Annotated in this window: 48 protein-coding genes and 3 pseudogenes (1 of these 51 running past the window's edge); 26 read left to right on the forward strand and 25 right to left on the reverse strand. The window is 72.7% G+C overall.

The genetic code is table 11. The features are described 5' to 3' along the window. Positions 1-76: 76 nt before the first annotated feature. From aspA to ACPT94_RS37875, 5 genes are all read left to right on the forward strand, one after another. Complete coding sequence (aspA, locus tag ACPT94_RS37855; RefSeq protein WP_425247903.1) at positions 77-1,489, forward strand: aspartate ammonia-lyase; 1,413 nt, start codon at positions 77-79, stop codon at positions 1,487-1,489. A gap of 48 nt (positions 1,490-1,537) precedes the next feature. Beyond that, positions 1,538-2,476: a glutaminase gene (locus ACPT94_RS37860; RefSeq protein ID WP_360335679.1), complete on the forward strand. Its 939-nt coding sequence runs from the start codon at positions 1,538-1,540 to the stop codon at positions 2,474-2,476. Positions 2,477-2,682: 206 nt separating this feature from the next. Further along, complete coding sequence (locus tag ACPT94_RS37865) at positions 2,683-4,002, forward strand: hypothetical protein (protein WP_360335677.1); 1,320 nt, start codon at positions 2,683-2,685, stop codon at positions 4,000-4,002. Positions 4,003-4,105: 103 nt separating this feature from the next. Continuing rightward, positions 4,106-5,503, forward strand: a complete 1,398-nt coding sequence (gene mptB, locus ACPT94_RS37870; RefSeq protein WP_425247884.1) for a polyprenol phosphomannose-dependent alpha 1,6 mannosyltransferase MptB — start codon at positions 4,106-4,108, stop codon at positions 5,501-5,503. Continuing rightward, entirely contained in the window at positions 5,500-6,861 is a 1,362-nt protein-coding gene (locus ACPT94_RS37875; protein WP_360335673.1) for a glycosyltransferase 87 family protein, read from the forward strand. The genes mptB and ACPT94_RS37875 overlap by 4 nt, the downstream gene beginning before the upstream one ends. A gap of 38 nt (positions 6,862-6,899) precedes the next feature. On the opposite strand, the pseudogene ACPT94_RS37880 reads toward ACPT94_RS37875, so the two are convergent. Both ACPT94_RS37880 and rho read right to left on the reverse strand, forming a co-directional pair. Continuing rightward, positions 6,900-7,775 (reverse strand): annotated as a pseudogene (locus tag ACPT94_RS37880) (D-alanyl-D-alanine carboxypeptidase family protein); the annotation flags it as partial. Positions 7,776-7,943: 168 nt separating this feature from the next. Beyond that, entirely contained in the window at positions 7,944-9,083 is a 1,140-nt protein-coding gene (gene rho / locus ACPT94_RS37885; RefSeq protein ID WP_360335671.1) for a transcription termination factor Rho, read from the reverse strand. Positions 9,084-9,641: 558 nt separating this feature from the next. Here rho and ACPT94_RS37890 point away from each other — a divergent pair. Beyond that, positions 9,642-10,586, forward strand: coding sequence for a hypothetical protein (locus tag ACPT94_RS37890; RefSeq protein WP_425247885.1), 945 nt, complete (start codon positions 9,642-9,644; stop codon positions 10,584-10,586). Between the two features lie 34 nt (positions 10,587-10,620). Here the strand turns inward: ACPT94_RS37890 and ACPT94_RS37895 are convergent, their stop codons facing one another. Further along, a complete protein-coding gene (locus ACPT94_RS37895) occupies positions 10,621-11,019 on the reverse strand; it encodes a nuclear transport factor 2 family protein (RefSeq protein ID WP_360335667.1) in 399 nt (132 codons plus the stop codon). A 92-nt stretch (positions 11,020-11,111) separates the two neighbouring features. On the opposite strand from ACPT94_RS37895, the gene ACPT94_RS37900 reads away from it, so the two are divergent. Beyond that, positions 11,112-11,837 carry a class I SAM-dependent methyltransferase gene (locus ACPT94_RS37900; RefSeq protein ID WP_425247886.1) on the forward strand — a complete coding sequence of 242 codons (726 nt, stop codon included), beginning with the start codon at positions 11,112-11,114 and terminating at the stop codon, positions 11,835-11,837. A gap of 42 nt (positions 11,838-11,879) precedes the next feature. On the opposite strand, the gene ACPT94_RS37905 is transcribed toward ACPT94_RS37900, so the two are convergent. The 6 genes from ACPT94_RS37905 to ACPT94_RS37930 all read right to left on the reverse strand — a co-directional run bounded on the left by ACPT94_RS37905 (position 11,880) and on the right by ACPT94_RS37930 (position 16,554). Then, positions 11,880-12,080: a hypothetical protein gene (locus tag ACPT94_RS37905; RefSeq protein ID WP_360335663.1), complete on the reverse strand. Its 201-nt coding sequence runs from the start codon at positions 12,078-12,080 to the stop codon at positions 11,880-11,882. A gap of 51 nt (positions 12,081-12,131) precedes the next feature. After that, complete coding sequence (locus tag ACPT94_RS37910; RefSeq protein WP_360335661.1) at positions 12,132-13,307, reverse strand: serine hydrolase domain-containing protein; 1,176 nt, start codon at positions 13,305-13,307, stop codon at positions 12,132-12,134. Positions 13,308-13,407: 100 nt separating this feature from the next. Continuing rightward, positions 13,408-14,376 carry an acetylxylan esterase gene (locus ACPT94_RS37915; protein ID WP_360335659.1) on the reverse strand — a complete coding sequence of 323 codons (969 nt, stop codon included), beginning with the start codon at positions 14,374-14,376 and terminating at the stop codon, positions 13,408-13,410. 101 nt (positions 14,377-14,477) lie between these two features. Next, positions 14,478-15,062, reverse strand: a complete 585-nt coding sequence (locus ACPT94_RS37920) for an Rv1733c family protein (protein ID WP_360335657.1) — start codon at positions 15,060-15,062, stop codon at positions 14,478-14,480. 123 nt (positions 15,063-15,185) lie between these two features. Then, the gene (locus ACPT94_RS37925; RefSeq protein ID WP_360335655.1) at positions 15,186-15,956 is read right to left on the reverse strand and encodes a ferredoxin reductase; all 771 of its coding nucleotides are present in this window, start codon (positions 15,954-15,956) and stop codon (positions 15,186-15,188) included. Continuing rightward, entirely contained in the window at positions 15,949-16,554 is a 606-nt protein-coding gene (locus ACPT94_RS37930; protein WP_360335653.1) for a sulfite oxidase-like oxidoreductase, read from the reverse strand. The genes ACPT94_RS37925 and ACPT94_RS37930 overlap by 8 nt, the downstream gene beginning before the upstream one ends. 201 nt (positions 16,555-16,755) lie before the next feature. Between ACPT94_RS37930 and ACPT94_RS37935 the strand changes: the two genes are divergently transcribed. The 3 genes from ACPT94_RS37935 to ACPT94_RS37945 all read left to right on the forward strand — a co-directional run bounded on the left by ACPT94_RS37935 (position 16,756) and on the right by ACPT94_RS37945 (position 18,832). Further along, entirely contained in the window at positions 16,756-16,917 is a 162-nt protein-coding gene (locus ACPT94_RS37935) for a hypothetical protein (RefSeq protein ID WP_360335651.1), read from the forward strand. A gap of 137 nt (positions 16,918-17,054) precedes the next feature. Beyond that, positions 17,055-17,804: a GNAT family N-acetyltransferase gene (locus ACPT94_RS37940; RefSeq protein ID WP_360335649.1), complete on the forward strand. Its 750-nt coding sequence runs from the start codon at positions 17,055-17,057 to the stop codon at positions 17,802-17,804. 203 nt (positions 17,805-18,007) lie between these two features. Beyond that, positions 18,008-18,832, forward strand: a complete 825-nt coding sequence (locus ACPT94_RS37945) for a putative protein N(5)-glutamine methyltransferase (protein WP_425247887.1) — start codon at positions 18,008-18,010, stop codon at positions 18,830-18,832. 3 nt (positions 18,833-18,835) lie between these two features. Here ACPT94_RS37945 and ACPT94_RS37950 read toward each other — a convergent pair whose 3' ends face one another. The 3 genes from ACPT94_RS37950 to ACPT94_RS37960 all read right to left on the reverse strand — a co-directional run bounded on the left by ACPT94_RS37950 (position 18,836) and on the right by ACPT94_RS37960 (position 23,162). After that, positions 18,836-19,510 (reverse strand): DUF5666 domain-containing protein, encoded by a 675-nt coding sequence (locus ACPT94_RS37950; RefSeq protein WP_360335645.1) that lies wholly within the window; start codon positions 19,508-19,510, stop codon positions 18,836-18,838. A 235-nt stretch (positions 19,511-19,745) separates the two neighbouring features. Continuing rightward, complete coding sequence (locus tag ACPT94_RS37955; RefSeq protein WP_360335643.1) at positions 19,746-20,900, reverse strand: hypothetical protein; 1,155 nt, start codon at positions 20,898-20,900, stop codon at positions 19,746-19,748. A 201-nt stretch (positions 20,901-21,101) separates the two neighbouring features. Then, entirely contained in the window at positions 21,102-23,162 is a 2,061-nt protein-coding gene (locus ACPT94_RS37960; RefSeq protein WP_425247888.1) for a SpoIIE family protein phosphatase, read from the reverse strand. 241 nt (positions 23,163-23,403) lie between these two features. Here ACPT94_RS37960 and ACPT94_RS37965 point away from each other — a divergent pair, with 241 nt between their 5' ends. From ACPT94_RS37965 to ACPT94_RS37980, 4 genes are all read left to right on the forward strand, one after another. After that, entirely contained in the window at positions 23,404-24,297 is an 894-nt protein-coding gene (locus tag ACPT94_RS37965) for a hypothetical protein (protein ID WP_425247889.1), read from the forward strand. A gap of 103 nt (positions 24,298-24,400) precedes the next feature. Then, the gene (locus ACPT94_RS37970; RefSeq protein ID WP_360335637.1) at positions 24,401-24,769 is read left to right on the forward strand and encodes a hypothetical protein; all 369 of its coding nucleotides are present in this window, start codon (positions 24,401-24,403) and stop codon (positions 24,767-24,769) included. Between the two features lie 99 nt (positions 24,770-24,868). Further along, entirely contained in the window at positions 24,869-26,884 is a 2,016-nt protein-coding gene (locus tag ACPT94_RS37975) for an FAD-dependent oxidoreductase (RefSeq protein WP_425247890.1), read from the forward strand. A 31-nt stretch (positions 26,885-26,915) separates the two neighbouring features. Continuing rightward, positions 26,916-27,464, forward strand: a complete 549-nt coding sequence (locus ACPT94_RS37980; protein ID WP_425247891.1) for a PadR family transcriptional regulator — start codon at positions 26,916-26,918, stop codon at positions 27,462-27,464. Here the strand turns inward: ACPT94_RS37980 and ACPT94_RS37985 are convergent. Then, on the reverse strand, positions 27,461-28,027 hold the full coding sequence (locus tag ACPT94_RS37985; protein ID WP_360335631.1) for a hypothetical protein: 567 nt from the start codon (positions 28,025-28,027) through the stop codon (positions 27,461-27,463). The genes ACPT94_RS37980 and ACPT94_RS37985 overlap by 4 nt on opposite strands. A 173-nt stretch (positions 28,028-28,200) precedes the next feature. After that, complete coding sequence (locus tag ACPT94_RS37990) at positions 28,201-29,157, reverse strand: fibronectin type III domain-containing protein (protein ID WP_425247892.1); 957 nt, start codon at positions 29,155-29,157, stop codon at positions 28,201-28,203. A gap of 377 nt (positions 29,158-29,534) precedes the next feature. Here ACPT94_RS37990 and ACPT94_RS37995 point away from each other — a divergent pair, with 377 nt between their 5' ends. After that, a complete protein-coding gene (locus tag ACPT94_RS37995) occupies positions 29,535-30,290 on the forward strand; it encodes a glycoside hydrolase family 75 protein (RefSeq protein WP_425247893.1) in 756 nt (251 codons plus the stop codon). Between the two features lie 88 nt (positions 30,291-30,378). Here the strand turns inward: ACPT94_RS37995 and ACPT94_RS38000 are convergent. From ACPT94_RS38000 to dhaK, 4 genes and pseudogenes are all read right to left on the reverse strand, one after another. Beyond that, positions 30,379-30,465: pseudogene (locus ACPT94_RS38000) on the reverse strand (3-ketoacyl-ACP reductase); the annotation flags it as partial. Between the two features lie 393 nt (positions 30,466-30,858). Next, a complete protein-coding gene (locus tag ACPT94_RS38005) occupies positions 30,859-31,269 on the reverse strand; it encodes a PTS-dependent dihydroxyacetone kinase phosphotransferase subunit DhaM (RefSeq protein WP_360335627.1) in 411 nt (136 codons plus the stop codon). Next, on the reverse strand, positions 31,262-31,861 hold the full coding sequence (dhaL, locus tag ACPT94_RS38010) for a dihydroxyacetone kinase subunit DhaL (protein ID WP_360335625.1): 600 nt from the start codon (positions 31,859-31,861) through the stop codon (positions 31,262-31,264). The genes ACPT94_RS38005 and dhaL overlap by 8 nt, the downstream gene beginning before the upstream one ends. Positions 31,862-31,912: 51 nt before the next feature. Beyond that, complete coding sequence (gene dhaK / locus ACPT94_RS38015) at positions 31,913-32,905, reverse strand: dihydroxyacetone kinase subunit DhaK (RefSeq protein WP_360335623.1); 993 nt, start codon at positions 32,903-32,905, stop codon at positions 31,913-31,915. A gap of 413 nt (positions 32,906-33,318) precedes the next feature. On the opposite strand from dhaK, the gene ACPT94_RS38020 reads away from it, so the two are divergent. Both ACPT94_RS38020 and ACPT94_RS38025 read left to right on the forward strand, forming a co-directional pair. Then, positions 33,319-34,278 carry a glycoside hydrolase family 5 protein gene (locus ACPT94_RS38020; protein ID WP_360335621.1) on the forward strand — a complete coding sequence of 320 codons (960 nt, stop codon included), beginning with the start codon at positions 33,319-33,321 and terminating at the stop codon, positions 34,276-34,278. A 4-nt stretch (positions 34,279-34,282) separates the two neighbouring features. Further along, entirely contained in the window at positions 34,283-35,356 is a 1,074-nt protein-coding gene (locus ACPT94_RS38025) for a PQQ-dependent sugar dehydrogenase (RefSeq protein WP_425247894.1), read from the forward strand. 85 nt (positions 35,357-35,441) lie between these two features. Here ACPT94_RS38025 and ACPT94_RS38030 read toward each other — a convergent pair whose 3' ends face one another. After that, on the reverse strand, positions 35,442-36,929 hold the full coding sequence (locus ACPT94_RS38030; protein WP_360335910.1) for a glycosyltransferase family 2 protein: 1,488 nt from the start codon (positions 36,927-36,929) through the stop codon (positions 35,442-35,444). A gap of 611 nt (positions 36,930-37,540) precedes the next feature. On the opposite strand from ACPT94_RS38030, the gene ACPT94_RS38035 reads away from it, so the two are divergent. The 4 genes from ACPT94_RS38035 to ACPT94_RS38050 all read left to right on the forward strand — a co-directional run bounded on the left by ACPT94_RS38035 (position 37,541) and on the right by ACPT94_RS38050 (position 41,677). After that, positions 37,541-38,044: a hypothetical protein gene (locus ACPT94_RS38035; protein WP_360335617.1), complete on the forward strand. Its 504-nt coding sequence runs from the start codon at positions 37,541-37,543 to the stop codon at positions 38,042-38,044. A 96-nt stretch (positions 38,045-38,140) separates the two neighbouring features. Continuing rightward, positions 38,141-38,854 carry a bleomycin resistance protein gene (locus ACPT94_RS38040; protein ID WP_425247895.1) on the forward strand — a complete coding sequence of 238 codons (714 nt, stop codon included), beginning with the start codon at positions 38,141-38,143 and terminating at the stop codon, positions 38,852-38,854. Between the two features lie 188 nt (positions 38,855-39,042). Then, positions 39,043-41,127 (forward strand): xanthine dehydrogenase family protein molybdopterin-binding subunit, encoded by a 2,085-nt coding sequence (locus ACPT94_RS38045; RefSeq protein WP_425247904.1) that lies wholly within the window; start codon positions 39,043-39,045, stop codon positions 41,125-41,127. Between the two features lie 94 nt (positions 41,128-41,221). Beyond that, on the forward strand, positions 41,222-41,677 hold the full coding sequence (locus ACPT94_RS38050; RefSeq protein ID WP_360335613.1) for a (2Fe-2S)-binding protein: 456 nt from the start codon (positions 41,222-41,224) through the stop codon (positions 41,675-41,677). A gap of 52 nt (positions 41,678-41,729) precedes the next feature. On the opposite strand, the gene ACPT94_RS38055 is transcribed toward ACPT94_RS38050, so the two are convergent. The 3 genes and pseudogenes from ACPT94_RS38055 to ACPT94_RS38065 all read right to left on the reverse strand — a co-directional run bounded on the left by ACPT94_RS38055 (position 41,730) and on the right by ACPT94_RS38065 (position 46,754). Then, positions 41,730-43,232: a GntT/GntP/DsdX family permease gene (locus tag ACPT94_RS38055; protein WP_425247896.1), complete on the reverse strand. Its 1,503-nt coding sequence runs from the start codon at positions 43,230-43,232 to the stop codon at positions 41,730-41,732. Between the two features lie 254 nt (positions 43,233-43,486). After that, positions 43,487-43,672: pseudogene (locus ACPT94_RS38060) on the reverse strand (transketolase C-terminal domain-containing protein); the annotation flags it as partial. A 160-nt stretch (positions 43,673-43,832) separates the two neighbouring features. After that, positions 43,833-46,754 (reverse strand): glycosyl hydrolase 115 family protein, encoded by a 2,922-nt coding sequence (locus tag ACPT94_RS38065; RefSeq protein ID WP_425247905.1) that lies wholly within the window; start codon positions 46,752-46,754, stop codon positions 43,833-43,835. A 187-nt stretch (positions 46,755-46,941) separates the two neighbouring features. On the opposite strand from ACPT94_RS38065, the gene ACPT94_RS38070 reads away from it, so the two are divergent. From ACPT94_RS38070 to ACPT94_RS38085, 4 genes are all read left to right on the forward strand, one after another. Further along, complete coding sequence (locus ACPT94_RS38070) at positions 46,942-47,397, forward strand: RpiB/LacA/LacB family sugar-phosphate isomerase (RefSeq protein WP_360335609.1); 456 nt, start codon at positions 46,942-46,944, stop codon at positions 47,395-47,397. 188 nt (positions 47,398-47,585) lie between these two features. Continuing rightward, entirely contained in the window at positions 47,586-49,970 is a 2,385-nt protein-coding gene (locus ACPT94_RS38075) for a phosphoketolase family protein (RefSeq protein ID WP_425247897.1), read from the forward strand. A 291-nt stretch (positions 49,971-50,261) separates the two neighbouring features. Continuing rightward, positions 50,262-50,693 carry a hypothetical protein gene (locus ACPT94_RS38080; protein WP_425247898.1) on the forward strand — a complete coding sequence of 144 codons (432 nt, stop codon included), beginning with the start codon at positions 50,262-50,264 and terminating at the stop codon, positions 50,691-50,693. 563 nt (positions 50,694-51,256) lie between these two features. Next, positions 51,257-52,285, forward strand: a complete 1,029-nt coding sequence (locus tag ACPT94_RS38085) for an ATP-grasp domain-containing protein (RefSeq protein ID WP_425247899.1) — start codon at positions 51,257-51,259, stop codon at positions 52,283-52,285. Here the strand turns inward: ACPT94_RS38085 and ACPT94_RS38090 are convergent. Beyond that, positions 52,269-54,197, reverse strand: a complete 1,929-nt coding sequence (locus tag ACPT94_RS38090) for a PAS domain S-box protein (protein WP_360335601.1) — start codon at positions 54,195-54,197, stop codon at positions 52,269-52,271. The two genes, ACPT94_RS38085 and ACPT94_RS38090, sit on opposite strands and share 17 nt — an antisense overlap. Positions 54,198-54,419: 222 nt before the next feature. Here ACPT94_RS38090 and ACPT94_RS38095 point away from each other — a divergent pair, with 222 nt between their 5' ends. Further along, positions 54,420-55,280, forward strand: a complete 861-nt coding sequence (locus ACPT94_RS38095) for a fructosamine kinase family protein (protein ID WP_360335904.1) — start codon at positions 54,420-54,422, stop codon at positions 55,278-55,280. Between the two features lie 92 nt (positions 55,281-55,372). Here ACPT94_RS38095 and ACPT94_RS38100 read toward each other — a convergent pair whose 3' ends face one another. Further along, a complete protein-coding gene (locus tag ACPT94_RS38100) occupies positions 55,373-55,723 on the reverse strand; it encodes a DUF8129 domain-containing protein (RefSeq protein ID WP_189943501.1) in 351 nt (116 codons plus the stop codon). Between the two features lie 65 nt (positions 55,724-55,788). After that, positions 55,789-55,955, reverse strand: the final stretch of a protein-coding gene (locus tag ACPT94_RS38105) for a DUF6479 family protein (protein WP_360335599.1). Its footprint extends 199 nt past the window's final position; only the last 167 of its 366 coding nucleotides appear in the window; its start codon lies off the right edge, out of view; the stop codon is at positions 55,789-55,791.

Here is a 55,955-nt window from a genome sequence, read left to right on the forward strand (position 1 = left end):
GCCGTCCCTCACCCCGCCCCCGACGTCGTCAGCTCCCTCCACCCGCATCCCCCTCAGAAAGAGGACCCGCACCCTCATGACCGCCGTCGTCACCCGCAGCGAACACGACCTGCTCGGAGACCGGGACGTCCCCGCCGACGCCTACTGGGGCGTCCACACCCTGCGCGCCACCGAGAACTTCCCCATCACCGGCACCCCCATCTCCGCCTACCCGCACCTGATCGACGCCCTCGCCGCCGTCAAGGAGGCCGCCGCCCTCGCCAACGAGGAACTGGGCCTGCTGGCACCCGAGAAGGCCGCCGCGATCGTCGCCGCCTGCCGGGATATCCGGGCCGGCAAGCTGCACGAGCAGTTCGTCGTGGACGTCGTCCAGGGCGGCGCGGGCACCTCCACCAACATGAACGCCAACGAGGTGATCGCCAACCGGGCGCTGGAGCTGCTGGGCCACGCCAAGGGCCAGTACAACCACCTGCACCCCAACGAGGACGTCAACCTCGGCCAGTCGACGAACGACGTCTACCCGACCGCCGTCAAGATCGCGACCGTGTTCGCGGTGCGCGGCCTGCTCAAGGCCATGGCCGTCCTGCAGGACGCGTTCGCGCGCAAGGCCGTCGAGTTCCGCGACGTGCTCAAGATGGGCCGCACCCAGCTGCAGGACGCCGTGCCGATGACACTCGGCCAGGAGTTCTCCGCGTTCGCCGTCATGCTGGACGAGGACCGGTCCCGTCTCGCCGAGGCCGTCGAGCTGATCCACGAGATCAACCTGGGCGCCACGGCCATCGGCACGGGCCTCAACGCCCCCGCCGGATACGCCGAGTCGGCCCGCCGCCACCTCGCCGAGATCACCGGCCTGCCGCTGGTCACCGCCGCCAACCTGGTCGAGGCCACCCAGGACTGCGGCGCGTTCGTGCAGATGTCCGGCGTCCTCAAGCGCATCGCGGTGAAGCTCTCCAAGAGCTGCAACGACCTGCGGCTGCTGTCCTCCGGGCCGCGCGCCGGCCTGGGCGAGATCAACCTGCCGCCGGTGCAGGCGGGTTCGTCGATCATGCCGGGCAAGGTCAACCCGGTGATTCCCGAGGTCGTCAACCAGGTCGCCTTCGAGGTGATCGGCAACGACGTCACCATCACCATGGCCGCCGAGGCCGGACAGCTCCAGCTCAACGCCTTCGAGCCGATCATCCTGCACTCCCTGTCGGAGTCCGTCACCCATCTGCGTGCGGCCTGCCTCACCCTCGCCGAGCGCTGCGTGGCCGGCATCACCGCCAACACCGAGGCCCTGCGCGCCACGGTGGAGAACTCCATCGGCCTGGTCACCGCCCTCAACCCGCACATCGGCTACACGGCCGCCACCGACATCGCCAAGGAAGCCCTCGCCACCGGCCGCGGAGTCGCCGAACTCGTCCTGGAGAAGGGCCTGTTGCCCGCCGAGACCCTTGCCGACCTGCTGCGGCCGGAGGTCGTGGCGGGCAGCGGCTCACCCCTTGCGTGACCAGCTCTGACCTGCGGTGACGCACCAGGACCGGCCAGGAGGAGCACAATGGCGATCATGACAACGACGTCGTCCCTCACCTTCCAGCCGGTCCTGGAGCGCATCGCCGAGGAGATGGAGCGCACTCCCGGCCGCGGCCGGCCCGCCGACTACATCCCGGCGCTCGCCGCCCGCGACCCCCGCCGCTTCGGCATGGCCGTGGCGGAACTGGACGGCACGGTGTACGGCGTGGGGGACTGGCGCGAGCCGTTCTCCACGCAGTCCATCACCAAGGTCTTCACCCTCGCCCTCGACCTGGCCCGCGAGGGCGACGAACTCTGGGAGCACGTGGGCCGCGAGCCCTCCGGCAACCCGTTCAACTCCCTGGTCCAGCTGGAGTACGAGAACGGCATCCCACGCAACCCCTTCATCAACGCGGGCGCCCTCGTCGTCACCGACCGTCTCCACACCCGTACCGCGGACGCGGCCGGCGAACTGCTGTCGTTCCTGCGCGCCGAGAGCGGCAACCCCGCGCTCGACTTCGACCAGGAGGTCGCCGCCTCGGAGTCCGCGCACGGCGACCGCAACGCCGCGCTCGCCCATTTCATGGCGTCCTACGGCAACATCGACAACCCGGTACCGGCCTTGCTGGACCAGTACTTCCGCCAGTGCTCGATCACCGCCTCCTGCGCCGACCTGGCCCTGGCGACCACCTTCCTCGCCCGCCACGGCGTCCGCGCCGACGGCAGCCGCCTGCTCAGCCGCAGCCAGGCCAAACAGGTCAACGCCGTCATGCTGACCTGCGGCACCTACGACGCGGCCGGCGACTTCGCCTACCGCGTCGGCCTCCCCGGCAAGAGCGGCGTGGGCGGCGGCGTCATCGCGGTCGTCCCCGGCCGCTGCACCCTGTGCGTGTGGAGCCCGGGCCTGGACGAACACGGCAACTCGGTGGCGGGGGTGGCGGCCCTGGACCGCTTCACCACGATGACGGGCCTGTCGGTCTTCTGAACGCTCCCGCACGCTTCCCGAGCGTCCCTCGGGAACCGTCGCACTCGCCGTCGTCGCCACCGGACCGACACCGCGGTGAGCGCCGGGGCCGTGGCCATGACCTCAGCCTCGCCGCCCTCCGTGCCGCGTCCTGAGTACCCATGCTCAACCCCTGAACCGCTTAATGCAGTTGAGGCCGCACCCGCCCACCGGCGAGGATCCTCCGCATGTTCTCGCGCAAGCTCCGCCGCCCCACGTCCCCCGAACTGCTCAAGGCCTGGGAGCGTCTCGACGAAGGCGACGTCCCCGGCGCGCTGCGCCAGTTGCGGCAGGCCCCCGAGCCCCAGCCCCTCGCGGAGGTCGCCCTCGTGGTCGGACGGGCCGCGCAGGCCGCCGGGTTCGACGACCTCCGGCGGGCCGCCGACGCGCTCGCCGCCGAGCCCGACAAGGCGCAGGCCCTCTACGACTTCGGGTACGCGTGCGTGGAGCGCGGCGTCTCCTACCTCGCGATACCCCCGCTGCGCGAGGCCCTGCGGCTGGCGCCGGGCGCCCTGTCGGCCCTGCGGGAACTGGTCTCGGCGTACGAGGACGAGAGCCGGCACCGCGAGGCCGCCGACGTGCTGGTCGCGCACGAGCAGCGGTTCGCGCAGTGGCCGGACCGCTACCTGCTGGTCTTCAACGCCGTCCTGGCGGGCGACCTGGAGCTGGCCCGCCGCCACCACGCCCTGCTCCCGGCCCCGGACGACGACATGTGGCTGCCCGCCCGCGACCGCCAGAACCGTGTCCTGCGGCGGGCCGAGAACGCCGGGCACGCGACCACGCTGGACCGTACGGACCTCCGCGGCTGGCAGTACGTCATCGGCGGCACCGTGCTCGGCACGCTGTCCCCGTACGGCTTCGGCGCGGGCATGGCCGGCCGGTTCGCCTTCCTCCAGGACAGCCACGACACCTGTCTGCGGGGCCTGCTCAGGCTGCAGGCGGTGCTGGAGGCCGCCGAGGTGCGGCCGCGGTCGGTGTCGCTGCTGCCCGACCGCGGCAGTCGCATCCTGGGCCTGGCCGCAGCGCGGATCCTCGGCCTCCCGGCGGAGCCCTTCGACGCCGAACGCCAGGACACGGTCGTCATCGCCTACGACCTGAACGAGACGGCCGGCGCCGACCGGGGCCCGGAGATCCTCGGCCAGTTGTTCGACCGTGTCCCGGGCCAGGTGCTCCACGAGCACGCGAGCTGCTGGACCGACACACCGGCGGTCACCCCCGACAGCGTCACCCTGCTGCACCAGTCGGTCGTGGCGCCCTGGGGCGCGGGACTGCGGCAGACCGCCGACGGCGGTGTGGAGCAGGGCGAGCCCGACGAGCGGCCCGAGGCGGAGATCGCCGCGGAGATCGTGGCCGCCGACCCGACGCCCGACCCCGGCGACGGCGAGACGCCCGCGGACCCCGTCGAGCGGCTCACGGACTTCGTCACGGCCGTCCGCGGCACCTGGCTGCGGGGTGACCGGGCCCGGGTGAAGTCGTCCGGACCCGTGTCCAGCGCCCGCTTCCTCTGATCCTCCGGGACGCTCGCACGGCGGTCACGCGCAGGCCGCCGCCCGGAAGGCGGAACGTCGCTTTCCGGCCACCCGGCGTTGACACGCTGACCGAGTGTTGGCCATGGCTTTCCCCGTCGATCTCCGTCGCTGTCAGGTGCTGGGCCTGGCCGGCACCGCCTGCCTCGCGCTGGGCGGTGAGACGGCCGGAGCACTGCCCGCCCGTGAGCTCCTCGCGCCGTCCTCGCCGCACGCCGTACTCGGCCTGGTCGGCGTGTACTTCGGGCTGGTGCTGCTGACCGCGGCCTGGGTGCTGCTCGGCCGTCTGGTGCGCGGCGGCGACCCGCCCACCCCGCGCGCCCTGGTGCTGGTGCTCGCCGTGTGGGCGGCGCCGCTGCTGATCGCGCCGCCGCTGTTCAGCCGGGACGTCTACAGCTATCTGGCCCAGGGCGCGATGGTCGACGCGCACATGGACGTCTACGCGCACGGCCCGGCCCGGCTCGGCGGCCCGCTCGCCGACGAGGTCGCCCCGCTGTGGCGGCACACCGGCGCCCCCTACGGCCCGGTGTTCCTCGCTGTCGCGGCCGCCCTGTCCGCCCTGACCAGCGGCGAACTCCCCGCCGGGCTGGTCGGCATGCGGTGCGTCGCGCTCTGCGGGGTGGCGCTGATGGCCGCCGCCCTGCCACGCCTGGCCCGGCACAGCGGCACCGACCCGGCCGCCGCCCTGTGGCTGGGCGCCCTCAATCCGCTGGTCCTGCTGCACCTGGTGGCCGGCGCCCACAACGACGCGATCATGCTGGGCCTGCTCGGCGTCGGCCTGGTCGCCGCCCTCGGCCGCCGACCGGTCCTCGGCGCCGTCTTGGTCACCCTCGCCGCCCTGGTCAAGGTGCCCGCCGCCCTCGGCCTCGCCGCCGTCCTGGTCCTCCGACTGCGCGCGGGCCACCACTGGCTGCGTGCCGCCCTGACCACCACGGCGGCCTCCGCCGCCACCACGGTCATCGCGACCGCCGTCGCGGGCACCGGCTACGGCTGGACAGGCGCCCTGGACACCCCGGTCTCCCCGCAGAACTGGGCCCTCACCAGCCTCCTCGGCCGTGCCACCCGCTCCCTGCTGGAGACCCTCGGCAGCGACCTCGCCCCGCTGGCCGTCCCCGTCTGGCACGCACTGGGCCTCGCCGTCACCGCCGTCGCCCTGGTCGTCATATGGTGGCGGCTGCGTCCGCGCCCGGTGTACGCGCTCGGCCTGAGCCTCGCGACGGTCGCCGCGTTCGGCCCGGCGATCCGTCCCTGGTACGCACTGTGGGGCCTGTTCCTCATCGCCGCCGCGGCTCCCAGCACCTCCGTACGGCACCGGATGGCGGCCGTGGCCGGAGTCCTCGCCCTGGCCGTCCTGCCCGACGGCGGTCCGGCCGACGCGGGCCGGCTGCTCCTCGCGGTCTCCGGCGGCGCGCTCGCGGTCGTCGTCCTGTGGCAGGCCCACCTCGCGGCGCAGGCCCCGGCCGCCCTGGGGCGTACGGCATGAGGGCACCCCGCACCGATCGCGGACGCCTCCTCCTGGTTCTTGCCCTCGCCACCGCCGTGACCGTCTTCACCGCGACGGTCCCGCTGCTGCGCGACTGGTTCGACCTGCGCGTCTACTACGGCACCGTCAACACCTGGATCCACGACGGGGGACGGGTCTACGACTACCGCGTGCCGGGTACGCCGTACGGCTTCACCTACCCGCCGTTCGCGGCCGTCGTCATGCTGCCGATGGCGCTCGTCGGACTGCGCACGGCGATCGCGGCGGCCCTGCTGCTCAACCTGACGGCCCTCACCGTCTCCGTGCGCGTCCTGGCCGGCCCGGTCCGGCGCCGCCACGGCTGGTACGGCGTCGCCCTCGCCGCCTGCGCCCTCGCCCTGTTCGAACCGCTGCGGGACACCTTCAGCTTCGGACAGGTGAACCTCGTGCTGCTGGCCCTGGTCCTGACCGACTGCCTGCTGCTGTCCACCGGCCGGGGCCGCTGGGCCGGGATCGGTATCGGCCTCGCGGCGGCGATCAAGCTGACGCCGGCGCTCTTCATCGGCCTGCTGCTGGTCGCCGGCCGCCGGCGCGCGGCCGCGGTCGCCACGGGTGTCGCCGTCGGGGCCACGGCGTTCGCGGCCCTGGTCGCCCCGGACGCCTCCCGTTTCTACTGGACGCGGGCCCTGTGGGACACGAGCCGGGTGGGCCGCCTCGACTACGTCTCCAACCAGTCGATCCAGGGCATCCTGGCCCGGCTGGGCGTGGAGAGCCGGGCCGTCTGGGCGGTGCTGGTCGTGCTGGTGCTGTGCGGCTGGGCCTGGCGGTCCCGGCGCGCGGTGACCGCGGGGGACTGGCAGGCGGCCTTCGCCCTCACCGGTCTCACCGCCTGCCTGGTCAGCCCCATCACCTGGGTGCACCATCTGGTCTGGCTGCTGCCGTCGTTCGCGGTGCTGGTCCGCGCCGGGCATCCACGCGTCGCGGCCGCCCTGTACGCGGTGCTGTGCACCAGCGTGGTGTGGCTGTGGTTCGACGACGCGTCCGGCGTCGACGGCTTCCTCGGCAGCAACCTCTACACCTGGATCACGCTGGGCCTGCTCGTGGGGCTGCCGACCGGTCACTTCCCCGACGGGCGGCGTCCCGCCGCCCACAGCACCAGCGCCACCACGGCTCCGCCCAACACGGCGGCGCCCGTGATGACGGCCGCCTCCGACCAGCCGGGCCCGTCGTCGACGGCGGCCGCGGCCACCACGGGCGCCACCGCGTCGGGCCCCGGCCGTGGCCGCGCCGGCGCCCGCAGCGCGTCCAGCGAGCCCACCGGATCGACCCGCCCCGCCGCCTCGAACCCCCAGTCGAGCAGTTCGCGCGCCTCCTCGTAGACCGCGAACCCGCCGCCCGCCCGCGGGTGCATCACCGTCACGACGAGGGTGCGCGGGCCCCGGCGGGCGGCGGCGACGAGTGTGTTGCCTGCCTCGCTGGTGTAGCCGTTCTTGATGCCGATCAGCCCCGGATACGGTTCGACTCCGTTCGCGCCGGTCAGCAGTCGGTTGGTGTTCACGATCTCGTACGGCCGTCCCCCGCCCCCGGGGAACCGCGCCTGCGCGGTGGCGCAGTACCGGGCGAAGTCGGCGTTGCGCAGACCGGCCCGCCCGAACACCGCCAGGTCGTAGGCGGAGGACACCTGGCCCGGGGTGTCGTATCCGTCCGGTGACAGCACGCGGGTGTCCAGGGCGCCCAGGGACCGGGCCTTGGCCTGCATCCGGGCCGCCGTGGTGCGCCAGCCGCCGTTCATCGCGGCCAGGACGTGCACGGCGTCGTTGCCCGAGTTGAGGAACACCCCGCGCCACAGGTCGGCGACCCGGTACCGCCGCCCCTCGACGACCCCGACCAGACTGCTGCCGGGCCCGATGCCGGCGAGTTCCTCGTCGGTCACCCGGTGCGGGAGGCCTCCCGGCAGGACCGGCAGCACGGTGAGGGCGAACAAGGTCTTGAGGGTGCTGGCGGGCGGCAGCTTGCGATGGGCGTTCGACGCGGCGAGCACCTCGCCGGTGCGGGCGTCGGCCACCACCCATGACATCGCGGAGAGGTCCGGGACCTCGGGCGCTCCGCGGTGCGGTCTGACCTGGGTACCGGAGCGGTACAGCAGCGCCGGGCGGGGCAGCGCCGCCCGTGGCTCGCCGGGTGTGCCGGGGTCCGGTCCGGCGAGGGCCGCGGCCGGCCCGAGGGCCAGGAGGCTTGCCAGACAGAGGGCGCAGGCCGAGGCAGCGCCCTGAGAAGAGAATCTGATCATCATATGATCAACCTAGAAACGAACCCGGCCTTCCCCGCGCTGCCCGTGCCGAACACCGCACGCGTGCACCCGGATGCCGCATGCCGAGTGCGCCGTAGGGCCGTGGGACCGGAGGGACCGGGTCCCTACGGCTGTGTCGAGGGCCTGCGGCATGATCCGCCGGACAGGCCCCTAGGCAGCCGGCAGCGTCGGGTGGATGCGGCGCAGGAACGTCGCGTTGTCCGGCGTTTCCCGCATCCGCTCCAGGAGTGTCTCGAGGTTCGCCTGGCCGTCGCGGGTCTGCAGCGCGCGGCGCAGTCCGCGCAGGGCGGTCGCCTCGCCGGGGGAGAGGAGGAGTTCCTCGCGGCGGGTGCCGGAGGCGTTGATGTCGACGGCCGGGAAGACGCGGCGGGACGCCGGTTCGCGGTCGAGACGGAGCTCCATGTTGCCGGTGCTCTTCAGCTCCTCGAAGAAGAAGTCGTCGGCGCGCGAGCCGGTCTCGACGAGTGCGGTGGCGAGGATGGTGAGCGAGCCGCCCTCCTCGGCCGCCCGGGCGGCGCCGAAGAACCGCTTGGGGCCGATGAGCGCGGTCGCGTCGACCCCGCCGCTGAGGGTGCGGCCCCCGGCGGCGGCCGCGTTGTTGTGGGCCCGGCACAGCCGGGTCAGCGAGTCGAGCAGGACCACGACGTCCTCGCCCGCCTCGACGAGCCGCTTGGCCCGCTCGACGACGAGTTCCGCGAGGGCGATGTGCTGCTTGGGCGCCCGGTCGAAGGTCGAGGCGTACACCTCGCCGCGCACGGAGCGCCGCATGTCGGTGACTTCCTCGGGGCGCTCGTCGAGCAGCACCATCATCAGCCGGGCCTGCGGATGGTTGCCCGCGACGGCGGCGGCGATCTGCTGGAGCAGGACCGTCTTGCCCGTCTTGGGCGGGGCGACGAGCAGCCCGCGCTGACCCTTGCCGACGGGTGCGAGCAGGTCGATGACGCGTCCGGCGAGACCGGCCGCCGGGTGTTCGAGCCGCAGCCGCTCGTGCGGATGCAGCGGTGTGAGATCCCGGAAGTGCCGGCGCCCGCGCAGTTCCTCCGGCGTACGGCCGTTGACGCGCGCCACGTCGGTCAGCGCGCGCTGCGCGCCGCGCATCCCTTCGACGAAGTCGCCCTTGCGCAGGCCGAGCCGGCGGATCAGCGCGGCCGGGACCTGGAGGTCGGTGGGGGAGGGCAGGCAGTGCTCGGCCCGCAGGTGCCCCTTCCCGTTGCCGTCGATGTCGAGGACACCGGTGACGAGCTGGGCCGGGGACTGCTGGACAGCCGGGTGTTCGAGAGTGGTGGTCATGGTGGTCGGTCCTTTCGAGGACGGAAGGCATGAGGCATGCGGAGGAAGGGAGGGAAGCCGCGAGGCGGAGGGACGGTGTGCGCGCGTCCTCCGGCGGCGGAGAGCATCACCTGGGGCGGAGTGAAACCGCAGGTCACAAGGTGTGCGGGAGAGCCGGGGCGCCGCCGGTTGCGACGGGTGGGCCCAGCGGACTGAGGAGAGAACAGCACCGGCGCCCACAGCGGGGCGTACACACGTGCTGACCGGAGCGTAGCACCCGGGGTGTGGCCGTGGCCATGGGACGGGGGCACGGCACTTGTTGATCGGCACTTCTCAGGTGCGCTGTTCGAGTGCGACTCCTGTGGGGTGAACGCCGGAGCGGCCCTGCCCATTCCCGCTCCGTGGCCGGGCATGGCCCCGCTCTGTGGCCGGGCATGGCCCCGCTCTGTGGCCGGGCACGGCCCCGGTTCCCTCAACGGTCCGGACCGCGATGTCACCGGTCGGCACCAGAAGTCCCCAGACCATAACGATCCTGGACGACAAGGGACTTGACCGCCCACACTGCACTATCTTCACGTCATGTCCACGCCGCCCAAGCCTTCGCAGCAGCCCGAGCAGCCGTCCGGGGCGTCGGTGCAGCCGAGCGCGTATCCCTATCCGCATCCGCAGTCGCCCGGTCCGGGCGGGGCGGGGAGCTTCCCCCCGGCGTCGCCCGCGCCGGCGCCGGGTCCGCAGAACTTCTACGCACAGCCGACCCTGGCCGGTCAGCCCGGTCAGCCCGGTCAGCCCGGTCAGCCCGGTCAGCCCGGTCAGCCCGGTCAGCCCGGTCAGCCTCTGGCCGGTCACCCGTACGCCCAGCAGCCCGGGTATCCCTCCGCGGCCGCTCCTTCGCCCGCCGGCAACGGCGGCGCCGGACGGGCGGTCCTGTGGGCCGCTGTCGGAGCGGTCGTGGCGTCCGCCGCGTGGGCGGCAGGCGTCTTCCTGATCGGCGCCGCCGGGGACGCGGACCTGCGCGGCTACACGGCGCCGGCGAACCTCTGCTCCGACACGGACTACTCGTCCTTCCGGACGGAGTACCCGGACGACGACGGCTCGCCGACGCACACTTCCCTCAAGGACAGAGCCCTCGACGAGAGTTACTGCAGCATCGGCCTGAAGAAGACCGGGTCGAGCTACGCGGACGCGTACCTCTCCACCCAGGTGACACTGCACAAGAAGACGGACCCCGGGCCGGAGTTCACGGCCACGTGGAAGAACTACGCCGAGAACCACTCCGGTTACGACGTGGAGACCGTCGAGGGCCTGGGTGAGGAGGCCTATCTGGTCAGCGAGGACACCACCACCGACTCCTCAAGCGGTTCCCTCTACGCCACCCTCGCCGTCCGGGACGGCTGGACGACGTACACGATGAGCTACAGCGTCTACCTGTCCTCGTACGACAAGGGCGACCCGCCGGAGCTCGACGACGTGACCGACTGGATGAAGTCGGACAGCAGGTCCACGCTGGAGGCGCTCAAGGGCTGACGCCCGGTACCGGGCTCGCGGTGGGGCCCCTGCCTCACCCGGCCCGTCCCTCCGCCTCCTTCAGGATGTCCTCGAACTGCGCCCCCATCGCCGCGGCAAGCGCCTGCGCACCCGACAACGGCCTTACCATCACCGTCAGTTCGTCGATGAGGCCGTTGTCGTCGACGTGGACGAAGTCGCATCCGCTCAGTTCCCGCTCGCCCACCCGGGTCCGGAACACGAGCGCGTGGTCGCGGCCGTCCGCCCCGGTCAGCTCCCGCTCGTACCGCAGGTCCTCGAAGACCCGGAAGACACCCCGCAGGATCGCCGCGGTGATCGCCCTGCCCTCGTACGGCTTGAACACCACCGGGCTGGTGAACACCACGTTCTCGGCCAGCAGGGCCTCGACGGCGTCCAGGTCCCCGGCCTCGACCGCCTCACGGAACGCGCGCATCGGACCACCTCTTCCTTACTCAATTATTTGACTAGGTGCCGGTGAGGATAGGTGCCTGTCGTCAGGGTGTCCACAGGGATAGGCTGACGCCGATGTTCAGCCCCGAAGGCCCCACACTGCGCGAACTCGCCGTCCAGGCGCTGTCGTCCGTCGAGCGCGGCTACGACCTGCTCGCGCCGAAGTTCGACCACACGCCCTTCCGCACCCCCGACTCCGTCCTGACCGCGGTGACCTCGGCCCTGCGCCGGACGGGCCCCTACGACGACGGACTCGACCTGTGCTGCGGCACCGGCGCCGGCGTCGACGTGCTGGCGGCGGTGTGCCGGCGCAGTGTCACCGGCGTCGACTTCAGCGCGGGCATGCTCGACGTGGCCCGCGAGCGCGCGCACCCGGCGGGCCCGCGGGTGTCGTGGGTGCGCGCGGACGCCCGTGCGCTGCCGTTCACGGCCGCCTTCGACCTCGTCGTCAGCTTCGGAGCGTTCGGGCACTTCCTGCCCCGGGAGCTGCCGGGTCTCTTCACACAGGTGCACGGGGCGCTGCGGCCGGGCGGCCGGTTCGCGTTCCCCGTGCTCGCCCCGCCCCGCGCCTCCTCCCCGGCCTTCTGGATGCTGCTCGGCTTCGACGTCGCGATGCGGGTGCGCAACGCCCTGTGGCGGCCGCCGTTCGTGATGTACTACCGCGCGTTCCGGCTCGGCGAGGTGCGCCGGGAACTGGAGCGCGCCGGATTCCGCGTGGACCTCCACGCCCTGCCCGAGTTCGGGACCAGGAGCGACGGAAGCCCACGCGTCCGGATGGTCGAGGCGCGACGAGTGCGCTGACCTACCTGACCGATATGGCCGACGGGACTTCGGCCGACAGGGTCAGACGAAGCGCCGTACGAACGACAGGGCCGTGTCCGCGACCTCCTGCCAGCCGTGGTCGATGGTCAGGGCGTGGCCGCGGTCCTTGACCTCGACGCTCGGTGACCCCCGGGTTGGCCTGCTGCTTCCCGGCCGGCCCGACTCCTGGTCGCCGGGAGCCGTACGGGCTTGTGCGCCCCTGGAGCCGGCATGGGTCACCACCGGGGAGGAGCGGGCGGCCCGATCGGCCGGGGCCGGGCCGCCCCAGGCCTCTCACAACGCGCTGTACACGGCCTCCACCAGCGCCATCTTGCGCGGGTCGTTCGCGATGTGCGGCCCCATGCGGTTCATGACGTAACCCACCGACACCCCCGCCTCCGGGTCGGCGAGACCGCACGAGCCGCCGAAGCCGTCGTGTCCGAAAGCCCGCGGATTGGGTCCGTACGAGCCGTTCGGGCCGCTGAGCCACAGGCCGAGCCCGACCTCCGTCTCGTGCGCGAAGCCGGTGCCCAGTACCAGGTCCCGGCAGCTGCCCTGCCCCTCGCGCACCCGCTCGGCCGCCTCCGGGGACAGGACGCGCCGGCCTCCGTAGGAACCCCGGCCGGCGAGAACGCCGTACAGCGCGGCGACCGCCCGTGCGGTGCCGTGGCCGTTCGCGGCGGGGATCTCGGCGGCCCGCCAGCCGGGCGAGTTGGCCTCGTCGGCGCCCACCGGGGGATTGGCCAGCGCGGCGATGGCCGCGGGCGCCAACTGGCTGAAGACCGCGGCCTGTTCACTGCTCGACGCGGCCTGCGGATGCAGCAGCTCGGCAGCCCGCCCGGCCTCCTTCTCCGGCAGGCCGATGGTGAAGTCGATGCCGAGCGGGCCCGTCACCTCCCGCTCCAGGAAGGCGCCGGGCAGCAGCCCCGAGACACGCCGGACGACCTCCCCGACCAGGAAGCCGTAGGTGAACGCGTGATACCCGGACCGCGTGCCCGGCTCCCACCAGGGCTCCGTCGCCGCGAGGCGCGCGGTCGTCAGCTCCCAGTCGTAGAGCTGCTCCAGCGTGTGCGGCTCGCGCAGCCCGGACAGTCCCGCGCGGTGCGACAGCAGATGCCGGACGAGGATCCGCTCCTTGCCCGCCGCGGCGAACTCGGGCCAGTACTCGGCCACCGGCGCGTCGAGGTCGAGCAGGCCCCGGTCGGCCAGGATGTGCGCGCACAGCGCCGTCGGCCCCTTCGACGTCGACCACACGTTGACCAGCGTGTCCCGCTCCCACGCGCGCGTGCGCGCCCGGTCGGCCCAGCCGCCCCACAGGTCGGCCACGGTCACGCCGTCGACCGTGACGGTCACCGCGGCGCCGAGCTCGCCGCGCTCCCGGAAGTTCTCCTCGAACGCGGCGCGCACCGCCGCGAACCGCTCGTCGCAGTGACCGTGAACCTGTGGAACGTGTGGCACCTGTCCGGACATGGGCCCTCCGTGATCCGCCGGGACCCCGGGCCGCGACGGTGCGCCCCGGGCTCCCTGAACGTACCGACTGGTCGGACCGGAGGGAAGGAGGCGGGCGGTCTCAGGCGTGCGACCGCAGCCAGCGCAGCTTGGCCGCCTCGTGGTAGGGGCCGCCGCCCTCGTGGTCGTTGAAGTCGTACACCTCGATCGCCTTGTCCTCGTGCGCCCACGCGTTGAAGGCGGCGAACACGGTCGACGGCGGGCAGGTCTGGTCCTCCAGGGCCACCGAGAAGAAGGCGGGAGCCGAGCCGCGCGACGCGAAGTGCACGCCGTCGAAGTACGACAGGGTGCGCAGCGCGTCCTGCGTGCGCCCGCGGTGCGTCTTGAGGAACAGGCCTATCTCGCGGTACGGGTGACGGTCCGTCAGTGTCGCCGCGCGAGGGAAGTCGCACAGGAACGGCACGTCCGGGGCGATCGCCACCAGGTCCGGCACCAGGCCGCCCACGGCGATCGTGATGCCGCCGCCCTGGCTCGCGCCGATCGCCGCCGTCCGCGCCGCGTCGGTCAGCGGATGCGAACGGGCCGCCTCGACGGCGCGCACCGCGTCGGTGAAGACCCGGCGGTAGTAGTAGTGCTCGGGGGCGTCGATGCCCCGCGTCATGAAACCGGGGTACGCCGGCGCGCCGCCCACCGGATCGGCGGTCGCGCCGCCGCCGCCCCAGGCGCTGCCCTGGCCGCGGGTGTCCATGATGAAGTGCGCCCGGCCCGTCGACGCCCACAGCAGGTGCTCGTGCGGCAGACCGCGGCCGCCCCCGTAGCCCACGAACTCCACGACCAGCGGCAGCGGCTCCTCGGCCGCCGCCGGCAGCGTCAGCCAGCCCTTCACGGGGTGACCCCCGAACCCGGAGAACGTCACGTCGTACACCTGCACGGTCGCCAGCCCCGTGTCGACCGGCTCGAAGCGCGCGTCCAGGTCGTGCTCGCGGGCCTCCTGGAGGGTCTTGGACCAGAACGCGTCGAAGTCCGCCGGCTCGGTGGACGCGCTGCGGTACTCGTGGAGCTCCTCGAGGGACAGGTCGAACAGGGCCATGAACAACCGCCTTTTGTTAAGTGGCCGTACGAATGAGCACACCGTACGTGGGGGGCGGGAGCGCTCGCCAGACCCCGCTCAGGCCGTGGACACGGGGGAGCTCACGCGCGGCGTCGGCTCCACTCCGGGCCCGTCCGGGCCCACTCCCGGTCCCATTCGGCGAGCCGGTGCCGCATCGCCACCCCGCGGACCACCGCGTGCCCGACCAGCACTGTCACGGCCGTGCCGCCCGCCGCGGCCACACCCATGGTGAGGGTGTGCTGCCACACCGCCGTGCCGTCCGCCGGCGGGCCCACGCTGCGCCCCCGCGCGTCGAACCACACGTCGACCACATCACCCCGCTGCGTGCCGGCCGGGACCCGCGCGGTGGCCGTCCGCGTGCCCTGCCCCGGCTCCGTCCAGCGCACGGCCACCCGGTACGAGTCCTCCCGGCCGCCCTGCACCGACGGCAGGACCTCCGGAGGCCGGCCCACGACCTCGGCCCGCACCCGCTGCCGCTCCGCCCGCTGCTCGGCCGCCATCCCCCGCGCCTCGTCATGGGCCCACCGGCCCACCAGGGCCCCCGTCAGGGGCGCGCCCACCAGCAGCAGGACGGCGACCACCAGAGCCGTCCACGCCGCCACCACGTCCGACCGGCGCCGCAGTGGATTGCGTCGCCAGCGCCAGCCGCGCACCCGGGTTCGCATGTGACCTCCTCGCCGTCATGCGGACGAGTGCCCACATGGAGGAAATACCCCCGTTCGGGTGAGATCGTGCACTCCGGAGGCGGGCGGTGAGCGGTGACGAACGGCGGCGGAGCGTGGCGGACGTCAGCCGAAGCGCTCGATGCGGATCCGGTCCACCGGCTGCCCCGCCTCGACCAGCAGCCGCGACGCGTGCTCGGCGAACCCGTTGGATCCGCACACGTACGCCTCCCAGCCGCCCGTCGGCCGCTCGGCCAGCAGCGGCGCCAGATGCGCGGCGGTCAGCCGGCCCACGGGCACGCCCTCGGGCGCGCTGCGGGTGAACACGGGCGTGGTCTCCGCGCCGTACTCGCCCGCGTAGATCAGCTCCTGCGGGCCGCGCGCGGACACCAGCAGCCGCAGCGGCACGGCGAGGCCCCGCGCCCGGTGGTGGCGCACCATCGACATCAGCGGGACGACCCCGGAGCCGGCGCCGACCAGCAGCGCCGGCCGGTCACCGGGCCAGGCGAAGAAGCCGCTCAGCGGGCCGCGCACCTCGACCTCGTCCCCCGGCTTCGCGACGGTGTGGAACCAGCCGGAGACCTCGCCGTCGGGCACGTGGTCCAAGGTCAGCTCGATGTGCCCGGAGTCGTCGGGCGCGGACGCGATCGAGTAGTGGCGCTGGGCCGTGTAGCCGTCCTCGGCGGTCAGCCGCAGCATCAGGTGCTGCCCCGGCAGGTGCCCCGCCCACCGCGGGACCGCGAAGCGGAAGGTGGCCGCGTTCGGGGTCTCGCGGCGGATCTCGGTCAGCGTGGCCGTCTGCCACTCCGCCGCCGCCTGCTCGCTGACCGCGATACGGCCCGGCACGGCGAACCGGGTCGGGGGAGTGAAGGCCCCGGGAGCGAAGGTCTCAGTCACCGGAGTACCTCTGCTCCTCCCAGGGGTTGCCCCTCGCGTGGTAGCCGTTCTGCTCCCAGAAGCCGGGCTCGTCGTGGTCGAGGAGACGCAGACCCGCGATCCACTTGGCGCTCTTCCAGAAGTACAGGTGGGGCACCAGCAGCCGCGCCGGGCCACCGTGCTCGGGAGCGAGCGGCGCACCGTCGTACGCGAAGGCGATCCAGGCGCGCCCGCCGGTCAGGTCCGCGAGCGGGAGGTTGGTGGTGTACCCGGTGTGGGAGTAGGCGACGGCGTGGGTCGCGGCGGCCCGCGGCCGGACCTCGTCCAGGAAGGCGTCCAGCGACACGCCCCCGAACCGCACCCCGAACTTCGACCAGCTGGTCACGCAGTGGATGTCGCCCTCGTACGCGGAGGCCGGCAGCGCGTGCGCCTGCGCCCAGTCCCAGGTGCGCGGCCGCTCGACCAGCCCGTCGATCCGGAAGGTCCAGTCGGCGGGCGCGAGGTCGGGTGTGACCTCCGCGGACAGCACGGGCCAGTCGTCGCCCGCGTCGTACTGGCCGGGCGGCAGCCCCGGGTTGTCGACGCGGGGGCGTCCGGTGAAGCCTCGGGTGACGTTCATGTGGGTCCAGCGTGAGGATGACGATCGTTTACGCGGTCCACCGTACGTGCCCGCCGGCCCTGCTCTCCGGCCGGGCCCGCCCCTCGATCATTAAGCCCGTATGAACTCTCCCGCGCCCCGGGAATAGCCGCCCGTCACTCCCTCCTTGCAGCAGTCGTCGCGGACCCGGCGGTCCGGCGGCTACGAAGGAGAGGGGAAGCAATGCCGAAGACGTACGTCTTCACACGGTACGACGGTCCGCAGACCGAGGCGCCCGTCGACGGGGACCGGTCCCGCCCGGAGCGGGCCGGCGGGAACCTGCGCGAGGCCGAGGGCGGCCACGCCCGTGGCAAGGTCGCCATCGAGAGCGGGGCCGAGATATGAGCCACGCGGCATCCGAGCCCACATCCGGGCTCGCGCAGGCGTCTGGGCTCACGCCAGCCTCCGGGTTCACGCAGGCCTCCGGGGCCGCGCCGGCCTCCGGGGCCGCCTTCGCGCCGGGGCCCGCCCGGTCCGTTCCGGTGTCGGAGTCCGCCTCCGCGCCCGCCCGGTCCGCGTCCCGGCACGTTCTCGACCATCCCGCGCTGGCCTCCCTCACCGGCCCGCACGCCCGGTTCGCCGAGCGGCGGGGGCGGGTTCTGCGCTATCCCGTCGACGTGTCTCCCTGGCTCGCCCTGCCCGAGGAGCCGGACGCCGGTGACTGGGCGGATCTCGCGGCGCTCGCCGGGCCGGGTGCGGAGGTCGCGCTGCCCGGGTTCCGGGGCGAGGTCCCGCCGGACTGGGAGATCACCCTGCGTATCGAGGGGGTGCAGTTGGTGGACGACGGGCTGGCCGCCGCACCGGACCCGGAGGCGGTCCGCCTCGGTCCCGCCGACGTCCCCGAGATGCTGGACCTGGTCGCCCGCACCCGGCCCGGCCCCTTCGAGCCACGCACCATCGAGCTCGGCACCTACCTCGGCATCCGCCGCGACGGCGCCCTCGTCGCCATGGCGGGCGAACGCCTCCACCCGCCCGGCTGGACCGAGATCAGCGCCGTCTGCACCGACCCGGCCGTCCGTGGCCAGGGTCTCGCCACCCGCCTGGTCCTGGCCGTCGCCCACGGCATCCGCGCACGCGGCGAAACCCCCTTCCTCCATACCGGCGCCGCCAACACCAACGCCATCCGCCTCTACGAGTCGCTGGGCTTCCGTCTGCGCCGCAGGACGATGTTCCTGGCGGCCCGGGTGCCACAGCGGCTGGGGGAGGGGCGGGAGCCGGTGCCGGTGGGGTGAAGCCCACCGGTCAGGGCGGGGAAACAGGGGTGTTGGGGTAGGGTGGCGGTCGGCTGTGGAGGTCCCCAGCCGTGTGCGACCCGGGGAGGTGAGACCCATTACCGCAGTGTCAGGTCGGGTGCTCTCACCTCAGAACGGCGCGGATCGCCGCCGGTAGGCGACCGCGAGAGCGCCCTTCGGCTTCCGAAAGGCTCTCGGCTTCCATGCCCCCACTGTCTCCTTCCTCCTCTTCCTCACCCTCCCCTTTCTCCGCCTCGTCCCTCTCCCGTGACGCCGTCGTCGGCGCGCTGCGCGCCGCCGGGTGCGTCTTCGCCGAGGACGAGGCGGAGTTGATCCTCGCCGCCGCCCCTGCCCCGGACGAGCTCGCCGCCATGGTGGAGCGCCGTGTGGCGGGCCTTCCCCTGGAACTCGTCGTCGGCTGGGCCGAGTTCCACGGCCTGCGCGTCGTCGTCGAACCGGGCGTCTTCGTGCCCCGCCGCCGCACCGAGTTCCTCGTCACCCAGGCACTCGCCCACGCCCCGCACGCGTCCGTCGTCGTGGACCTGTGCTGCGGCTCGGGCGCGGTCGGCGCGGCCCTGGCCGCGGCGCTCGGCCAAGTCGAGCTGCACGCCGCCGACATCGAGCCGGCCGCGGTGCGCTGCGCCCGGCGCAATGTGTCCCCCTACGGCGGACACGTCCACGCGGGCGACCTGTTCGAGGCGCTCCCCGGCCAACTGCGCGGTCGTGTCGACGTCCTGGCCGCCAACGTGCCCTACGTCCCCACCGGCGAGGTCCCCCTGCTGCCCGCCGAGGCACGCGACCACGAGCCCCTCACCGCCCTCGACGGTGGCGCCGACGGACTCGACGTGCTGCGCCGGGTCGCCGCCGGGGCGGCGCGATGGCTCGCGCCGGGCGGCTGCCTCCTCGTCGAGACCAGCGAACGCCAGGCGCCGGACGCCGTCGAGGCGTTCACCCGCGGCGGCCTGACGACCCGTCTGGCCGTGGACGAGGAGCTGTACGCCCACGTGGTGATCGGGACCAGGGAGTAGCGGTCAGGTCGTGGCGCCGCTGCCCGAGGGGCTGGGTGAGCGGTCGTCACGGCCCCACGGCCCGTGCCCCGGGAAGCCGAACCGCCGGTCGCCCGGGGCCTTGTCCCCGACTGTGCCGGACGCGACCCGGTCGGCCGTCCGCGTGTCACCGGAACGGGACCCGGCGACGTACACGGTGTCGCCCTTCTTCAGGGCGTCCGCCCCGGAGGAGGAGTCGCCGTCGGCGAACACCTTCGTGTCCTTGTCCACCGTCCATGTCCACGAGGTGCCGTCCTCGCTCCTGACGGTCACCCGGTCGCCGTCGGTCTTCTCGACGGTGCCCCGCTGCCAGACCCGGACGACCCACGTGCCGGTGTCGCGGTCCTTCACGGTCGCCTCGCCGTGCACGGCCTCGCCGCCGAGGCGCGACCACGGGCCGCCGCGGCCGCCCTGCCGGTCGCCGGGCCCGTCATGGGACGCCGAGGCCGACGGGGATCCGCCGGCCGTGGCATCGGAGGACCCTCCCGAGGTCGCGGCGTACGCGACGGTGCCGCCGAGCGCCAGAACGGCCACGGTGGTGGCCGCGATCACCGCGCGCCCGCGGGCCGACCGCCGCTGCCACAGCGCGCGCAGTGACGTGCGCCGCGGTTCCTCTCCGCCCGGGCCCGAGAGCACCTCGACCGTATCCGGGTCGTCCATATCCCTCACTCTCCTCAGCCACGAGGGAACACGCCTTGCTGTGATTGTGTGAGGCGCCCGGTAAGGAGCGGGTAACGACTTGCTGTGAGTTTCCGCCCGTCGGGTCCGGGCGGCGACGACACCGTTCTCCCGGGACACTAGCGGGGGAGAACGGCGTCACGCGGCGCCCCGCGTCAGGCGACGGCGTCGACGGAGCCGTCCGGAGCCCTGGGCGGCCGCGCCCTCCTAGGGCGTGTTAGGCACAACCGGGCACTCGGCCGGAGCAGTTGCCGGGCTTGTTCAGCTTGATCCCGCCGCCCTTGAGCGTCACCACCGCGCCGGGCCAGTTGTGGATGCCGCCGCCGCGTCCGCTGGCACGGTTGTCCGATACCGTCGTGTGGTCCAGCGTCAGGCGGGCGGTGTCCGTCTGCGGTTCCTGCTCGTTGTTGAGGCCGCCGCCGTTGCGGCCCGCCCGGTTCCTCAGGACCTTGCTGTTCTTCAGCGTCGCGGTGCCTTCGTTGTTGAAGGCGCCGGCGTCGTGTCCCGCCTGGTTGGAGACGAAGGAGGTGCGCTGGACGTCCACCGTCCCGTCCTCGCTGTTGGCCAGGCCGCCGCCTTCCATGGCGGCCCAGTTCTCGGTGATCGTGCTGTCCCTGATCGTGGCGTGTCCGTAGGTGTTGATGCCGCCGCCGTCGTCCTCACGGGCCTCGTTGTTCGCGATGCGACTGCCCTCGACGATCAGCCTGCCCTCGTTCAGGATGCCGCCGCCGTCCTCGTCGGCGGTGTTGCCGGCCACCGTGGTGTTCGTGAGGCGGAGGGTGCCCGACGCGTTGTTGTTGAGACCGCCGCCGTCGCCGATGAACCGCGGGGGTTTGCTGGCCACGTTCGTCAGGACGCGGCTGTTGACGAGGGTGGCGCGGCCGCCCTCGTTGGAGATGCCACCGCCCCGGCCGGTGGCGTAGTTGCCGGCGACCGTGCTGTGTTCCAACCGCAGCGTGCCCTTGTTCCTGATCCCGCCGCCGTTGCCGATGATGAGGCCGCCCTCCACCGTGGCGCTCCGCAGTGTGAGGCTGCCGCCGGTCGCGACGGTGAGCAGGCGGAAACGTGCGGCGGCGTGGTGCGAGGAGCGGACCAGGGCCGAATCCTGACCCATGATGGTGACTTTGCCGGTGATGAGGGGCAGGGCGTTGCCCGAGTTGTTGAAGTCGTCCGTGAAGCGATAGGTGCAGCGCTTCGCCAGGGTGACCACACCGCCGTGTGCGTTCGCCCGGCCCACGGCGGCGATCAGACCGGCGGCGTCACCGCACGCGACACTCGTGTTCGCCTGCTGTGCCACGGCCGGTGGTGCCGTCGTCGCCACTCCGAGGCTTGCCACCAGCGCGGACCCGGCCACCACGAGACACTTCTTCATGGGTGTTTCTTCCTCTCGGTTCAAACGAGCCCGCCCGCCTGCGCCTCCGTACAGCCGAAGAGGAGGTAAGGGAACCGCACCAGGGGCGCGCCGTGTCGACGCGTCAGACCTAACACCTGTGCCCGGCGCATCCCCGCAGCTCCGGTTGGAAGTTCGCAATTCCATACGAACGGAGGTCATCAAGCCCCGCTGCTGGTGTGGTCACTCCCGGGCCCGGGCCACGAGCAGCGCCACGTCGTCGTGGTTGTCGGGGTGGTGCAGTGCGCTCAGGAGCAGATCGCACATCTCCTCCAGCGGGCGGGCCGGGTCGTCGAGGAGGGCGAGCAGCGCGTCCAGGCGCTCGTCGAGGGAGTGGCGGCGGGTCTCGACCAGGCCGTCCGTGTACAGCACGAGTTGGTCGCCGGGGGCGAAGTCGACGTCGGTCGTGGAGAACGCCACACCGCCCACGCCCAGCGGGGCCCCGGTGGGCAGGTCGAGCAGCTCCGGCGGGCGGCCGGGGCGTACCCGCGCGGGCGGCAGGTGCCCGGCGTTGGCGATCCGGCACCGGCCGAGACGGGGGTCGTGGACGGCGTACACGCAGGTGGCGATGGAGTGGTCCAGGCCCGAGGTGATCCGGTCGAGGTGCTCCAGGAGCACCGCCGGGTCGAGGTCCAGGGAGGCCAGGGTGGTCGTCGCGGTGCGCAGCCGGCCCATGGTGGCGGCGGCGTCGATGCCGCTGCCCATCACGTCGCCGACGACGAGCGCGGTCTTGCCGCCCTCCAGCGGGATGACGTCGAACCAGTCACCGCCCACCTCGGTGGTGGCCCCGGCCGGCTGGTAGCGGGAGGCCACCTCCAGGCCCCCGGTGACCGGCGGATGGCTCGGCAGCAGGCTGCGCTGGAGGGTGAGGGCGGTGCTGCGGGCGTTCTGGTACCAGCGGGCGTTGTCGATCTGCACGGCCGCGCGGGCGGCCAGCTCGCGGGCGAGCACCAGGTCGTCCCGGTCGAAGGGCGCGGGGTTGCGGGTCCGTTTGAGGTCGAGGGCGCCCAGTACCTCGCCCCGGGCGATGAGGGGCACCGCCAGATACGAGTGGACGCCCGCCTGCTCCAGCAGCCCGGCCGCCTCCGCGGAACGGGCGATGCGTGCCAGGTCCTCGTCCTTGACCTGCGCCACCATGACCGGCTGGCCGGTGCGCACGCACTCGGTCACGAGGCGGTCGGGCGCGTAGCGGGTGGTCTCGCCGGGCGGATCGGCCGCGTCCAGCGCGTCCGGCCCGTCGGCGGCCCGGACCGCCAGCGTGCGGATCACGGCCGGTTCCGCGGGTCCGAGGCTGCTGCGCCGGCCCGCGACCACCGCGTCGAGAAGGTCCACGGTGGCGACGTCGGCCAGTTCCGGCACGGCGACGTCGGCCAGTTCCCGGGCGGTCTGTTCGAGGTCCAGGGTCGTTCCGATCCGGGCGGAGGCGTCGGCGACCAGGGCCAGGCGGCGACGCGCGGCCTCGGTCTCGACGCCCGCCCGGTACTGGTCGGTGACGTCGAGGACGGAGAAGGCCACGCCCAGCACGGTGCCGCGGGAGTCCTCCAGGCGGTACAGCGAGAGCGACCACGCGTGGTCCTCGTGGGGGTCGGCGGGGGTGCGTCCGACGGTGGACCGGTCGAGGATCGGCACACCGGTCCGCAGCACCTCACAGGCCGCCGACTCGAGGGCCTCCGTGTCCAGCATGGGGAACAGCTCGCGGACCGTCCGGCCCACGTGCTCCTCCGCGGGGACGCCGTTGATCCGTTCCAGCGCGGGGTTGACCGTGACGTACCGCAACCGGGTGTCCAGGACGGCGAAGCCGATGGGGGACTGGGTGACCATCCGCGTCGACAGGGCCACGTCCCGCTCCAGCCGGCGCACCGTCGACTGGTCGGTGGCCAGACCCAGGGCGTAGACCTCGCCCTGGTCGTCCTCGAGCCGCATGTTGCGGAACTCCACGAGCCGTGTGCTGCCGTCCTTGCACCGGATGGGGAACGCGCCCGCCCAGCTGCGGCCGGTGGCCATCACGTCCGTGAACAGCTTCACGACCAGGTCGAAGTGCCGCTCGTGGACCATCACATGCGCCGCGTACCGGCCCAGCGCCTCCTGCGCCGAGTAGCCGAAGAGCTCCTCGGCCTGCGGGCTCCACAGCACGATGCGGCCGTCGGTGTCGAGCACCACCGAGGCCACGTTCAGTACGTCCAGCAGCCCGCTGGGACCTGTGGGCCCGCCGCCTTCGGCCGCGGCCGCCCCGACTGCACTCATGCCACGCTTCGCCTCCGAAGGTCGACGCGGCACGCCTTCCCCCGTGCCGACTCCCCCTGTTCCATCGCGCACAACCGTCTTCTCCCATGCCTGGGGCCCGTCTTCCATGCTCCTCCAGTACGGCGCCGCCCGCCGTTCTCCTCACGGTTCACACCCGTCCATGAAATTGGTCTGTACATGACCATCCAACTTGGACACACTGTCGGCCGAGCGCGCACCCGCCCCCCGACCGAGGAGACCCATGCCCCTGCGCCCTGCCCGGCGACGCCGTCACGTGGCCCGTACCGTCCGCGCCGCCCTGGTCGCGCTGGCCACCGCGACCGTCGCCGCCCTCAGCGCCGCCCCGCCCGCCGCGGCCGCCGACACCTGGACCGAGGTCGGCTCCGACCGGGCCGACCCGCTGACCGAGAGCCAGGGCCTGACCTCGGTGGAGGTCCCGGTGAACAGCGCCAACCGCTACACCGGCATCGGCACCATCCCCCTCGGGGTGAGCACCCGCGGCTGGAACCACGTCGGCGACCCCGACGCCTCCTACGACGGCTACTACGTCGAGCCCTACCAGCGGGACTCGGGCACCGCGAAGATGTTCCGGGTGCAGGCGCCCGGCGGCGCCTGGTCGGAGTACGTCCACACGCTCAGCTCCGGCGAGGCCCTCAACAACTCCTGGGTGGCGATCGCGCCCGCCGGTCGGTGGATGCTGTCGGGTGAGTGGGGCACCATCACCCGGCTGCTCGTCTTCCCGACCCCCGGCGTCAACCCGGCCACCTCGCCCTCGGCGAACCTGCCGCAGGCGTCCACCGTGCGCCTCGACCGCCCCGTACGCGACGTCCAGGGCTGCGACTTCACCGGCCCGACCACCCTCCTGTGCTCCTCCGACGACCCCGCGGGCACGCTGTTCGGCATCACCAAGCCCCTCCTGCGGATCGACCTGTCCGCCGAACCGAACGGCACCTCTGACGTGACCGGCCATGTCACCGCCCTGCGCCAGCTGCCGCTGCGCAGTTCCTGCTCGGGCGCCTTCGAGACGGAGGGCATCGACTACGACCGCCGCACCGCGACCCTGCGGGTGATCGTCATCTCGCCCGGGTTCTGTGTGCTGACGGACAGCAGGACGTACCGCTTCACGCGGAGCTGACCCGTCGCTGGTCCCGCCCGGAAAGTGGTGCTTTTCTTGGGATGTGGCGCGGTTCGCGGGGAACCCGCGACACCGCGCCATCGCCATGAGAGGAGCGATCACGATGGACCGTGAGCGACCGCACGAGGAGTCCGTCTCCGTCGAGATCAGCGGATGCAGCAAGGAGGACGCCCGGATCGTGTTCGACGCGCTGTGCACGTGCTTCGAGTCCGACCGCTGCGCCGACGACGTGCCCGAGCAGCTCCACGAGACCCGCCCGATGGTGTGGCTCGGCACCTTCGAGGTCACCGACACCCACGCGTGCCCGCCGCCCGCCCGGCTCTCGTCCTCCGTCGAGGCCGACGCACAGGGCGGCTACTGGGCGATCGACCGGCTCCGCAAGACGCTGGACTCGCTGTTCGCGGTGCGCGACCTCACTTCGGCCTCCGGGGACCAGGAGAGGGAACTGCACGTCCTGCTCGAAAGCCGGTGACCTGCGGCACACACCCTCCGGCTCATTCTGCAACTAGTTGCATAATCCGTGCGCGGCCTCTAGAACTACAGGGGACGACACCGCGCACGGAGGCCTGCCATGAGCCGTTACCCCCACCTGCTGAGCCCGCTGGACCTCGGCTTCACCACGCTGCCCAACCGCGTCCTCATGGGCTCGATGCACGTCGGCCTGGAGGAGGCCGAGGGGGGCTTCGCACGCATGGCGGAGTTCTACGCCGCCCGCGCGCGCGGGGGAGTCGGCCTGATCGTCACCGGCGGCATCGCCCCCAACGACGAGGGCCGGCCGAAGGAGGGCGGCGCCAAGCTCACCACGGACGCCGAGGCCGAGCAGCACCGGACGGTCACCGAGGCCGTGCACCGCGAGGGCGGCCGCATAGCCCTGCAGATCCTCCACTTCGGCCGCTACGCCTACCACCGCGACCTGGTCGCCCCCAGCCCGCTGCAGGCGCCCATCAGCCCCTTCCCGCCCCGCGAACTGACCGACGCCGACATCGAGCGCACCATCGACGACTACGCTCGCACCGCCCGCCTCGCCCGGCAGGCCGGCTACGACGGCGTGGAGATCATGGGCTCCGAGGGCTACCTCATCAACGAGTTCGTCGCCGCCCCGACCAACCACCGCACCGACCGCTGGGGCGGCTCCTACGAGAACCGGATGCGCTTTCCCGTCGAGATCGTGCGACGGGTGCGTGAGGCGGTCGGCGAGGACTTCGTCATCATCTACCGGCTGTCGATGCTCGATCTCGTGCCCGGCGGCTCGACGCTGGACGAGGTCGTCACCCTCGCGCAGGCCGTCGAGGCCGCCGGAGCGACCCTCATCAACACCGGCATCGGCTGGCACGAGGCCCGCATCCCCACCATCGCCACCTCCGTGCCGCGCGGTGCCTACACCTGGGTGACGAAGAAGCTCATGGGCGCCGTCTCGGTGCCGCTCATCACCACCAACCGTATCAACACCCCCGAACTCGCCGAGCAGTTGCTCGCCGACGGCTGCGCGGACATGGTCTCGATGGCCCGCCCGATGCTCGCCGACCCCGACTTCGTGAACAAGGCCGCCGCCGGCACGCCCGAGGCCATCAACACCTGCATCGGCTGCAACCAGGCCTGCCTCGACCACTCCTTCAGCGGGCAGATCACCTCCTGCCTGGTCAACCCGCGCGCCTGCCACGAGACCGAGCTGGTCCTCTCCCCGACGCGCCTGCGCAAGCGGGTGGCGGTCGTCGGCGCGGGCCCGGCGGGCCTCGCGTGTGCCGTCAGCGCGGCCGAACGCGGTCATGACGTCACCCTCTTCGACGCCGCCGGCGAGATCGGCGGTCAGCTCAACGTCGCCCGCAAGGTCCCCGGCAAGCAGGAGTTCGACGAGACGCTGCGCTACTTCCGCCACCAGCTGGACGCCCACGGCGTGGACGTACGGCTGAACACACCTGTGGCGGCGGGCGACCTGGCGGGCTACGACGAGGTCGTCGTCGCCACCGGCGTGACCCCCCGCACCCCCGACATCCCCGGCGTCGACCACCCGAGCGTCGTCGGCTACCTCGACGTGCTGCGCGACGGCGCGCCCGTCGGCGACCGTGTCGCGATCCTCGGCGCCGGCGGCATCGGCTTCGACGTCGCCGAGTTCCTCACCGACGGCGGCGACAAGGCGAGCGAGGACCCCGCCACGTACTTCCGCCACTGGGGCGTCGACATGGACTACGCGGCCCCCGGCGGCCTCGCCGCACCCGAGCGGCCCGCCCCGCCGCGCACCGTCCATCTGCTCCAGCGCAAGGCCGGCAAGGTCGGCGCGGGCCTCGGCAGGACCACCGGCTGGATCCACCGCACCGAGCTCAAGCACCGGGGCGTGACGATGGTCCCGGGCGTGCGCTACGACCGGATCGACGACGCCGGAGTGCACATCACCGTCGGCGAGGAGAGCAGGGTCCTGGAGGTCGACACCGTCGTGCTGTGCACCGGCCAGGAACCGCGCCGCGACCTGTACGAGGAGCTGATCGCCGCCGGGGTGAGCGCGCACCTCGTCGGCGGCGCCGACGTGGCCGCCGAACTGGACGCCAAGCGCGCCGTCAAGCAGGGAACGGAGCTGGCGGCGGCGCTGTAGGGCCGTACAGCCACCTCCCTAGGATGAGCCCATGTCACTCCCGCACGCGATCCTCACCGCTCTGCTAGAGAAGCCGTCGTCGGGGCTGGATCTGACCCGCCGCTTCGACAAGTCGATCGGCTACTTCTGGTCGGCGACGCACCAGCAGATCTACCGCGAGCTGGGAAAACTGGAGGCCGAGGGCTTCATCCGCGCCCTGCCGGCGGAGCAGCCGGCCCGCGGGCAGCGCAAGAGCTACGAGGTCCTGCCCGCGGGCCGCGCCGAACTGCGCCGGTGGACGGCCGCGGCGCAGGACCCCAAGCCCCACCGCGACGCGCTGCTGCTGCGGCTGCGCGCCGCCGCCGTCGTCGGCACCGCCGGCCTCGAAGCCGACCTGCGCCGCCATCTCGACCTGCACCGGCGCCAGTTGGCGGAGTACGAGGAGATCGAGAAGCGCGACTTCCCGCCCGGCGACGACAGCGCGCAGGCCAGGCTGCAGCACCTGGTCCTGCGCGCGGGCATCGAACTCGAGACGTTCTGGATCCAGTGGCTCACCGAGGCCCTGGAGGAGCTGCCCGGACCGGCCGAACAGGCGTCCTAGAACCGGTACGGCTTCGAGCGGCGGCGCAGGAACCAGACCGCCGCGATGACGCCCGACCCCACCAGGACGCCGCCGATCGCCAGGGTGACCGTGCCGTAGTCGCGGACCGCTCCGCCCACGCCGCCCAGGACCCCGCGCGTGGGCGAGGCCGTCGAGGAGATCGTCGAGTCGGACGAGTCGGACGAGGTGGCCGGGTTGGACGAGGTGGACACGATCACCGACTGGGTGCCGGCGGTGGTGCCGTTCGAGCACACGACGACCACCGTGTACGTGCCCGGGCTGACGCCCGACCAGGCGGCGGACTGGCTGACGGTCGTGCCGGACAGCGCCACCTGGCGCCCCTGGGAGAAGCTCGTCTGGCCGCTGCTGAGCAGGGCCCCCGAGCCCCAGCTGCCGTTGATCTGGGCGCAGGCGCTGGTCACCACGGACACCGTGGAGCCGGTGGTGCTCACCGAGATGCCCGAGACCCGAGCGGCGGCCGGCTGGGCGGTCACGGCGAGCGGAAGCGCGGCGGCGGCTGCCACGGTCAGTCCGGTACGGATGAGAAGACGTGAAGTGCGCATCGGATGTCCTCCGGCGGCGGCACGGTTGGCGGTACATCCCTTGCGCCGCCGAGGATCGGGTACGCCCGTGCTGCCTCAGGGGCAGCCAACGCGCCCGCGGACCGCCCCGCACTCCGGCCGCCGCCGACCGGGTGAAGCGTTCCCCCGAACGGCCCCGTCCGCAGGGCGGCGCGTCAGGACCGGGCGCCCGTCGTCACCGCCCGTTCCGCCGAGTACGCGCCCCACGTCCCGTCCGGCAGCCGGGCCCGCAGCCGCACCCGATGGCCGACCCCGGCCTCCCGGCCCACGTAGAAGGTGTACGCGGCCTTCTCGCGCGGCGCCGTACCGCCCCACACGAGCGAGGTGGCCGGCTGCCCGTCGAGCTGGATCTGGTACTCCGTGACCACGCCGTCCACGCGCGGCGGCACCCAGACCAGGTCGAGGTAGTACGCCCCGCCGGCCTGCCGGGTCGTCGCCCGGAACCCTGTCGGCGCGGTGTCCCGCCCCTCGCCGGCGCCGGGTGCGGTGGCGAGACGCACGGGCGTGCCGGCGGGCGAGAGGTTGCCGGCCGCGTCCCGCGCCCGCACGGTGAAGGTGTAGCGGGTGCCCGGCCGCAGCCCCGTGACCACCGTCGTCGTCCGGCCCCCGCCCACGCTGTGGATCTTCGTCCCGCCCTGGTAGACGTCGTACGACACCACCTCGCGGTCGTCCGTGGACGCCGACCAGGACAGCTGGACCGCCCGGCTCCCGGCGGCCCGGCCGACGCCGCCGCCCGGCCGGGTCGGGGCCGAGCGGTCGGCCGCGAGCGCCGCCGGAGTCGTCGCCCGTACCTCCCGGCTGCGCGGCCCGAGCCGGCCCTCCCCGTCGCGGGCGCGGACGGTGAAGACGTACGTGGTGGACGGCGCCAGGCGGGTGACGTCCAGCATGCGCGCGGAGGCGGACACCTCCCCGACCTTCGCGGCGCCCCGGAAGACCTCGTACGCGCTGACCTCGGGGACGGCGTTCCACATCACGTGCACACTGGTCGCGCTCCCCGCCTCCGCGGTGACCCCGGTGGGGGCGCCGGGTGCCCGCCCCTCGTCACCGCCGCCCGGAGCCGCGCATCCGCAGCACACCGCCAGCACCCCTGCGCACAGCACGACGCGTCGCACGGCCTCGCCTCCCGGCCCGGCACCACGGCAATGGTCCGGACCAATATGACCTGTCGGTGTGAGCACATCAAGAGGGCGGCGCGGTGGGGCCCGGTGTTGGTGGACGGTCCGGGGAGTTTCGTATGCTGAGGCTCCTCACGGCTGAACTCTCCCTGAGGGCTCGGGAGTTCCTGCCGGTGGCGCGGACCGCTGTCGTCGCTGATCCCGCGCCTGCGGGGCGGCCGGGCGGCCGGCGCCGAGACGCGCGCCGGTCCCCGGCCCGTGTCGCACCGCCGCAAGCGGTGCACCGTACGGCCCCCTCGGGGTGGCCCCGGGAGGGGACCGGCACCAGATTGGGCCAGTACTCGTCCCCGTCCCTCACGAGAGGCTTCCTCATCGTGCCTGTCCGGTACCTGGCCCCGGCCGCGGCCGGCCTCGCCCTCCTGGCCCCGGCCGCCTCCCCGGGCGCTCCGTGGGAGCCGGTCGCGCGGCACGAGGGCTCCGTGCGCGCCGCCGACCTGCTGGCCCGGGTGCGGGACTGCGCTCCCGTCTCCCGCGGCGGCTACCGCACCGATGCCGGCCGGCCCGCCACGATCCCGGTCTGCGGAACCGAAGAAGCGGTCTTCTGGAAGGCCGACATGGACATCGCCTGCGACGGCCGTCCCGGCACCCACTGCAACAGCGCCACCGACCCCGCGTTCTGGCCGGCCACCGCCTTCACCCAGTCCGACGGCCGTTACCTGAGCGCCGAGGACCTGCCGTACATCGTCGTCCCCGGGGTGAGCGACATCTGGAACCACCGCGACCACGGCGTGCGCGGAGGCGCGGTCGCGGCCGTCCTCTACCAGGACCGCGTCCAGTACGCGGTCGTCGGTGACGTCGGACCGCAGGAGATCATCGGCGAGGCCTCGTACGCCACCGCCCAGGCGCTCGGCATCCACCCCGACCCACGCGGCGGCGGCGTACCGTCCGGCGTCACCTACATCGTCTTCAGGAACTCCCGAGCCGCGCCCATCGAGAGCCACGCGTCCGCCGTCGAGGTGGGGGAGCGGCTGGCGCTGCTGTTCGTGCGGGGCGAGGCGGACGGGGTGCGGCGGTCGGGGGTGCCCCTGGGCGGTCAGCCGTTTTTTCGAGGCGAGGCGGAGGCCGGATGAGAGGGCGGGCCACCGGGGACCGCGGCGGCCCACCGGGTGGCCGGACGGCCCGGGTGGGCGGCCGAGGGGCCGTCCGGCGTCCGGGGCCTCAGACCGCCGACCAGCCGTCGTCGACGGGCAGGATCACACCGTCGACGTTGCTCGCCGCGTCCGAGGCGAGGAACATCGGCGCGGCCCACCTGAGCGGAGATCGCACGGCCAGGCGGGCGAGACGCCTCCGCCGGCTCCGCTCGGGGCATTGAAGCGACCTGCCCGAAGCGGGGGCGCACAGGGTACACGCCCCGCCGCTCCGGCCGGGTGAGGGAGGGACCTCCCTGAGGCAGGGGCGCCTTTTGGGCGAAACACCCCCGCCGGCTTCCTGGCGGAGCGTCCCCGCCGCCCCCGCGGGGCCGTTGGAGGGCTTGCCCGGGGCGGGGGCAGACCTCTCCGGGTGGGTGCACGCTTCCGCCGGTTCCTGGGGCGGTGGCAGGGCCTGCTCCAGGCGGTCACCTCTCCTGAGGCGAGCGTGTCCCGCCACCGCGCCGGTCGGGCCCGCGCGGGGCGGCGCCGGAGCCCGACCGGGCGTCGGTCACACCTTCCGGTAGGTGTACGCCTCCGCGGCCGCCGCCACCACCGCGTCGAGGTCGGCTCCCGTCGCCGCCGTGACGACCGCGGCCACCGCGCCCTCCACGAACGGCGCGTCCACGAGCCGGGTGCCCTCGGGCAGTTCGTCGCCCTCGGCGAGCAGCGCCTTCACGGTGAGCACGGCACTGCCGAGGTCCGCGAGGACGGCGACCCCGGCACCTCGGTCCACCGAGGCGGCAGCGGCGGCGATCAGCTCCGCGCTCGTCCCCAGCCCACCCCCCTCCGTGCCGCCCGCCGGAGCGACGGGCACGGCGGTCCCGCCCCCCGCGAGGTCCCGCGCCAACTCGGCGACCGAGGCCGCGACCTGCGCGCTGTGCGACACGAGCACGATCCCGACCGGCCTGTCGTCACTCACCGGCGGCCTCCGCGAGGCCCGCGACCAGCAGTGCCGCCGAGGTGGCGCCCGGATCCTGGTGCCCGATGCTGCGCTCGCCCAGATAGCTCGCCCGGCCCTTGCGGGCCTGAAGGGGCGTCGTGGCGAGGGCGCCCTGCTCGGCGGCGGTCCGCGCCGCGCCGAACCCGTCGCCCAGGGCGTCCACGGCGGGCACCAGCGCGTCGATCATGGTCTTGTCGCCCGGCGCGGCCCCGCCGAGCTGCATCACCGCGTCCACTCCCGCGCGCAACGCCTCCGCCAACTGCTCCTCGCTCACCTCGGCCGCCTCCCCGAGCGCCTTCCCGGTACGCCGCAGCAGCGTGCCGTACAGGGGTCCCGACGCCCCGCCGACGGTGGAGATGAGCCGGCGTCCGGCGAGGACGAGGACGGCACCGGGCGTCGCGGGCGCCTCCTCCTTCAGGGCGGCGCTCACGGAAGTGAAGCCCCGCTGGAGGTTGCTGCCGTGGTCGGCGTCCCCGATGGGCGAGTCGAGGGCGGTGAGCCGCTCCGCCTCACGGTCGACGGACGCGGCGGTCACCGCCATCCAGCGGCGGAAGAAATCGGCGTCGAGCACAGGAACTCCTTGCCTGGTAGATACGTCGGGCGCGGTGCGTACGCCCCCGCGTCACATGCCCCACCGCAGCCCGGGCGTCTTCACCGGCGCGTCCCACAACCGCAACAGCTCCTCGTCGATCTGGCACAGGGTCACCGAGGCACCGGCCATGTCGAGCGACGTCACGTAGTTGCCGACGAGCGTACGGGCGACGGCCACCCCCCGCTCGGCCAGCACCCGCTGCACCTCGGCGTTGAAGCCGTACAGCTCCAGCAGCGGCGTCCCACCCATGCCGTTGACCAGCACGAGGACGGGGTTGCGCGGCGACATGTCCTCCAGGATGGCGTGCACCGCGAAGTCCGCGATCTCGCCGGACGTCATCATGGCCCGCCGCTCCCGCCCCGGCTCGCCGTGGATGCCGATGCCCAGCTCCAGCTCACCGGGGGGCAGGTCGAAGGTCGGGCTGCCCTTGGCGGGCGTCGTGCACGCGCTGAGCGCGACCCCGAAACTGCGCGCGTTCTCGTTGACCTGTCGAGCGATCGCCTCGACCTGCTCCAGGGGCTGCCCCTCCTCGGCCGCGGCCCCCGCGATCTTCTCCACGAACAGCGTCGCGCCGGTACCGCGGCGCCCGGCGGTGTACAGACTGTCGGTCACGGCGACGTCGTCGTTCACCAGCACCTTCGCGATCCGGATGCCCTCGTCCTCGGCGAGCTCGGCGGCCATGTCGAAGTTGAGGACGTCGCCGGTGTAGTTCTTCACGACGAACAGCACCCCCGCGCCGCTGTCGACGGCGGCCGCGGCCCGCGCCATCTGATCGGGCACGGGAGAGGTGAAGACCTCCCCCGGACAGGCCGCCGAGAGCATCCCGGGCCCCACGAATCCGCCGTGCAGCGGCTCGTGCCCGGACCCGCCCCCCGACACCAGCCCCACCTTCCCGGCCACCGGGGCGTCCCGCCGCACGATCACCCGGTTCTCGACGTCGACGGTCAGCTCGGGATGAGCGGCGGCCATACCGCGCAGGGCGTCCGCGACCACGGATTCCGGGACGTTGATGAGCATCCTCATGGGTACCTCCTGGTGAGACTGGCGTCAGGCGGGGCCCGACGCGCCGGTCGAAGGATCACAAGCCGCTCTCGGAAGTATCGACGCTGATCGAGCGCGGGTCACCTGTGCGGACGCCGACGGGGGCCTTCTCCGGGCTGCCGGAGGCCGCGCGTGCACGGCGTGGGAGCGACCCGCACCGTGCATCACCCCAGGCCGGGGCCCTCGACCGGGTGAACGTGGCCCATGGGGGTGAACATTCCCCGCCCCTCGGACGAAGCACGTCGACGCCGCATTACTTATGACGTTTTTTTCGTCAGATTTGCTGAGCACACCATCTCAGGGAATTGGAGGAAGAGGTGCGCTCACTCACTTCCCGCAACCGTTGGGTCGCCCGAAGTTCACTGGCTCTGGCGGCGACGCTGAGCCTTCTCCCGGTGACCACGGCGCACGGACAGGAGAACCGACCGGAGGCCAAGGCCGCGACTCCGGTCAAGCAATACGGAAAGATCCGCGTCTGCGGTACGCAGCTGTGTTCCGAATCCGGCAAACCGGTTCAGCTGCGAGGCCTGAGTTCGCACGGTACCCAGTGGTTCGCCCACTGCCTGAGCGACCGCGCCATGGACGTCCTGGCGAACGACTGGAAGGCGAGCGTCGTACGCGTCGCGACGTACGCCCGTCAGGGCGGGTACGAGACGAATCCGAAGAAGTACACCGACCTGGTGCACCGGCTGATCGAGCGGGCGAGCGCCCGCGGCATGTACGTCATCGTCGACTGGCACATGGTCAACCCCGGCGACCCGAACAAGGACTTCGAGAACGCGAAGAAGTTCTTCAAGGAGATCGCCGGGCGGCACAAGCAGCGGAACAACGTGATCTACGAGATCGCCAACGAGCCCCACGGCGTGAACTGGCCGACCATCAAGAGGTACTCGGAGAAGATCATCCCGGTGATCCGCTCCCAGGATCCCGACAGCGTGGTCCTCGTCCCGACACCCGGCTGGGCCACGTTCAGCGCGTCCGAGGGCTCCAACGAGCGGACGGTCGTCAACAACCCCGTCGCCGCGAAGAACATCATGTACACCTTCCACTTCTACGCGCGCGTGGCGGCGGAGGGATACATGCAGATCCTGGACCGTGCCTCGGCCAGACTCCCGGTGTTCGTCACCGAGTGGGGCATCGCGTCGTGGACGGGATACGGCAGCGACTTCCCCACGGCCCAGAAGTGGGTCGACCTGATGGCCAGGAAGAAGATCAGCTGGACGAACTGGAGCCTCTCCGACGACGACCGGGAACACTCGGTGTTCAAGAAGGGCACCTGCCGCACCGGCAACTTCGCCGCCGCCGACGCTCTCACCCGGAGCGGGGCCTGGATCCGTGCACGGATCAGGGGCTGAGGCCGTGCACACCGTCATGCCCTCCCGGAGGACCACGATCCGCGCCGGGGCAGCCGTGGCCGCCGCGGCCGGACTGCTGGTCCCGCTGACGGCGACCGGGAACGCGGCGCAGGTCCCGTCCGCTTCCGCCGCCATGGCGCCCTCAGGGATCAGGACCATTTCCTCCGGGTGGAACAACCCCTGGGGTGTGAGCTGGCTGCCGGACGGTTCGGCGCTGATCAACGAACGGGACTCGCGCAAGATCTTCAAGGTCACCCGGTCCGGTGCCAGAACCCAGGTCCCCACCGATGTCACCGCTTTCCGCAGCGGGGACTCGCTGCTGGGGATCGCGGTCTCACCCGACTGGCGACAGGACCACCACGTCTTCGTCTACCACGGGGCCAAGGACGGCATCCGGGTCGCCCGGATGACCTACGACGGTGCGAGGCTCACCGGCTACAAGAAACTCGTCACCGGCATCAAGAGAGGCCTGCACAACGGCGGCCGTATCAAGTTCGGCCCCGACGGCTTCCTCTACGTCACCACCGGGGACGCCGACAAGGCCGGTGACGCGCAGGACAGGAACTCCCTCAACGGCAAGATCCTGCGCATGACCAAGGACGGCAGGCCGGCGCCGGGCAACCCCTTCGGCACGCTCGTCTACTCCTACGGCCACCGCAACCCCGAAGGCATCGCCTGGGACGCGCAGGGCCGCCTGTGGGAGACCGAGATCGGCAACAGCACGTACGACGAGCTGAACCGCATCAGGCCCGGCGGGAACTACGGCTGGCCCGCCTGCGAGGGGACCTGCGCCAAAGCCGGCCTGACCGACCCCGAGCGCAAGTGGCATCCCGCCGATGCCGTGCCGAGCGGCCTGGCCCACGCCGACGGCGCCCTGTACGCCGCCGCGCTGAGAGGACAGCGGCTGTGGCGCGTCCCGGTCGCCGGCCTCCACGCCGGCACTCCGGTCGCGTACTACACCAAGGGCTTCGGCCGGCTGCGGGACGTCGTGAAGGTCCCGGGCAGGAACGCCCTGTGGATCACCACCGACAAGGCGGGCAAGAACGCGGACAGGGTGCTCCAGGTCGAGCTCAAGTGACCAGAGGCGCCAGGTAGCCGTCGTTCGAGCAAAAGGAGAGAGGTCCTCAGAGCCCCCGCCCGGGCTCTGAGGACCTCTTTGCGTTTCACAGTCCCCCGAGATTCTCCGCGGGCTCCAGCACCTTTCTCCGCGCGGCGGCGGGCACGCGGGCCGCGGCGGTCTCCCGTGGCGGGACGAGGACCCGGCCGACGATCGCGGCGTAGAACAGGCCGGAGGCCAGCACCAGGCTGAAGTCCGGCGGGTACAGGGTCAGCGTGCGCCAGGTCGCGGCGCTCACCCACACGAGTGCCGTTCCGCCGTTCCAGACCCAGACACCGATCCAGAAGCGCCTGTTCGTGCTCCTGCCCGCGGACGCCGAGCCGGTCGGCCGCCAGGACTGGCGCCTGCCGCGCACGATGTCCCAGATGGCGAACAGGTGCGCCCAGCCGTACATCAGGCGCACGGCCCATGCGTCGAGCCGATAGGCGCATCTGTGCCACAACGGGAAGATCAGCACCGTGTAGACGACGCTGGGAAGGACCAGCAGCAGGTACTCGACCTTCAGCTTCTCCGGCATGGCCACCAGCAGGACGATCGGCACCAGCGGCGCCACGAAGGTGAACAGTGCCGTGTGGAGGTAGTAGAAGAAGCCCGAGATGTAGCAGAGCCGGGTGGTCAGCCTGAGCTTCGTGTCCCAGAACTTCTTGCTTCCCAGCAGGCTCATGGAGCCCGAGCACCAGCGGTACTGCTGGTGGTAGAACGCGTTCACGTTGTCGGGACAGTTGCCGGTGGCGAGCGGGATCGGCACATAGCGCAGGGACCAGCCCAGACGCCGCAGGTCGAAGCCCGTGTGCACGTCCTCGGAGTGCTCGATCAGCGTGGTACCGCCGTTGGCCTCCAGAGCCGTCCGCCGGTACACGGCGCAGCTCCCCACACAGATGGCGCCACCATGGCGCTGACGGGAAACCTGGACCGCCCGGTAGAAGAGCTCCTGGACGGAACCCGCACCGCGCTCGATCCAGGTCTGGCGGCCGAGCACGCGGAAGTACTGCGGAGACTGGACGATGCCGATCTCCGGGTCACGCTCCATGTACGGCAGCAGTTCCTCCAGCAGATCCGCCCGGGGGGCGAAGTCGGCGTCGAGGATGAGGATGTACTCCTCGTCGGAGATGCTCAGCCCGTAGTGCAGGTTGCCGGCCTTCTTGAACCAGCCCCGGTTGGGCCGGGTCCCGTAGACGAAGCCGAACCTCTCGGCCAGCGCGGCGAGTTCCGGGTTGGCGGAGTCGTCGAGTACGTACGGGGTGGCCCTGCCGGGGTAGCGGTCGGCGAGCCGGCGCACATGCGTCCAGGTGTTCTCCAGTACGTCGACCGGTTCGCCGCACACCGGCAGGAAGACCGCGACCGTCGGGTACACCGGCGGACGCCAGCCCTGGACCAGTTGGCGATGGGCCTTCAGATCGAAGTCGGCCGTGAAGGCGTTCACTCGCATCGAGGTGACGTAGTAGACAACGGTGAAGACCAGGCACGGCAACAGGACGATCAGCCACGGCGAGGACTGGACCAGCTTGAACTGGCTGAAGACAAGACAGCTCATGCTGATGAGCGAGGCGGCCGTGAGTACCCAGAGGTGACGTCTGACGTAGGAGTACTTCTCCTTGTCGTCCGGAGGCTCGGGGAGTACGCAGCCGGAGGTCTGCCCGGACCGGGGGACTATCCGCTGCGCGGTCGACGACCGGATCTCCGTCACGACGGCGTCAGGGGAATCAAGGCTCATGTGGTGCTCCTCGAAGGTGGAGTGGTCACCTCCAAGCCCTAGCCAGCCCAGGCGTGACCTGCGCATTCGGCTGGGCCGATTGCTGCATGGGTCGCTCGAAGGAAGGATTCGGCGAAGTGGCACCCACCCAAGAGCGCGGGGAACTGTCCGGGCCACGGCCCGCCTCGCAGCGGGCCTTTCACGCTCTGTCAGCGGGAGTTGGGGGAGCCGGGCGGCAGCGCTTCCCTCTGCCGCCCTCCCGGCGAGCGCGTCTCGAGGAGCCGCAGACGCATCGCTCGGCGGGCCGGCCACCACGACGGTCCCGCGCGTCCTCGTGGCTGCGGAGACATGAGGGCTGAACGGCCGCTGCCGTTCGCCCGTATCCCCTGTCGTAGTCGTACGCCTGGCCGCCCCGCGCGGGCAGGCGCCCTGGACCGGACACGGAGAGGCACGTGCCACAGCAGTCGCAGCGAGGACGCATCGGCCGGACCCTGCCCACCGCCCGCCGGATACGCGGCGCCGCGCTCGTCGCGAGCCTGGCCCTGCTGCCCCTGGTCACGGCGTGCAGCGGCGGTGAGGAAGACGCCGCGCTGAACAGCGATCCGGCGAAGATCTCCGCCGCCCCCGCGGCCGGTGTCGTGGCACCGGCGAAGGTCGAGGTGATCGCCGGTCTGACGGGCTGCAAGCCCAAGATCCGGATCGACGCGGACGAACTGCGCCAGGGCCTGTGTCACACGGAGAAGATCGACTACCTCATCACCACCTTCCCCGAGGAGAAGTACAAGCAGGCCTGGCTGGACTCCGCCGCCGTCTACGGGGGCAAGTACCTGGTCGGCTCCCGATGGATCGTCAGCGCGAAGGAGCCGGAGATGCTGGAGCAGTTCCGCGCCAAGCTCGGCGGGACGATCCAGCAACTGCGGGGCATCGGCCCGACCCCGGCCCCGGGCGCGTCCTGACACCGGCTGGAAGCCGGACCACGCCCCGATGACGCTGCGGAAGTGCCGCCGGCCGGAGAGTGGGCACTCTAGTCAACTTTGACTAGAGTGGAGTCCATGGGCGAGAAGACGATTCCGATCCTGCCGTGCCGGACCCTCCAGCCAGTGCTCGACTTCTACACCGCGCTCGGGTTCGAGGTGACCCTCCAGCAGCGGAGCCCCAACCCCTACGCCGTGGTGGAGCGGGGCGGCATCGAGCTCCAGTTCTTCGGGACGAAGCGGTACGAGCCGGCCGAGTCGATGAGCACGTGCTACGTCCTGACCGAGGACGTCGACGGGCTGTACGAGGCGTTCCGGGCCGGGCTCAAGGCCGTCTACGGGAGGATCCCGACCCGGGGGCTGCCGCGCATCGGAGCGCTGAAGGACATGCCGTACGGCGTCCGGCAGTTCCTCATGACCGATCCCGGCGGCAACTGCGTACGTGTGGGGCAGCGGACGAGCGAGGACCTGCACCACCGGCCCGCACCCGAGGAGACCTTCGCGAAGGCCCTGCACCACGCCTCCCTCCTCGCGGACTCGAAGGAGGACCCGGCCGCCGCCGCGAAGGTCGTCGACCGCGTCCTGAGCCTGGCGGACGAGAGCCCGACGCGCGTGCAACTGCTTCAGCTCCTCGTGCTGCGGGCGGATGTCGCCGAGCGCCTCGGTGACGAGGAGACGGCTGCCTCCGCGCTCGCGCGGGCCGCGGCGGTCCCCCTCACCCCCGAGGAGCGGGAGGCGGCCCGGGACGCCCTCCTGCGCCTGGAGGACGTACGGGACAGGGCCCGGCGGTGAACCCGCAGCCCGGGCGCGGACGCAGGCCGGCGCCGTGCGGTCCCGGGGCCTCGACGCGGCACTCCCCGAAGAGACGTCGGGCTCCCGCACGCAACCCTGAAGGGCGCTGACCCCTCCTACCAGTCGACCGGACCGGGGAACTCGGAGAGGAGTGCCTGATGGCGCGTCAGCTGTCCCGCCGTAGGTTCATGGTGTACTCGCTGGCGGCGTCCACCCTGACCGTCGCGGCCCCCCTCGGCTGCGACACATCGTCCGCGGAAGGCGCCGAGGCTGCCCGGAGACCGTCCGACGTCCTGGTGAGCGGCACCGACGAGGAGATGCTCGTCCTCGAAGTCACCGAAGCCAACAGGGTCGTCGTACGGCTGCCGCGCGTCGAGGTCGGACAGGGGGTCACCACCGCGGTCGCGATGCTGATCGCCGAGGAGCTGGACGCCCGGCTCGCCGATGTCGACATCCCCCTGGCCGACGCCCGCACCCAGGGCAACCAGTTCACCGGCGGTTCGAGTTCGGTCCGTTCGCTGTACGGTCCGGCCCGCGAGCTGGCCGCCATGGCACGCGCCAAGCTGGTGACCGCGGCCGCCCGGCGCTGGCGTCTGCCCGCGTGGACCCTGCGCACCAGGGACACGAGGGTGTTCGCGCCGGACGGGCGCACGGCCACCTTCGGTTCACTGACGGCGAGCGCCGCCCGGATCGACCGGCCGGCCGTGTCGACCAGGCCCAAGCCGGCGTCCCGGCACCGGGTCATCGGGCGGCCGACGACCAGGATCGACGCCCGGGACATCGTCACCGGCAAGGCGAAGTACGCCGGGGATCTGACGGTCGCGGGGGCGAAGCCGACCGTGGTGGCGCGGCCGCCGACGCTCGGGGGCAGGGCCGTGTCCGTCGACGACCGGGCGGCCCGCGCGATGCCGGGCGTCCACGCCGTCGTCAAGGTCGCCGGCGGGGTCGCCGTGGTGGCGGAGTCCTTCCACCACGCGTTCAAGGCCCGGGACGCCCTGAGGATCACCTGGGCGCCGGGCCCACTGGCGTCGCTGTCCGACACCGCGATCCGCTCGCGACTGCGGGCCGCCGTCCCCGCGCCGACCGCCCCGCCGCCCGGATCGACGCAGGTGGAGGGCGAGTTCGAGTTCGCCTTTGTCAGCCACGCGCCGATGGAGGTGCTGACCGCGGTGGCGGACGTCCGGGCCGATCGTGCCGAGATCTGGTTCTCCTCCCAGACGCCGATGGACGCGCGGGACAGCATCGCCTCGGCGGTCGGGCTGCCCCCGTCGAAGGTGCGGGTCCATGTCGTGCGCGGCGGCGGCTCCTTCGGCCGGCGGCTGAACCACGACGCCGCGCTCGAGGCGGCCCTCATCTCGAAGGCGGCGCGCCGGCCGGTCAAGCTGATGTGGAGCCGCGCCGACGACATCCGGCACGGCAGGATGCGCCCGGCCGGCCACCACCGCATCCGCGCCAGCCACGCCCGGAGCAGGGTGGTCGCCTTCACCCACATGACCGCCTCCGTGAGCGAGTCGTACGAGGCGCGGGGACTGTCCGCCCAGGGCGGGGCGGCGTCAGCCGCACGCGCCGTCGCCGCCCCGCTGCCCAGCGACAGCGGGCTGTACAACTTCGGCCGCGTCTCCGGCGACTCGGGCTCGGTCGAGCTGGCGATGCCCCTCGGCGCCTGGCGGTCGGTGGACTCCGGGACGATGCGGACCGCCGAGGAGATCATCGTCGACGAGGTGGCCCGCAGCCTGCGCCAGGACCCCGTCGCCTTCCGGCGCACCACGCTCAGGAACAAGGCCGTCAGAGCCGTGCTCGACAAGGCCGCGGCCGCCGGAGACTGGGGCCGGAAACTGCCTGCGGGGCAGGCGCAGGGCGTCGCCGTCCACGAGGAGTACGGCTCCTGTGTGGCCTGCCTGGTCGAGATCGACGCCACCGACCCGAAGAACCCACGGGTGACGAAGGTGGTGATGGCGGCCGACGTCGGTACCGCCGTCAACCCGCGCGGACTCGAGGCCCAGCTCATGGGCACCGCGATCGACGGCATCTCCACCGTCCTGCAGGCCGGTCTCCACATCGACCGGGGCGCCGTCCGCGAGAGCAGCTACGCCGACTTCCGCTACGCCCGGCAGCGACACGCTCCCCTGCACTTCGAGGCGCACATCATGCCCTCCCGACGGGACCCGGGCGGGGCGGGCGAACTCGGCGTCCCGGCCGCGGCCGGCGCCGTCGCCAACGCCTACGCCCGGGCCACCGGTACCAAGCCCCGCCGCTTCCCCCTCGACTTCTGAGACCTCGGCCTCTGTGGCCTCCACTTCAGCGACCTCAGCGACCTCCACTTCAGTGACCTCGACTTCTGTCACCGCGACTTCTGAGAAGGTGCCGATGCCCTCCTACTCCTTCGTCCTCAACGGCAGACAGGTCACCGTCGAGGCACCGGCCGACATGCCCCTGCTGTGGGCGCTGCGGGACCTGCTGCACGTCACCGGACCCAAGTACGGCTGCGGTGTGGGCGTCTGCCGCGCCTGCACGAGTCATCTCGACGGCGAGGAGATCCAGCCCTGTGTCGTTCCGGTCGCGGACTGCGCCGACCGCGAGATCACCACGATCGAAGGCCTGGCCGACGGCGACACGCTGCACCCGGTCCAGCAGGCCTGGCTCGACTGCGACGTCGCGCAGTGCGGCTTCTGCCAGCCGGGCCAGATCATGGCCGCGGTGGCCCTGCTGAAGAGGACGGACCGACCGACCGACGCCGACATCGACCGCATCGAGAACGTGTGCCGCTGCGGTACGTACTCCCGGATCCGCGAAGCGATCAAGAAGGCCTCGGGCAACGGGTGACGTCCGCGGCGGCAGCCGATGCCGAGTCGGAGGCCGGGGCGCGGCCGACGGCTCAGACCAGCGGCCACAGACAGGCCGTGAGCCCGAAACCCGTCAGCCCCATGGCGGTGGTCAGGACGGTCCACGTCCGCAGGCCGGCCGGGACGTCGAGGCCGGCGAGTCTGGTGAACATCCAGTAGCCCGCGTCGTTGACGTGCGAGACGGCCAGGCCGCCCGCGCCCATCGCCAGCGCCACCAGCGACAGCTGACCGGTCGACAGCTCGGCGCGTTGCAACAGCGGGGTGAGGATGCCGGCGCCGGTGATCAGCGCCACGGTCGTCGAGCCCAGGGCGGCGCGCAGCGCCAGCGCCGTCACGAAGGCCAGGGCCAGGGCGGACAGCCCGCTCCGCTCCAGCACGCCGGCCACCGCGTCGCCGACGCCGCCGGCGATCAGCACCTTGCCGAAGACACCGCCCGCGCCGGCCACCAGGATCACCATCGCGACGGACGGCAGCGCCGAACCCATCACCTCGGCGAGGCGCGTACGGCTCCAGCCGCGCCGGACGCCCAGGAAGTACGCGCACAGGGCGACGTCGATCAGCAGGGCCACCATCGGCGCGCCGAGGACCGTGAGGACGGCGCGGAGCGGGGAGCCGTCGGCGAGCAGGTTCTGGCCGAGGGTGCCCAGCAGGATCAGCAGGATCGGGGTGACGATCAGCGTCAGCACCATGCCGGGCGACGGCGGCCGGATCCCGGTGGCCGCGGCGGCCGGTCTGGCGAGGACGGCGGTGCCGTGACCGTCGCCGACCGCAGAGGGCGACGAGGCCAGGACTGACGTGGTGAGGTCCGGCGCGGTGCGGTCCGGCGCGGCGTCACCGGCGCCTGTCGTGCCGCTGTCCCGGCCGCCCGGGCCCGGCTCCCGGTCGCCGTACACCTCGGCGTGGACCGCCGGGTCCATCGGGTACGCGCGGCGCGTGAGGCGGCGCGCCATGAGGTGGCCCAGCAGGACGACGACCGCGGTGAGCGGGATGCCCATCAGCAGTACGAGCCCCTGGTCGGCGCCGATCGCCTCGACGGCGGCCACCGCGCCGGGGTGCGGCGGCAGGAAGGCGTGCACGGTGAGCATCGCGGCGCCCATCGGCAGCGCGTACACCAGCAGCGGCCTGCGGGCGGCGCGGGCCACGCCGTACGCGATGGGCATGAGGATGATCAGCCCGACCTCGAAGAACACCGGGATGCCGATGACGAATCCGGCGACCGTCAGCGCCAGCGGGGTGTGCCGGCCGCCGAACCGGTCGATGAGGGCGTGCGCGAACGCGTGGGCGCCCCCGGAGAGCTCGATGATCCGGCCGATCATCGCGCCCAGGGCGATGATGGTGGCGATGTGGCCCAGGGTGGCGCCCATGCCCTCCTCGACGGTCCTGACCACATCGGCCGCCGGTACGCCCCCGGCAAGCGCCACGCCGACGCTGACGACGACGAGGGCGACGAAGGGCTGGACCTTGGCCTTGAGGATGAGCAGCAGCAGGGCCGCGACACCGGCGACCGCGATGACCAGGAGCGCGTCGTCGCTCATCCTCGCCCTCCCGCCGACTGCTCCGGGCACGGCGTGCGCCCATCGGCGGCTGTGTCGTGGACGACTGCGGTACGGGGACGGGGAGACATCTGTGTCCTCCTGAGGGCACGCCGGGCGGGGACGGGAATCCGGGCGCCGAGAGCGCCCGTGTTCACCGTGGAGTCAGCGTGCCGAGCCGGACGCAGGACCATCGACGTCCGGCATCGGATGTCACTCGGTCGGGGCAAGCGGCCGATGAGGACGGCCCTGGCCCGCCGCCCGTCGAGGAAGGCGTCCAGGACGGCGTCGCCGAGGCCGCCCTCCTCGTGGTGGTACTCCACCGTCACCAGGCACCCGGTCTCCTCGGCGGCCCGCCGCAGCGTGGCCCGGTCGACGGGCTTCACCGAGTACAGGTCGATGACCCGCGCCGCGATCCCTTCGCCGTCGAGGGCCTCGGCGGCCTTCGCGCCTCGTACGGGGGTGGAGGTCGCCCCGGCACACGACCACCGCGAGGCCGCGTCCTGTCCCGTACGCCGGCCCGGCCCGCGGCTCCACCCTGCGGCTCGATCAGGAACGCGGCTCGATCAGGAACGCGGCTCGATCAGCAACGCGGCCCCTCTCCTACACCTCCGGCGCGTCCACGCCCTCCCCGGCAGCAGCGGGCTTGGGGTGGAAGACCGAGTGGTAGCTCTCCGGCGGCGCCAGATACGCCGCCGGCAGTCCGCCCGTGTCGATGACGATCTGGTCGACGGCGATCGCGGGGTCGACCATGAAGAGCCGCAGGACGTGCTCGCCCGGTTCGGTGACGGTCACCGTCGCGGTCAGTTTCTCGACGCCCTCCTCCACGTTGCGGGCCCAGGCGTCACCCCGGTTGCCGGTGGCGACGGCCTGTCCGGACAGGACGGTGACCGGCTGGTCGTCGAGCGCGAGTGCCAGGCGGCGGTGACCGCGTTCGTCGAGGGAGGGCAACCGGAAGACGGTGACGGGGAAGGTCCCCGCGCCGGTGAAGCGCACCCGGTACCTCAACTCAGGTGCCCGCGTCGCGAAGTCGCCGGTCACCGGGGCCGCCGTCGACGGCACCGCCTCCACGGCGGCCGTACGACGGCCCAGCCCGCGCACGGTCCGCCAGCGGGCCCCGCCACGCGCCACGCGGCGGTCGGTGTGCACGGCGTCGATCGACACGTACCCGTGCGCCTCGACGAACCCGCGCGCCCGCCGGCGTGCCCGCTCCCCGTCGTTGCGCACCCGCAGCGGCACCTCGAACCGCTGCCCGGCCCCGCTGACGGTGACCGTCGCGTCCCACACCCCCTCGGGCACGCGCGCCCAGTCGATCCCCACCCACAGCCGTCTCTGCTCGGTCAGGGAGCCGCCGGCCGCGCTCAGCACGACCCAGCGGCGGTCTGCCTCCGCGGCCCAGTCCAACGGCAGGAAACCGGTGTTGAAGACGTCCACGAAGCGACGGTCGCGGGTGGAGGACGAGAACGACAGCGGGCGTGCCGTACCGGTCTCGTTGCCCTCGGCCGCCACTCCCAGCCCGGACGTCTCCTGCCGGGGGAGCCGGGTCACGGCCGGGCGGCCCGGCGCCTTGGGGATCTGCGAGGGGTACGGGTTGACGATCCCGTCCCATTTCCCGCCCGCCACCTGGGTGTTGTACCGCTGCGTGATCGCCACCTCCTCGGCGTGCGCGGCATGGGCCAGGTCCGCGAAACGGTTCGTGCCCGCGCCCCGCCCCTGACGCACGGCGACCGCGTTGCGGTCCGCCCAGTAGTACTTCAGGTTCATCAGGTAGGCACCGTGCACCGGGTACTCGACCAGCTCGAAGAAGGCGTCCCGATACGCCTCCGGCAACCTGGCCGCCACGGCCCGCGCCCGCTCCAGCAACCGGTCGTAGGCGGCCAGCCGGCGCCCCGCCTCGTCGCCGTGGTGGACGACGGAGAAGATCCCGCGGTCGATGAACTCCGGGCGTCTCTCCGCCGCCAGCCGGTAGTACTCCGTGCGGATCCCGGCGATCTCCCGGGCGTGGCGGCGCCCGAACTGCCGCCCGGCCCACTCGGCCAGGAAGCCCTCGACGTCGTCGGCGTGCCGGCGGCCCACGTCCCAGGCCATGTCCATGCAGAAGGACAGCCCGGTCTCGATCGACTTGACGTCCCCCACGTTGAAGATCCACATACGGTCGGCGCCGTGCTCGTACACCCGCCGCAACTCCTGCCGGATCTTCGCCAGTTGGGTGGTGTCCAGCCACAGGTAGCTGCGGGGCCGGCCCCAGTAGGAGAGGTGGTAGTAGATGCCGTTGCCGCCCGGCCGGGCGCGTTCCGCCGCGTCGGGCAGCTGGCGCATGTTGCCGTGGTTGTCGTCGGGCCAGATCAGCGTCACGTCGTCGGGCACCCGGACGCCCGCGTTGTACAGCTCCAGGACCTCCTTGTACGGGATGAAGATCTGCGGCTCGGCGGCGGCACCGACCTCCTCGGCCAGGATCCGCCGCTGGTCGGCGATGATGTCGTTCATCACCGCGACCTTCTCGGGGATCGTCGTGGCGTGCTTCGTCTCCAGCGCGCTGTCGTGCAACCCGCGCATGCCGAGGGTCCAACTGCTCTCGTAGGCCGCGTTCTCGCGGGCCCGGGCTCTCCAGTAGTCGGAGATGACCGCGGGGTTCACCGTGTAGTCGTACACCGGCAGAGTCCCGTCCGCCCCGCGGTGTTCCTCCGCCCAGGGCGCCCACTCGTGGACTCCGTTGCGCAGCAGGGCCTCGGGGTGGCTGGAGCCGACGACGATGCCGTAGCGGTCGGCCAGTTCGGGGTTCTCGCGGTGCTTGTTGAAGAAGTCGGAGTACGGATGCATGGCCGGCCACAGGTAGTTGGCCTTCAGCCGCAGCAGCAGCTCGAAGATCCGCTCGTACGTCCTCGGGCCGATGTTCTTGTCCGGCTCCTGGGTGCGGTGGGACCAGGTGGTCAGGTTCTGCTCGTCGTTGATGAAGACGCCCCGGTAGCGGACGGACGGCTCGTACCGCTTGAGGGGCCCGGCCGGCACCGTGACGGTGTCGCGGTGTTCGACCGGGACGTCGGCCCACCAGTACCAGGGGGAGACCCCGATCCGCTCGGAGGTGTCGTAGACGCCGTAGACCGTGCCGCGCCGGTCGCTGCCCGCGATCACCAGGGCCCGGTCCACGCCGGGCAGCGGACGGTCCACGACCTGGGTCACCGACGCCTCCCAGCGGCCCTTCACCCGTGAGACGTCCAGGCGCCCCTGCGCGACGAGCCGGTCGACGACCGGGCTCGCGCCGATGGTGCCCACCACGACCAGTCCGGCGGCCCGCTCCGGCAGTGTGTGCCGCAGCGCCGGCCGGACCCCGCCGACGCGTTCGACGTCCGCCCGCAGATCGCCGGCCGCCCGGATCACCGCGGCGTCGTCGGCCGCGTCCACGAACACGTCGACCGCGACGCCGCCGCGTACCAGCGGGAACTCCGGCCGGTCCGCAGCGGCGGCGGGGGCGGCGGCCGAGGGAAGGACGCCGGGGACCAGCGGGGTCAACCCGGCGGCCGTCATCCCTCTCAGGAACGCCTTGCGGGTCCACCACTGCGACGGGTCCTGGGGTGCGATGGGGGGCACAGTCGCTTCCTTTCCCTGCGTCGGCAGGTGGATGGCATGGGCATGCTAGAAAGCGCTTTCCCCCGCACCTTAGGGCGGCGGCGACGGTGGCGTCCAGAACCGTGCACTCAGTAGGCTCCGAGGCATGCGGATCTCCGTCTCCTCCGACATGGACGAACCCGTGGCCCGTGCCCTCGTCGCGGAGCTGCGCGGTCGTGGGCACGACGTCGTGACGCACGGCGCGCTGCACCCCGGCGCCGACCCGCAGTGGGCGGTGTGCTCGGAGGCGGCGGCCCGGGACGTGGCCGAGGGCACCTCGGAGCAGGCGGTGGTGTGCTGCTGGACCGGCACGGGCGCGTCGATCGCCGCGAACAAGGTGCCCGGTGTCCGCGCGGCCCTGTGCGCCGACGCCTACACGGCCGACGGCGCCCGCCGCTGGAACGACGCCAACGTCCTCGCCCTCAGCCTGCGCCTGACCTCCGAGCCGCTGCTCAAGGAGATCCTCGACGCCTGGTTCTCGGGCGAGGCCGGCGAGGACGCCGAGGACCGGCAGAACGTACGGCACATCGAACGGCTCGACCAGGGCCGGACGGTTTCCTGACGGCTCACGACGGTCTCCTGAGAGCGTTCGTGAGAGGTTCCGGCCGGGCGCCCGTGAGCCCGCACGGCGTTTTCCGCTCCGCCGGATGGGCCGATCGGCCCTGGCGGGTACCCGGCGGCCGGGAGAGGGTGGGGAGGTACGGACCGGCATGCACCTCCCGCAGAACCCGAACCGGAAGGGAACCCGAGATGTCCGTCGACACCCGGCAGGCGTCCGCCCGGCTCACCGACGACGAGCTGAGGACGCTCGACGCCCACTGGCGCGCCGCGAACTACCTGTCCGTCGGCCAGATCTACCTCATGGCCAACCCCCTGCTCACCGAGCCACTCCGCCCGGAACACGTCAAACCGCGGCTGCTCGGCCACTGGGGCACCTCGCCCGGACTCAACCTGGTGTACACCCACCTCAACCGCGTCATCCGGACCCGTGATCTGAACGCCCTGTGCATCTGGGGCCCCGGCCACGGCGGCCCCGCGGTGGTCGCCAACTCCTGGCTGGAGAACTCGTACACCGAGACCTACCCGGACGTCACCCGGGACGCGCCCGGCATGGCCCGCCTGTTCAAACAGTTCTCCTTCCCCGGCGGAGTCCCGAGCCACGTCGCCCCCGAGACACCCGGCTCGATCCACGAGGGCGGCGAACTCGGCTACTCCCTCTCCCACGCCTACGGCGCCGCCTACGACAACCCCGACCTGCTGGTCGCCTGCGTGATCGGGGACGGCGAGGCCGAGACCGGGCCGCTGGCCGCGTCCTGGCACTCGAACAAGTTCCTCGACCCCGTCCACGACGGCGCCGTCCTGCCGATCCTCCACCTCAACGGCTACAAGATCGCCAACCCGACGGTCCTCGCCCGCCTCCCCGAGCCCGAACTCGACGAACTCCTGCGCGGCTACGGCCACGACCCCGTCCATGTCACCGGCGACGACCCGGCCGCCGTCCACCGCGCGATGGCCGAGGCCATGGACACCGCCCTGGACCGCATCGCCGACCTCCAGCGCGCCGCCCGCGAGGACGGCACCGGCGAACGCCCCCGCTGGCCGGTGATCGTCCTGCGCACCCCGAAGGGCTGGACGGGCCCCGCCCAGGTCGACGGCCTGCCCGTGGAGGGCACCTGGCGTTCCCACCAGGTGCCGCTGGCCGCCGTGCGGGACAACCCCGAGCACCTGCGCCAGCTGGAGGCGTGGCTGCGCTCCTACCGGCCCGAGGAACTCTTCGACGAGCACGGCGCCCCGCGCCTCGACGTCCTGACCTGGATCCCCGACGGGACCCGCCGCCTCGGCGCCACCCCGCACGCCAACGGCGGACTCCTGCTGCGCGAACTCCCCGTGCCCGCCCTGGAGTCCTACGCCGTCGACGTGGACAAGCCCGGAGCCACCCTCCACGAACCCACCAGCGTCCTGGGCCGGTTGCTGGAGGACGTCATGCGCTCCACCGCCGAGCGGCGCGACTTCCGGCTCGTCGGCCCCGACGAGACCGCCTCCAACCGCCTCCAGGCCGTCTACGGCGCCAGCGGCAAGGCCTGGCAGGCGCAGACCCTCCAGGTCGACGAACACCTCGACCGGCACGGCCGGGTGATGGAGATCCTCTCCGAGCACACCTGCCAGGGCTGGCTGGAGGGCTATCTGCTGACCGGCCGGCACGGGCTGTTCTCCTGCTACGAGGCGTTCGTGCACATCGTCGACTCGATGGTCAACCAGCACATCAAGTGGCTGCGCGTCACCCGCCGCCTGCCCTGGCGCGCTCCCATCGCCTCCCTCAACTACCTGCTGACGTCGCACGTCTGGCGCCAGGACCACAACGGTTTCTCCCACCAGGACCCCGGCTTCGTCGACCACATCCTCAACAAGAGCCCGGAGGCGGTACGGGTCTATCTGCCGCCGGACGCCAACACCCTGCTGTCGGTGGCCGACCACGCCCTGCGCAGCCGCGACTACGTCAACGTGATCGTGGCCGGCAAGCAGCCCTGTTACGACTGGCTGACCCTGGACCAGGCCCGCGTCCACTGCGCGCGCGGCGCCGGCGTGTGGGAGTGGGCCGGCACCGAGGACGGCACCCGGGAACCCGACGTCGTCCTCGCCTGCGCGGGCGACGTCCCCACCCAGGAGGTGCTCGCGGCCGCCCAGCTGCTGCGCACTCACCTCCCGGAGCTCGCCGTCCGCGTCGTCAACGTCGTCGACATCGCCCGCCTGATGCCGAGCGGTGAACACCCGCACGGGATGAACGACTTCGAGTACGACGGCCTGTTCACCGCCGACAAGCCGGTCGTCTTCGCCTACCACGGCTACCCGTGGCTGATCCACCGCCTCGCCTACAGTCGCGCCGGCCACGCCCATCTGCACGTACGCGGCTACAAGGAGTTCGGCACGACCACCACGCCCTTCGACATGGTCGTCCGCAACGACCTCGACCGCTACCGCCTCGTCATGGACGTCATCGACCGCGTCCCCGGCCTCGCGGTGCGCGCGGCGTCCGTACGCCAGCGGATGGAGGACGTGCGGCTGCGCCACCACGACTGGATCCGCGTCCACGGCACCGACCTGCCCGAGGTCGCCGACTGGACCTGGGACGGCTGAACGGCCCTCGTCGCGGCCGCCGTTCACCGGCCGCGACGGGACGGGGCACGCTGCTTCGCTCCCATTCGGCGCATTTCCATGGCCCGCACGGGTGACAACTCGGATCAACGGTGAAGACGGACGCGGTGCCTGCGGAATTGCTCTCCGGGTGGATCTGGCACTCACAGACAAGGAGCAAGCGTGACATTTGAACTCAGGGCCCCGTGGCGTCTCGGCGTCCGGCCCAGGAGGTTCACTTGGACGGTCAGGGGTTTTTCGGCGGTGGCCGGATCCGTGATCGCCGGGGTTCTCATGGCCTCACCCGCGGCCGCCGGCGCGGCGACACCGGTCCCGCCGAACACGACGAACTCGGCGGCAGGCGCGGAAACAGGCGTCAAGGAGCTCAGTGCCCTCGACCTGAGGCAGGATCAGAGGATCGTGCGGGCCGTGGTGAGGGAGGACGGGACTCTCGTTGACGGGCAGAGCTTCGGTGCCGAGTCGGCGACCAGGGTCGAGAACCCCGTCGGCACCTACCAGGTCTGCTTCAAGGTGCCGATCACCAACGGCACCTACGTCGCGACCATCGGCCTCCCCGGCAACGTCAGCACGTCGGCACCCGGTGAGATCACCGTCGTGGGCCGCATCGGCACCAGCAACTGTCTGTACGTGCAGACCTTCGACTCGGCGGGGACGCCGGCGGACCGCAGCTTCCACGTGGCCGTGGTGTACTCCAAGAAGCGATGACGCCGGCCCACACCTGAGTCGGGCTTTGCAGGCCCGGGACGCACTCCCGGCGGCGCCGGCCGACCACACGCGTGCACACGTACGGACGTCGGCCGGCCCGTCGGCTCCCGCCACCGGCGGTCCCTGGGCGTTGCCGAGCCTCTGCCGTTTCCGGTCGTCCGGCCCGCCGAGGACACCCTTCGCTCGGATGAGGGCCGCCTCGACCCCGCCGAAGGCCGACCGGCCGGGCCTCGGGCAGGGCGCACGGACGGGGGCGGACGGCGCAGGGGAAGGGGCAGGGAGCCGTTGGGCGTGCGCCCTGGTACGGCCTCCCGCCCGACGCCTACAGTGTTCCGCCCAGCCCTGCGGCGCGGATCCGGCGGGGCGAGCCCCACCACTCCCGTGGTCACCGGTCGTCCCGGCCCGGCCCTCGCCCGGACCCGGCACGGCCCGCACACCGGCGCGGCTCCCAGGGCGACGGCTGCGACGACCACCCGCGCGACAGGCACCACCCCGTGACGCCGTTCGGGCCGAACAGCCGGGTGCCCGGTCCGGGCGCGTGTCAAGAGCCACTGGAGGCCGCTGTGTCCCGACCGTGCATCGCCCTGATAGCCGACCCCACGTCGCCCGAAGGCTGCCGGGAGTACCTCGCCGAGGCGGTGGAACTGCTCACCGGAACACCGCCCGTTCGGATCGACTCCCGCCACTTCGCGACCGGCGGGACCGGCCGCGGCGTCCGCGACGGAGGCCGCTTACGGCTCCAAGTCCCCGGAGAAGGACTGGACTTGGTGCCCGACATCGTCGTCCTCTACGAGATCCCGCCGCACCGCCGTCGCTCCCTCGCCGCCTTCCAGGACATCCTGGGACGCCACGACGTGGTCACTCTCGGCGCCGGCGCCGAGGCCTGGCGCACGGCGACGGAGAAGAACCTGACCGTCGAGCGCTTCCGCCGGGACGGCATCGCCCAGATGGAGACCGTCGTGCTGTCCCGGCCCTCCGCGCGCGAGGCCGCCGACGCCTTCGAGCGGCTCGGCCACGACACCTGGGCCCGCCCGGTCGTCGGCACCGGGGGCAACGACACCTTCCATGTCACCACCCCGGCCCAGCTGGAGGCCGCCACCGCCTACTACGCCAAGCACGGCACCGACTGGATGCTCTCCCGCGACGCGGGCAACGTCACCGCCGACGGCCTGCGCCACCAGTTCCGCGTCTTCGTCCTCGGCGGCCGGGTCGTCCACGCCCGCGAGCACCTCCAGCCCGAGCCCGACGCCCCCTGCAACACCTGCCAGGGAGCCACCGCCGTCCACATCGCCCCGCCGGACCTGCCGCCCCGTCTCGCCGAACTGGCGGTCGCCGCCACCGCGTCGGTGGGGCTGCCCTTCGCCGGGGTCGACCTGGCCGTGGAGAACGGCGGGGTCGTCTTCGAGGTCAACGTCCAGCCCGCCTTCGTCGACGGCAAGGTCGAGGTCGACGCGGTGGCCGTGCCGTACATCCAGGCACACCTGGACGCCCATGCCCACGCCCTGGCGCGGGGCGGTCGCGGGACGGCCCGTCCACCGCAGGTGCCCGAGACGATCGGTACGGGCCGCGAGGGTTTCACAACCTCAGCGTGAACCACGTCGTCTTGCCCTCGTCCGTCGGCCGCACGCCCCAGCTGTCGGCGAGGGCACGGACGAGGAGCAGGCCGCGCCCGCACTCCTCGGCCTCCGCCGCCCGGCGCGGCTGCGGCAGCTGAGGGCTGCGGTCGCCGACCTCGACCGTGAGGTCGGTGGCCGTGCGGTGCAGATGCAGGGCGATCGGGCCCTCGCCGTGCTGGACGGCGTTGGTCAGCGTCTCCGACAGCAGCAGGAGTGCGTCGTCGGCGCGGTCCGCGCAGTGCCATGAGGTGAGCGCCTTGTGCAGGAAGGCGCGGCCCTCCGGGACGGAGGACGGGACGGCCGGGAGGTCGGTGGTGACGGCAGCGAGCGGCGCGGCGGGCAGCTGGGCCAGCAGCAGGGTCACGTCGTCGTTGTGGCTGTCGGGGTCCGGCAGCAGGCCCGCCAGCACCTGGTCCGCCGCCGCCTCCAGAGACGGCGTGCCGGCGAAGAGGCTGTCGAGGAGGACGGTGAGTTCACCGATGCGCATCTCGATGTCGGCGTCCGGCGTCTCGATCAGACCGTCCGTGTAGAGCACCAGGGTGGCCCCCGGCGGTATCTCCGAACTGGACTGCTCGTACAGGACGTCGCCCACGCCGAGGGGCGCGTTGACGGGGCTGGCGAGGGCGCGGACACCGTCGCCCGCGTCGGCCACCAGGACCGGCAGATGGCCGGCCGAGCAGACGGTCACCGTGCCCGCGTCGGGGGCGATCACCAGGTAGCAGCAGGTGACGAGCTGGTCGGGTACGTCGAGGTCGGCGACGCAGGTGTCGAGCGCCCGCATCAGCTGCCGGGGCTGCATACCGGTCTTCGCCAGGGCGTGCGCGGCCGAGCGCAACTGGCCCATCACGGCGGCCGCTTCGAGGCCGCGGCCCATCACGTCCCCGATCAGCACGCCCACCCGGTCGGCGCCCAGCGGGATCAGGTCGAACCAGTCGCCGCCCACACCGGCGCCCTGCGTGGCGGGCCGGTAGCGGCTGGCGGTGGCCAGGCCGGGCAGTGCGGGCGGGGTGCCCATCAGGCTGCGCTGCAGGGTGAGCGCGATGTGCCGCTGCTGCTCGTACAGGGCGGTGAGCTCGGCCTCCGCGCGCTTGCGGTCGCTGATGTCCCGCACGATCGCGCACGCCCCGACCACCGTGCCGTGCGTGTCCCGGGTCGGCCACAGCGTCACGTCCACGTCCAGCAGCGCCCCGGTCCGGGTCACCCGCAGCGTCTCGAAGTGCTCGACCTTCCGGCCCCGCCGCAGCCGCTTCAGCAGGGCCCTCACCTCGCCGCGCAGCTCCGGCGGGGCCAGCAGGGAGACGTGCCGGCCGATGGCCTCCTCGGCGGTGTAGCCGTACAGGCGCTGCGCGGCCGCGTTCCAGTAGGTGATGCAGCCGTCGAGGGTGTGGGCGAGGATCGCGTCCTGCGAGGACTCCACCAGCGCGGCCAGCTCGTTGATCCGGGCCTCGGCCGCCTTGCGGTCGCTGACGTCCCGGACGGCCGCCGACACCAGCAGGCCCTCCGTCGTCTCCAGCGGGCTCAGGCTGATCTCGACGGGGAACTCCGTGCCGTCCTTGCGCAGCCCGTGCAGTTCGAGCCCGGCGCCCATGGGCCGGACCTGCCGGTTGGCCGCGTACCCGCCGCGGTGCGCGGTGTGCTGGCCGCGGAAGCGGTGCGGGATCAGCAACTCGACCGGATGGCCGAGCAGTTCCTCGCGGCCGTAGCCGAAGAGGGCCTCCGTCTGGGCGTTGACGAGCCTGATGGTGCCGGTGTCGTCGACGATGACCATCGCGTCCGGCGCCGCCTCCAGCAGCCCGCGGAACCGCTCCTCGGCGCCGCCCTCCGGCGCGGGGACGCGGCAGTCGCACCGTTGTCGTGCCGCCGGTTCCGCCTGCACCAAGTCGGCCATGTTCCACCTCACTTTGCGCGACGATTAAGGCCATCACAGCGCCTTCACACCGCCTTCGCTCCGCGATGTCGCTTACTGACCGTTCACGCCCGAACCTGGCCGTCCGGCAGGCGAACCCAGTCGCTACCACCGGCGCCGGTGTCCGCGGACCGCACCGCCCGAAACGCCCCGGTCGGAACCCTTCCGTGTGACCTCGGCCGCCGTACCCTGGACGCCGTGTACATGCCTGACGCGCCCGGCGCCGTCGCGGCCCGCCTCACCGGAGCGGCCGCGATCCGCGAACGCCCGCTGTCCGCCGCCCTGGCCGAGGTCACCCTCGACGACGGCCGCACGGTGATGGTCAAACGCGGTGACGGGACGGGCGCGGTGCGCGCGGAGGCGGCCGGGCTGCGCTGGCTGGCCGACGCCGGCGCGGTCCGCGTCCCCTCCGTGCACGGGCACGACGAACGCTGGCTGGTGACCGACCGCGTGCCGCTGGGCCGGCCGAGCCCCGAAACCGCCCGCCGGTTCGGCCGCGACCTGGCCGTCCTGCACGCCGCGGGGGCTCCCGCGTTCGGCGCTCCACCGCCGGGCGGCCCACGGGACGCCTTCATCGGGCTCGCCCCCATGCGCAACGTCGACGGCGACGACTGGCCCGCCTGGTACGCCGAACACCGGGTGCTGCCGTACTTGCGGACGGCGGTCGACGAAGGGACGATACGCCCCGCCGAGGCGGCCGTCGTCGAGCGGCTCTGCGCACGGCTGCCCGACCTGGCCGGCCCCGCCGAGCCACCCGCGCGACTCCACGGCGACCTCTGGAACGGCAATGTGCTGTGGGGCGAGGACGGCCACGTCCGGCTGATCGACCCGGCCGCGCACGGCGGACACCGCGAGACGGACCTCGCGATGCTGGACCTGTTCGGCTGCCCCCACCTGGAGGAGGTGCTGGAGGGCTACCAGGAGGCGGCACCGCTCGCCGACGGCCGGCCCCACCGCGTCGGGGTGCACCAGCTCTTCCCGCTCCTCGTGCACGCGGTCCTGTTCGGCCGGACGTACGCCGAGCAGGCGCTGTCGGTGGCCGCGCGGGCCCTGCGGAACTGCTGAAGAGGGCCCGGGCGGTGGCCCGGGCCCTCTGTGTCCCCGGCCGGGGACGCGAAAGACGCGCGCCCGGCCGGGGAGCCGCTACGTGAGGTCCCCTACATACGGTCCCCCTTCGGCTTGCCCCGCTGGTCCGGGGTGCCGTGCGGCGGTGGGCTGTGGGGCTGCGGTGAGGTCGCCGGCGACACCGGGGAGCCGGTGTGCCGCTGGGACTGCTCCGGACGCAGGGCTCCCGGATCGCCCGAGGTCGGCTCGGCGCCCGCCTCCAACTGCTCCAGGCGGGACGTCAGCAGCTCGGTGACCGGGAGCCGGTCGGCATGCGTCCGCTCGTACGCGAGCAGTTCCTCCACCTCCCCGGCCGTGAGCGACCGTACCCGGCTCTCCAGGCCGCCGATGGGCAGGTGGTCGTAGTCGGGCAGGGGCAGGGTGCTGCGGCCGTTGTCGGCCATGGGATATCACTTCCGTTCGCAGGTGGCCTCGAGCGGCATTCCGTGCGTGGGGCGCGGGCGACCGCTCAGTGGGCGCCCAGACCGCCCCCGCCGAACGAGCCGCTGCTGCCCCGGCTCCAGCGCGGCCGCTTCTTCTCCGCGCTCGTTCGGGTCCGCATGTTGGTCAGTTCGTACGGCGTGAGGGCGCGGCCGCCCTTCGGTGTCTGCGGTACCTCGTCGGGCTCCCGGTTCT

This window comes from Streptomyces aurantiaciflavus, from assembly GCF_049808595.1.
In the GTDB taxonomy this organism is placed as follows: domain Bacteria; phylum Actinomycetota; class Actinomycetes; order Streptomycetales; family Streptomycetaceae; genus Streptomyces.

What these genes read in the sequence shown, in the direction of transcription:
- aspA (WP_425247903.1), top strand. Translation starts at nt 77, where the DNA reads ATGACCGCCGTCGTCACCCGCAGCGAACACGACCTGCTCGGAGACCGG.
- ACPT94_RS37860 (WP_360335679.1), top strand. Translation starts at nt 1,538, where the DNA reads ATGGCGATCATGACAACGACGTCGTCCCTCACCTTCCAGCCGGTCCTG.
- ACPT94_RS37865 (WP_360335677.1), top strand. Translation starts at nt 2,683, where the DNA reads ATGTTCTCGCGCAAGCTCCGCCGCCCCACGTCCCCCGAACTGCTCAAG.
- mptB (WP_425247884.1), top strand. Translation starts at nt 4,106, where the DNA reads ATGGCTTTCCCCGTCGATCTCCGTCGCTGTCAGGTGCTGGGCCTGGCC.
- ACPT94_RS37875 (WP_360335673.1), top strand. Translation starts at nt 5,500, where the DNA reads ATGAGGGCACCCCGCACCGATCGCGGACGCCTCCTCCTGGTTCTTGCC.
- rho (WP_360335671.1), bottom strand. Translation starts at nt 9,083, where the DNA reads ATGACCACCACTCTCGAACACCCGGCTGTCCAGCAGTCCCCGGCCCAG.
- ACPT94_RS37890 (WP_425247885.1), top strand. Translation starts at nt 9,642, where the DNA reads ATGTCCACGCCGCCCAAGCCTTCGCAGCAGCCCGAGCAGCCGTCCGGG.
- ACPT94_RS37895 (WP_360335667.1), bottom strand. Translation starts at nt 11,019, where the DNA reads ATGCGCGCGTTCCGTGAGGCGGTCGAGGCCGGGGACCTGGACGCCGTC.
- ACPT94_RS37900 (WP_425247886.1), top strand. Translation starts at nt 11,112, where the DNA reads ATGTTCAGCCCCGAAGGCCCCACACTGCGCGAACTCGCCGTCCAGGCG.
- ACPT94_RS37910 (WP_360335661.1), bottom strand. Translation starts at nt 13,307, where the DNA reads ATGTCCGGACAGGTGCCACACGTTCCACAGGTTCACGGTCACTGCGAC.
- ACPT94_RS37915 (WP_360335659.1), bottom strand. Translation starts at nt 14,376, where the DNA reads ATGGCCCTGTTCGACCTGTCCCTCGAGGAGCTCCACGAGTACCGCAGC.
- ACPT94_RS37920 (WP_360335657.1), bottom strand. Translation starts at nt 15,062, where the DNA reads ATGCGAACCCGGGTGCGCGGCTGGCGCTGGCGACGCAATCCACTGCGG.
- ACPT94_RS37930 (WP_360335653.1), bottom strand. Translation starts at nt 16,554, where the DNA reads ATGAACGTCACCCGAGGCTTCACCGGACGCCCCCGCGTCGACAACCCG.
- ACPT94_RS37935 (WP_360335651.1), top strand. Translation starts at nt 16,756, where the DNA reads ATGCCGAAGACGTACGTCTTCACACGGTACGACGGTCCGCAGACCGAG.
- ACPT94_RS37945 (WP_425247887.1), top strand. Translation starts at nt 18,008, where the DNA reads ATGCCCCCACTGTCTCCTTCCTCCTCTTCCTCACCCTCCCCTTTCTCC.
- ACPT94_RS37950 (WP_360335645.1), bottom strand. Translation starts at nt 19,510, where the DNA reads ATGGACGACCCGGATACGGTCGAGGTGCTCTCGGGCCCGGGCGGAGAG.
- ACPT94_RS37955 (WP_360335643.1), bottom strand. Translation starts at nt 20,900, where the DNA reads ATGAAGAAGTGTCTCGTGGTGGCCGGGTCCGCGCTGGTGGCAAGCCTC.
- ACPT94_RS37960 (WP_425247888.1), bottom strand. Translation starts at nt 23,162, where the DNA reads ATGAGTGCAGTCGGGGCGGCCGCGGCCGAAGGCGGCGGGCCCACAGGT.
- ACPT94_RS37965 (WP_425247889.1), top strand. Translation starts at nt 23,404, where the DNA reads ATGCCCCTGCGCCCTGCCCGGCGACGCCGTCACGTGGCCCGTACCGTC.
- ACPT94_RS37970 (WP_360335637.1), top strand. Translation starts at nt 24,401, where the DNA reads ATGGACCGTGAGCGACCGCACGAGGAGTCCGTCTCCGTCGAGATCAGC.
- ACPT94_RS37975 (WP_425247890.1), top strand. Translation starts at nt 24,869, where the DNA reads ATGAGCCGTTACCCCCACCTGCTGAGCCCGCTGGACCTCGGCTTCACC.
- ACPT94_RS37980 (WP_425247891.1), top strand. Translation starts at nt 26,916, where the DNA reads ATGTCACTCCCGCACGCGATCCTCACCGCTCTGCTAGAGAAGCCGTCG.
- ACPT94_RS37985 (WP_360335631.1), bottom strand. Translation starts at nt 28,027, where the DNA reads ATGCGCACTTCACGTCTTCTCATCCGTACCGGACTGACCGTGGCAGCC.
- dhaK (WP_360335623.1), bottom strand. Translation starts at nt 32,905, where the DNA reads ATGAGGATGCTCATCAACGTCCCGGAATCCGTGGTCGCGGACGCCCTG.
- ACPT94_RS38030 (WP_360335910.1), bottom strand. Translation starts at nt 36,929, where the DNA reads ATGAGCTGTCTTGTCTTCAGCCAGTTCAAGCTGGTCCAGTCCTCGCCG.
- ACPT94_RS38040 (WP_425247895.1), top strand. Translation starts at nt 38,141, where the DNA reads ATGGGCGAGAAGACGATTCCGATCCTGCCGTGCCGGACCCTCCAGCCA.
- ACPT94_RS38045 (WP_425247904.1), top strand. Translation starts at nt 39,043, where the DNA reads ATGGTGTACTCGCTGGCGGCGTCCACCCTGACCGTCGCGGCCCCCCTC.
- ACPT94_RS38050 (WP_360335613.1), top strand. Translation starts at nt 41,222, where the DNA reads ATGCCCTCCTACTCCTTCGTCCTCAACGGCAGACAGGTCACCGTCGAG.
- ACPT94_RS38055 (WP_425247896.1), bottom strand. Translation starts at nt 43,232, where the DNA reads ATGAGCGACGACGCGCTCCTGGTCATCGCGGTCGCCGGTGTCGCGGCC.
- ACPT94_RS38065 (WP_425247905.1), bottom strand. Translation starts at nt 46,754, where the DNA reads ATGACGGCCGCCGGGTTGACCCCGCTGGTCCCCGGCGTCCTTCCCTCG.
- ACPT94_RS38070 (WP_360335609.1), top strand. Translation starts at nt 46,942, where the DNA reads ATGCGGATCTCCGTCTCCTCCGACATGGACGAACCCGTGGCCCGTGCC.
- ACPT94_RS38075 (WP_425247897.1), top strand. Translation starts at nt 47,586, where the DNA reads ATGTCCGTCGACACCCGGCAGGCGTCCGCCCGGCTCACCGACGACGAG.
- ACPT94_RS38080 (WP_425247898.1), top strand. Translation starts at nt 50,262, where the DNA reads ATGGCCTCACCCGCGGCCGCCGGCGCGGCGACACCGGTCCCGCCGAAC.
- ACPT94_RS38090 (WP_360335601.1), bottom strand. Translation starts at nt 54,197, where the DNA reads ATGGCCGACTTGGTGCAGGCGGAACCGGCGGCACGACAACGGTGCGAC.
- ACPT94_RS38095 (WP_360335904.1), top strand. Translation starts at nt 54,420, where the DNA reads ATGCCTGACGCGCCCGGCGCCGTCGCGGCCCGCCTCACCGGAGCGGCC.
- ACPT94_RS38100 (WP_189943501.1), bottom strand. Translation starts at nt 55,723, where the DNA reads ATGGCCGACAACGGCCGCAGCACCCTGCCCCTGCCCGACTACGACCAC.